This window comes from Oleiphilus sp. HI0067, assembly GCF_001635735.1.
This window is the reverse complement of record NZ_LWFI01001420.1, coordinates 57672-114829: the sequence shown is the minus strand read 5'-3', so window position 1 is coordinate 114829 and position 57158 is coordinate 57672. Positions and strand designations below refer to the sequence as shown.

The window sequence follows — 57158 nt, the reverse complement described above, 5'->3', positions numbered from 1 at the left end:
GGTCTTGGTCTACGTTCGCAGCATTATCAAGACATACTCTCTGGACAGAATCATCCTCAATGGTTTGAAGCGCTAACAGATAACTATATGGGTGACGGAGGTTTACCTCTTCAATATCTGTCGCAAATAGCAGAACGCTTTCCCATCACCTTTCATGGTATCGGTTTATCTTTGGGTTCCTTAGACCCCTTGAACCAAGATTATCTAAAAAAACTCAAAGCGCTTGTTGATCGTTTTCAGCCAGCACTTGTTTCTGATCATTTATGTTGGACGAGCGCATCAGGTCTTCACGGGCATGATCTTTTTCCAATGCCTTATACAGAGCTTGCGGCAAAACATATTGCTGAGCGTATTGAGCAAGTCCAGGAATACTTAGGTCGCCAAATACTGATCGAGAATGTTTCCAGCTATCTTGAGTTTAAAGACAGTTATTTGAGTGAAGTTGATTTCTTGTGCGAAGTACTTGAGCGCGCAGACTGTTTGTTGCTGTGCGATATCAACAATATCTACGTGAGTGCTCAGAATCATCAGTTTGATGCTAAAGATTATTTGGCGCGACTATCGGCAGATCGCGTGAAGGAATTACACCTAGCAGGGTTTGAAGACCAGGGTACACATTTACTTGATACACATGGCGCCCAGGTACATGACGATGTTTGGAAGCTTTATGAAGAGGCGCTCAAGCGCTTTGGCTCTGTGCCTACATTGATTGAATGGGATACAGACATCCCAGAATACTCAGTGTTATTGAAAGAGTTAAGTAAAGCGAGACAGTATTGGGAACAGCATAATCATCACATCAAAGATCGGGCTGATTATGTCGCCTAAACCTGAAAGTAATGCGTTAAATGCATTACAAGATAAGTTTATTCATGGACTCTATCAGGGCGAAATCGCAAACGTAGAAGCCTTGATTTGCGATTCAAATAAACTGTCAGCCACACAGCATTTTGATATTTACCATGGCAGCATGCTCGGTAATTTCACTGCGTCATTACGTGCGGTTTTTCCGAGAGTGTTGGCAGCACTTGGTGATCAGTTTTTTGATGCCTTAGCGCGTCAATATATTAAAAATCACCCATCCAAAACGCCTAGTTTGGATGATTTTGGGGAAGGCTTTCCATGCTTTTGTGAAGGCTTCAAACCCTTGCATGATTATCCATATGTGAGTGATGTCGCTAGTGTCGACTGGTCTTGGCATCAAGCATTTCATAGCTGTGATGTATCGGCAGTTTTTGCGGCTGATCTTCAGAACGTCCTTGGTGTTGATCAAGCCAATATACAACTTGGTCTTCATCCAAGTCTCTCAATCATTCGGTCGGACTTTCCACTCTATAGCTTGTGGCAATTCAACGAACAGGAGAATGCTAGCGTTGATTCAAATAATGGGGCTAGTTTTTCCTTAGATGCTCCCGCAGAGATCGTTATGGTGTGGCGACAAGACTATCAGGTATGCGTGACATCAATTTCTCTGCCTGTTTGTGCGCTTCTTACTGCGTTCGATGAAGGATGTTCTCCTACACAAGCGTTCGAAAGAGCATTCGAGCAGCTTTGGCTAGAACAGAAGATGTATGACTCAGAAGAAGCTTTAGCGGCAGAGCTCAGTGAAGCTTGGAGCTTTCTTCTAAAACAAGGCGCGTTGACGCGTTTATAACGAAACAATTAAGTATAAGGATTTTTATAATGAGCGCTTTTCACTCAGCAACTTCTTTTATCCGTAGTGGTATTTCTCTCGTTAATCATGCGCAAAGTGGTTTAGCTCTCGTATTTCGTTTGGCGATGGCGCAAGTATTTTGGGCTGCAGGGATGACGAAAATCGCATCATGGAGCACGACACTTGATTTATTTGCGTGGGAATATGCGGTACCTCTGATTCCTGCTGTGCCAGCTGCTTATTTGGCAACGGGCGCTGAACTATTGTTTCCCGTGTTGCTTGTTCTCGGATTGGGGACGCGGTTTGCTGCAGGAGGTTTGTTTATCTTGAATGCAGTGGCTGCAATCAGTTACCCAGATATCAGCCCAGCAGGGATTAATGATCATTATTTCTGGGGCGCAGTACTTCTGACCTTATTTTTCTATGGTCCAGGTAAGTTATCTGCCGACTATTTTATCGACCGTAAGCTCTCATAAAACTTGATCTTTAAAGGTTATTGACGCGTAATTCACCTTATCGAAGTATTAGCCGGCTGAGGAGTCGTTGTGGATATTGGTGACTACCGTAGAGAGTACATGAGTGAAGGGATTGATGGAGAAAGCTTACACATTGATCCCGTTCAACAGTTTGAGATTTGGTTTAAGCAGGCGACAGACGCAGGCATTCAAGATTCGAACGCTTTCAGTCTTGCGACGGCAACCGAGCAGGGAATGCCATCTGTTCGAACCGTACTTCTCAAGCTTTTCGATGAACGTGGTTTTGTATTTTTCACGAACTACAACAGCCGCAAAGCCAAAGAAATCAAAGAGAATTCCAAAGCCGCCATGTTATTTCCTTGGCTTCCTCTAAATCGCCAAGTGCGCATTGAAGGGCATGTTGAGAAAATATCGAGCGTCGAATCATTTAAGTATTTCACGTCACGCCCGCGAGGGAGTCAGATTGGCGCGTGGTGTAGTGATCAAAGTGAAGTCATCGAGTCACGAAGTTTCTTAGAGCAAAAATACCACGAGGCGGCTGAAAAATTCCGTCAAGGAAATATTCCGTTGCCATCATTTTGGGGCGGGTACCGAATAGTCCCTAGTAGTTTTGAATTTTGGCAGGGAAGAGAAAGTCGCCTGCATGATCGTTTGTCTTACTTTAAAACTGCCGAAGGTGATTGGACGATCTCTCGTTTAGCACCTTGATCTTGCATCAGAATATCAATCAGCGCGCGTGTTTCGGATGGCTCACGCGCGGGCTCTGCTTTCAGTGATGCGAGTTCCGCTTCTAAATTCTCTAACTTTTGATGTGTGCTGGCTAATTCTTTTGCGCTTGCGCTGACCATAGAAGAACTGTCTACCATGCGTGCTTGTGTCAGACTAAGTACACGTGTGAGTTTATCTACGTGTGCCTCTGCTGTTTTTACTTGCTGAAAATATGCGCGCTGCTGGCTAATTTGTTCAAAGGCAAGATAACCCGCACCAATGCATGTGATTAACAGTAGCGGCGCGATTAACGAGGTGCGTTGTTGTTTCGCTACGCGACGTTCGTGTTGCTGGGCTTGCTGCACGGCTTCGCGTTGTTCAATGAGCGCTTCACGTTCTTGAATACGCTGCTCGCGGTTCATCAACTCTTTGGCTTTACTTTGATTGGCACGCTCTTGTTCAGCGACTTCTCTTTGAAGTTCTTGAATACGTATTTGAGAGAGCTCTAAAAGTTCAACTTCCGCGTTCATCTACTCGCCTAGATTTTTATTGTTAGATTCTGATTTCAGCCTCTTAACAAGGATTTGTCACCTTAAACCTTGCTAAGTTTCGCGTAGGAAAGCACTAACCATTTATTACCATGCTCTTCAAACATGACTTGGATGCGCGCATGCGGGCCTCGTCCTTCGTAATGAACAACGGTGCCATAACCGAATTTTGGATGAGAGACCAAGTCTCCTAACTGAAATTCAGGTGCGTCTTCAAGGTGACTAATATCAGACAAGCCAGCATTATTTCCACCGAAGGAAACGGGTCGCGATACAGCATTGCGTAGGCGCACTTCTTGAATATTTTCTGAGGGAATTTCGCGTACAAATCTCGAGATTGGATTGAACTTCTCTTCGCCATATAAACGTCGAGATTCTGCATAAGTTAGCACCAACTTTTCTCGTGCTCGAGTAACACCAACGTAGGCTAAGCGGCGTTCTTCCTCAAGCCTGCCTGGCTCCTCCATCGACATACTATGTGGAAACAGGTTTTCTTCCATGCCGGCCATAAATACCAATGGGAATTCCAGTCCTTTCGCGGAGTGTAAAGTCATTAACTGCACGCTGTCTTCATGTTCTGCTGCTTGTTGTTCGCCAGCATCAAGCGCGGCTTGGGCAATGAATTGAGCAAGGATGGGTTGCTCATCATCTTCTGGCTCATAGTCGTGGGTTGAGCCGATCAGTTCTTCTAGGTTTTCTTTACGAGCCTGTCCTTTTTCACCTTTCTCGGAGGCGTGGTAGTCCATCAAACCTGAGTCTTTTACCGCGGTTTCCGTTAAGGTGCTGAGGCTTAGTTCGTGGATTTGGGTCGAGAGTGTCTCGATAAAATCCATAAATTCAGCCAAGCCGGTTTTCGCTTTTCCTTTCAATGCGCCTTGCTCTAAGAGGTAAGCGCATGACTGCCACAAAGAACTCCCTGCTTCTCGTGCTCGTTCACGAATGAGTCCCATGCCTTTTTCGCCTACGCCTCGTGGCGGTACATTCGCGACACGTTCAAAGGCTGCATCGTCGTGTTGGTAATAACATAAGCGCAAATATGCCATCGCATTGCGAATTTCTTGGCGATCATAGAAACGTAGGCCGCCATAAATACGGTAAGGGATATTGGCGCGTATGAGGGATTCTTCGAGAATGCGTGATTGCGCATTAGAGCGGTATAAGATCGCAGTATCTTGACGAAGATTGCCTTGCTCTACCCAAGCAGAAATGCGATCTGCAATATAATTGGCTTCGTCTTGTTCATTAAATCCTGCATACAGGTCGATGAGTTCGCCATCTTTGTCATCTGTCCAAAGTTGTTTGCCTAGCCGACTGCCGTTGTTAGAGATCAAGGCGTTCGCAGCATTAAGTATATTGCCCGTTGAACGATAGTTTTGTTCGAGGCGCGCGGTATGCGTATTAGCAAAATCGCTTTCGTATTGGCGAATATTTTCAATTTTTGCGCCGCGCCAGCCATAGATACTTTGATCATCATCGCCAACCACCATGACCGGAATACGGTCTCCAGCGAGTACACGTAGCCAAGCATATTGTACGGTGTTGGTATCTTGGAACTCGTCTACTAGTAAGTAGCTAAAGCGCTCCTGATAATGCGAAAGAAGAGCCGGATGGTTCAGCCAGATTTCATGTGAACGCAACAGTAGCTCACCGAAATCGACGAGACCAGACTGTTGGCATTGCTCTTCATAATCGAGGTACAAACCATGTAGTTGCTTGTCGAAAGGATTTTTCGCAGGCGCTAAATGTTTAGCCCGAACCCCTTCGTCTTTTCGGCTATTGATAAAACCTTGTACTTGGCGTGGCGGAATGCGCGCTTCATCGATGCCGCGATCACGCATCAGACGCTTGATGATGCGAAGTTGATCATCGGAATCAAGAATCTGAAAATTCTCTGGTAATTCGGCTTCTCTGAAATGGGCACGTAAAAAACGATGAGCGATGCCGTGAAACGTCCCAAACCACATGCCTCGGCTCGGAATGTTTAGAAGCTCTTCAATACGCCCACGCATCTCTTTGGCTGCTTTATTGGTGAAGGTAACAGCCATAATAGATGTAGGACTAATGCCCTCGATTTGCATCAACCAAGCAATACGATGAACAAGAACACGGGTTTTTCCGCTTCCAGCTCCAGCCAATACGAGTAAGTTTTGCATAGGGGCTGCGACTGCTTCGCGTTGTGCGTCGTTTAAGCCATCAAGTAAATGAGATACGTCCATTAGGGTGCTACTTTGTTTTAACTATTCAGAGGGTCGAGAGTATATCAGGGCTTAACGACGCTTTTGAGCGCAAAATAAAAAGTAGTGGGGAGAGTTGTGTGTTGCTTGTCGTACAGAAAAAGTTTGTGCTTAAGTGAATCCAGCACCGATCGAGATGTTAGATTCAATCGCCAGAGTGGATTTAGCCGAACTCGTAAAAAGCCATTTTATTACCATCTGGATCTTTTACATATGCACCATAGAATGCATCTGGAACACGCTGGCCTGGCTCGCCATCGCAAGTAGCGCCAAGTGAAATCGCTTTTTCGTGAAGTGCTTTTGCATTGTCTTTTGAGCCGGCAGGAAAGGCCATCATCACGCCATTGCCCGGAGCTGGGTCTTGTTCATTAAACGGAATGCAGACACTAATCATTGGTTCTGACATTGATTTTCCGATGAAGGCAATGCGCCCCATATCCATTAAGACTTTGGCGCCGTAGTCACTGAACAAATCTGTGTAAAAAGTTTTTGCTCTGTCCATGTCTGTCACGCCGACAGTTACATATCCGATCATAATATTCTCCTATTCTTGATTGATGAATGCTGGATGAACTTACGCAGATCATTAGATTTCGGTTTTGCCTGTTTGATGAAAAAACGCAGTGTTTTATGCCAAAGAAAATGTGTGCACGTAGAACATAAACAAAGCGAGGAAAGACTTTTGTAATTTCTATCAGGAATCATTCAAGGGGCTTAGTCACATCCACTAAATTCTAGTACCATGGAATCAACCATAATAACCGTGCATATAGTTGTTCTTTCCGTGAAGCTCAGCCAAAAATTTACCCTAGCGTCTATGCCGCAATTAACGATGTTTGAACGCGTTGCATTTTATGCTGCGTGGTTGATCAGCGCTTTCGTTTGGTTATTGCATTTTGAGGCAAGCGCGAGTTCTTCAGTTTCATTGATTTCGAATGTACTTCTTGTCTTGCTTGCGGGCTTTCCTCTAGCGGTCTCTTTTTCTCAATCTGGTCGTTTTGACGCGTTTACGCACATTGAACCGTTTATTCCTGTCGTTATATCGATTGTGTGGTCATTTGGCGTCTTCAACTCGCCAAATCTATCTTCAGATTCGGTAACAGTATTCGTGTTGCTTGCCTTGTTAAATATCTTGCTTGGACGACCCTATGGCTTGCACCTTTGGCTCGGGATAAGCGCTCCCATTTTGGTATCTATGAACTATCTCATGCTGACAGCAGAGCCTTCACTGTCCGCAGCTACAATGACGATGGCAAATGTTTTGTTGATTGGGATGGGAATTCATTTAGGCGTTGTTGATAGAGGGCCTCAGCGTCGCAGCTCTGCGACCAAGAAGGCGAATGCCCAAGAATTAGCGCAATTACGTTATGAAAAAAATCGACTCAATAATGCCTTGATGAATACGGAAAAGGCGCTTGATCAAAAGATTAAGCAACGTACTGCCGAGCTTGAGCGAGCCAACTTACAGCTAAATCAACAAGTAGAACTTCGTAAATCGGTGAGTGATGCCTTGGTCAAAAGCCAGACGCGCTTGACGCAGGCAATCGAGGCTTCAAATCTTGGTTTAATCGACTGGGAGATCGCCGAAGGTCGCTATTATCAGTCGAATTTTCACGAGTTATTTGGCGATAAAGAATTAAGCTCTCAAGAAGTCATCGAGAGCCTTAAACGTATTGTGCATCCTGATGATTATCAAACACTGCGCGATACGCTGAATGATGCCTTGCAAGGTAATACGGTTGATTACCAAGTTCAATTTCGTGTGTGTGAAGAGCGCGATTGGCACTGGATGGAAGAGTCTGGTCGTGTCGTAGAGTTAGACGATGATAGGCATGCGCGTCGAATAATGGGCACACGTCGAGATATTCAGCACGAAGTACAGCGCAACGAAGAAGTCCGTTTAGCTAAGTCTGTGTTTGATCATACCTCTGAAGGAGTATTTGTTTTAGATCATCAACAGCGCTTTTTATCGGTGAATACCGCATATACCAAGATCACAGGCAATGAGTTAGACACGATCTTGGGGCAAGCCTTGTTAGATGTGAGTGAGACACCACAAGCGACTCAAGTATACAAACAAGTATTTGAGACCTTGCATGAGAAGGGGCAGTGGCAAGGTGAGTTATTGGAGCGCCGCCGTCACGGGGATTATTTTTCACAATGGACTCAGATCAACGTTATTCGAGATGAACGTGGAGGCATTAAATACTATGCCGGCTTGATCAGTAACATGAGCGATCATAAAGAGGTTGATGAGAAACTCGATTACTTACTGAATTATGATTCTCTAACCCGTTTGGCCAATCGAACGCAATTTCAGAATCAATTACATCGCGCTTTAGTGCGCTATCAAACCGATGATTTACCTTTCGCTTTGGTTGTCTTGGATATTGATCGCTTCAAGCATGTGAATAATAGCTTTGGTTACGAAGCGTCTGATCGATTGCTGCAGCTCGTGGCAGAACGTTTAAGTAACAGCATTCAACGGGTTGATGTATTAGCGCGAATTGGTGGTAATGAATTTGCCTGTATTGTGGCTTGTAGCCCGACTTTCCAAGTCAGAAAGTTTGCCGAGCGTTTATTCCATAGCCTAACGGAAAAACCGTATCGTTTAGGTGAGCATGAGCTGGTCTTATCTTGCAGTGTCGGGATCGCCATGCTGCCTGAGCATACTAACGATATTGAGACACTTAGACGTTTCGGTGCGTTAGCCGTGCAGAAAGCGAAATATCATGGCGGCAACCAAATACAAATGTTTGATGAGAGCTTGAAGACCTTCTCGCGAGAGCGATTAGAGATCGAAAAAGAGCTGCGTTCGGCATTGATGAATGATGAACTTGAAGTGCATTACCAACCTAAGCTTGATTTGAAAGAAGGTTTGATACTGTCTTATGAGGCCTTAATTCGCTGGCGACATCCTGAGAGAGGCTTGGTTTCTCCACAAGAGTTTGTGGAGATCGCAGAAGAAAACGGCCTGATTTCAGATTTAGGTGCGTTTGTTTTATATGCGGCTTGTCAGCAAACTAAAGCGTGGCAAGATCAAGGGTTTGGCGATCTCAGCGTGTCGGTTAACCTTTCACCTCGTCAATTATTAGAGCCTCATTTGAAGAGTATTATTATTGAGAGTATTGCCGAGTCTGGCCTTGATCCTCAATATCTTGAGCTGGAACTGACTGAGTCAGCTTTGAAAGAGGATATTCAGGGGGTGAGTGAACGACTTTCTGATTTGCGCGATATCGGTATTAAAGTATCGGTTGATGACTTTGGAACGGGCTATTCTTCTTTGAGTTATCTGCGCCACTTACCGGTCGATACCTTGAAGATTGATCGAGAGTTCATCACCAACATTGAGTTATCCAAAGAACAGCAAGCCATTACAAAGGCGATTGTGGTGCTAGGTTCATCGCTTGATCTAAAAGTAGTTGCCGAAGGTGCAGAAAACGAAGCACAGCTCGATCTTTTACGTGAGTTAGGCTGTGATTATGTGCAGGGCTACTATGTGTCGAAGCCTCTTGGAAAAGAGGCCATGCAAGTGCTTCTGCAACAGCAGAGCCAGTAATCTATTCAGATTGCTTTAGCGATCAGTCCGATACCAGAAAGCAATAACAAAGCACGACAAGCCTGCATAAATGTTTGTTCTGATAATCGTTGCTGAATACCTTTCCCAAGCCAAATTCCGAACAATGCAATCGGGAATAGTAATGCGCTGATCATGAATGACTCTTTGCTCCATTGCTCGTTCAACGTGTATGGGATGAGTTTCACGACATTCATGATCGCAAAGAATGCCGCAGCAGTAGCAAGCCAGGGCAATTTTTCCAATCGTCGCGATATGAAATAAATATTGATGGGAGGTCCGCCCGCATGCACAAGGGTGCTGGTGAGACCAGATGTGGTAGACCAAAACCAACTAGCTCGGGTTAATTTAGCGAAAATCGTTTGTAGGGATGCCCAGGTAGCAAACACAATCGATAATACGCCTAAACCAATCAGCAGCCATCGCTCAGGTAGACTCCCCATTGATAAGCCTCCAAGCAGTATCCCGATGAATGCACCTGGTAACAGTCGTTTGAGTTCGTTCCAATTAATATGTGAGCAGTAATAACGAAGTGTTTTGGCGTCCATTAATAGAAGTAAGGGCAGCGTAATTGCGGTTGCCTCTAGAACCCCTACTTTTAGACTCAGTAATGGAACGGCTACGACACCCGCTCCACCAGCGAATCCGGATTTAGAAATACCCGTTAAAACAAGGCCGATCATAGCGATCAGCCAAAAAATGGGGTCTTGCACTAAGTTCGTCATAGAGACTGTCCGTTGATGTACTTAAGGTAAGTCAAACCATAATGCCTCTAGTGGTGTTGATCTCGTACTCACTTGAATGGTCGACGTTCCTTCAAGTAATCCGCCTAATGCATCGGCATGATTAAGCTCAAGATCATCGTGTTCTGAGATGCTTGTGCCTTGGATATTGGCTTGCCCTTTAATGACATGAAGATAGGCGTTTTCACCTCGTGTTGCGAGCTCAATGGATTCGTTTTCTTCCAATCTTAAACGGTAGATACGCGCATTTTGATTTATGAATAAGGAATCTCCTTCGCGATCTGGCGTGACCAACGCAGTGAGTTGTCCTTGTTGCTCAATTGCACGTTGCTCATAATCTGGCGCAATGTTCTGCACATTTGGTTGAATCCAAATCTGTAAAAACTTCAGTGCTGAATCATTCGAAGCATTGAATTCTGAATGTTTAACGCCAGTACCTGCGCTCATGCGTTGAACTTCGCCAGCAGGGATAGTGTAGTCATTACCTGTGCTGTCTTTATGTGCGATTTCACCTTCAAGAATATACGAAATGATTTCCATGTTTTGATGCCCATGAGTATCAAAACCCATGTTTGGCGCCACAGTGTCATCATTGATCACCCGCAGAGCAGAAATGCCCATATGTGCGGGGTCATAGTAGTGCCCAAAAGAGAAGCTATGTTTGCTGTCTAGCCAGCCAACATTTGCATGGCCTCTGTCTTCGTTACGGCGTAGGTAGTTCATATGTTTCTCCTTACTATTATTCGAACTGTTATTCGATGGTTTCGGCTTTCAATCCAACCGAGAATGGCTCTAGTATATGAACCATCTTTTGGCTGAAAGACCGGAACTTATGCAATGAAATGTTCAAAAAAATTGCACAATCTAATGTGTATGGTGGTCGCGTGTTGCTGTATTCCAATGTCTGTTGCGAGTGAGTCGCGAATAGAACTTATTGCGAAAGGCTTCGAATTACCCTGGTCAATGGAATTTTTAGATGAGACAACACTGCTTGTTTCAGAACGGGCCGGGGCCATAAAAGTGCTTTCTTTGAAAGACAAAGGCCAAACATCGCTTAGAAATGTTTGGCCAGTGGCCTTTGGCGGGCAGGGCGGATTGTTAGATCTTGCTATCCATCCCGACTATCCAGAGGAACCGTGGATTTATGCCAGTTATAGCAAAGCACATTCTAATGGCACCTCAACAGCTTTAGCCCGTTTTCAGTTGACAGATGGCGCTATTACGCAACATGAAGAGTTGTTTGTGAGCAATGCTATTTCTTCTGGTGGTCGCCACTTTGGCAGCCGCATCGCATTTGATGATCAGGGCTATTTATTTCTCACCTCAGGGGATCGTGGAGAGCGAGATTGGGCGCAAGATTTGTCGAATCATGCAGGTACAGTGATTCGTTTACATGCTGATGGTCGAGTGCCTGCAGACAATCCATTCGTCGATCAAGCAGGCGCACAAGCTGAAATATGGTCGTATGGGCATCGCAACGCTCAGGGCATTGTGTTCGATCAAGATCGTGGAATTCTCTGGATTATCGAACATGGACCGCGTGGTGGTGATGAAATTAATCGTGTTGAGCGCGCTAAAAATTATGGCTGGCCTGTGATCTCTTATGGAAAAGAGTATTGGGGGCCAATAGCTGTAGGAGAAGGCACGCATAAACAAGGCATGGAACAGCCTATCAAATATTATGACCCTTCCATTGCTCCAAGCAGCCTTATGCTGCACAAGGGAGACTTATATGCAGGTGCGTTAAAGCTAAGGCATCTCAATTATGTAGCTTTAGATGGGGTAGGCCATGTTGTTTCAGAAGAGCGCCTATTCGAGTCACTAAATGAGCGCATACGAGATGTGGTTGAAGGACCAGATAACAGCGTTTACTTTCTTACTGATCAAGGGAACTTATATCGATTCTAATACTCATAGTTTCTTTGATGGATCCCATCGATTTTTTAGAGGTATATATTTCATCCACTAGATGATGGTTTCCGTAAAGTCTCTGGGAGGTAAATAATGCCTCCTATCTTCAATAACACGGGAAATAGTCGAGGTATTTTATGAGACGACGTGTTCAAAAACAGCGCAAGCAGCGCGTGAGACGGCAACGAATAGCCGTTAGACCTTCCGTCCTTAGTTGATTAAGGACTGACATCCTTCCTTTTAAATCCCTTTTCTTTTTTACAAACAATTGTGCTTCGTTGACTATTCACTTAATTACGCAATAAGTCACGAGTCTTCATTCACGATATTTGCCGAAATAGCTTGGCAGATAGGAATCAGATCTTGTGGTGCGACTTCTATATCTAAGCCACGTTTACCCCCGCTGACCAACATAGTTTCTAGATCAGAAGCTGAAGCATCAACAAGGGTTGGCAGTCGTTTCTTTTGAGCAAATGGGCTGACGCCACCTTTGATATAGCCAGTTGATCTCTCTGCTTTTTGAATATCGGCCATAGAGGCTTTTTTAGATTTAAGTGCTTTCGCAGCGCTCTTAAGATTGAGTGTTTTGTCGACAGGTAAAATAGCGCAGGCAAGCTTTCCTTTATCTAATTCGATCACCAGTGTTTTAAATACGATCTCAGGGGCTAGGCCAAGTTTGTCAGCGGCTTCCATTCCGTAAGCGCCGTAATTCGGATCATGATCATAGGGGTGAACGGTGTGAGCAATTTTGAGCTTGTTCAAAAGTTGGATGGCGGGAGTCATCTAATTTTCCTAGCACTTAAAAACAAAAAAGGGCCCGTAGGCCCTTTCTATTATCAATGTTTGCTTACTTTTTGAAAGCTGCCACTGATTTCTCGATTGAAGCGCGTGCAGCGTCTGCATTTTCCCAACCGATCACTTTTACCCACTTACCTTTTTCAAGATCTTTATAGTTCTCGAAGAAGTGTTGAATTTGGTCTTTCAACAATTGTGGAAGGTCGTCAACGTCTTTAACGTCTTGGTAAATAGTGCTCAGCTTGTCATGAGGAACAGCAACAAGTTTCTCATCACCACCTGCTTCGTCTTCCATATTTAGCATGCCAACAGGACGACAACGAATGATAGAACCTGGCATTACTGGATATGGTGTAATGACCAATACGTCCAATGGGTCACCGTCATCTGCAAGCGTATTTGGGATAAAACCATAGTTTGCAGGGTAGAACATTGGTGTTGCCATGAAACGGTCAACAAGAACCGCGCCCATGTCTTTGTCGATTTCGTATTTGATTGGATCTGCATTAGCAGGAATTTCAATCGCAACGTAGATGTCATTTGGCAGGTCTTTACCTGCTGGGATATTGTCAAAGTTCATTTCAAATTCCTAAAAAAAGCGCTAAAAAATTTAGGCGGCGATTATACGTACAATCTGCTGTGAAACCAAGAGATACAAGGCGTCTAGGCAACTCCTTAGTGTAAGTAGAAAGACCTTGGAAAGATATTCGTGTCTTTCGTCCTTGGTTTTTGCATTTGGCTTAAGTTAAACAGTCACTTTCTTCACGCCATCTGAGGTACCAACAAGCAAGATATCTGCAGGACGCACAGCGAATAAACCGTTGGTGACGACACCCGTTAATTGATTGATCTTTTCTTCAATAGCGATGGGTGATTGGATTTTCATATTGTGCACATCAAGGATGACGTTGCCGTTGTCGGTAACAAATCCTTCTCGCCAAACTGGATCGCCACCTAACTTGACCAGTTCACGCGCAACATAGCTGCGAGCCATTGGGATAACTTCAACAGGCAGTGGGAATTGGCCAAGCAAGTCAACTTGTTTTGTGTCGTCAACGATACAGATAAACTGTTTCGCTACAGCGGCCACGATCTTCTCTCGCGTGAGCGCGCCACCGCCACCTTTCACTAACTCTAAACGGTCGTTACATTCGTCGGCACCATCAATGTAAAAGTCGAGTGATTGCACGCCATTAAGTTCATAGACAGGGATTCCATGCGCCTTGAGACGTTCCGCACTCGCTTCACTGCTGGCAACAGTGCCATCAAATGTATGTTTAATGCTAGCGAGATGGTCGATGAAAAAGTTCGCAGTTGAACCTGTTCCGATACCGATAATGCTATCGCTATCGAGCTTATCTTTTATGAGGTTTAATGCCTCAAGCGCGACAGCACTTTTTAATTCGTCTTGCGTCATGTCAGAGTCCAATCAATGAAATTTTGGTGAAGTATAGGGCGCATGAAAACTGAATTAAAGCAAAGCTTCTATGTCTTTTGCGGGCAAAGGCTTACTCAGTAAAAAGCCTTGCATCGCATCGCAGCCGTTATCCATCAGAAAATGCTGCTGGGCTATAGTTTCAACACCTTCTGCTACAACTTTGAGGCCGAGGCTGTGCGACAAACCAATAATGGCCTTAGTGATCGATTGATTTTTTTTGTCATCAATAATATTGCTGACAAAGCTTCGATCAATTTTCAATGCATCGAGGGGGAGTGCGCTTAAGTATGATAAAGACGAATATCCTGTACCGAAGTCGTCGACTGATACTTTAATCCCTAGATTTTGGAGTTGTGTAAATATGTCTGCACAACGCTCTGGATCCGACATAACAGCTGTTTCTGTCAGCTCTAGTTCGAGACATTGGGGAGAAATTTGACTCGTTTCGAGTGCTGATTCAAGTGAAGAAATGAATCCGTCATAGGCGAGTTGACGACTTGAAACGTTGACGCTGATGGTAACGGAAGGATCAAGTCCGCATTGCTCTTGCCAATATTTTAATTGAGCACAAGCATCATTCATGACCCATAAACCTAAGTCATTGATTAAGCCACTTTCTTCTGCGATAGAAATAAATAATATTGGGCTAATCATTGTGCCTTCTAATTCCCAGCGAAGCAGTGCTTCAAACCCAATGATTTCTTTACCGGCAGGGCCGTATTGCGGCTGATAGTATGTCATCAGTTGTTTGTTTTCGATGGCATGCTTGAGTTTTGCACCAAGTTCAATGCGCATCATTGCTTCTTCTTCTAATTCTTGAGAAAAGTAAGCGAATTGATTACGTCCTTTATTTTTCGCCAAGTACATCGCTGCATCGGCATTTTTCAAGAGTACGTTCGCGCTATTTTGTGTGCCATCGTACATCGCGATACCGATACTTGCTGCCGCGAAAATTTCATGTTTTTGTACAAAATGTGGTGCTGCCAATGCATCAATAATGCGGTTCGCGACAGTACTGGTATCTGCACTGGAATTTACATCAGTAAGCACTATACAAAACTCATCGCCGCCAAGCCGTGCCACATAATCGATGTCGCGTACACAGCCTTTTAATCGCAGCGCGGTACTACGCAAAAGTAAGTCTCCAACAGAGTGCCCGTATGAATCGTTGACGACCTTGAAGTGGTCAAGGTCAAGAAACATGACGGCGATAGAGCGGCTCTTTCGCTTACTTGTTGAGACGAGTCGAGCAAGGATGTTGGTGATTTGCTCACGATTAAATAAGCCGGTTAATTGATCGTGCTGCGCGTAATCTTGTAAGCGTTTAAATGCTGTTTTTAGGTCTCTTTGTTGTTCTTCGATCACGCGACGTTGGCTATCTAGCTGAAGAAATACGCGTGTCTTAGATTTGATGATCTCGGGCTCGACAGGTTTCTTCAGTATGTCGACAACGCCGCTTTTATAACTCCGTAAGATATCTTCATCATCATTTTTTAGCGCGGTGATAAAGATGATTGGGACATAACGACAACGAGGGCGTGCGTGAATTTCTTTAGCAAAGTCATAGCCCAATATGTCAGGCATCATGATGTCTAGATAGATCAACGCGATATCATGCCTGTGTAAAATAGAGCGAGCTTCTTGCGCATTACTCGCCAGAAACACGCGAGCCCCGCATTCCTCAAGCGCTGATTCCATTAAGGTTAAGCTAACAGGTGAATCATCAATGACTAATATCTTCTGTTTAGACTTATGTTTTGCCACAGCCACATCCTTGCAAATTAAACTCCACTAAACACGAATAGATAGATCGTTTACTGCTAATCTGATATCTGTTCAACAAGTATTAATAGCAGAGGAATACCTGTTTAGCCACTCGTTTCAGCGCGCAAATTTAGTTACTATTACGAATCTTTATGCCCCATAGAATCTGGGCTTGGTTAGGTTTGTAAGTGAGTTATGTTAAATAAATATATAAAGAAAATTTTGGATGCGCGCGTTTACGATGTCGCGATTGAGTCTCCGCTCACTCATGCCCGCAGTTTATCGCAGCGCTTGGGCAATCAAGTGCACTTAAAACGAGAAGATTTACAACCAGTATTCTCTTTTAAATTGCGCGGCGCTTATAACCGAGTTCGCCAGCTTAGTGACGAAGATAAGGCCAAAGGTGTGATTGCAGCGTCTGCCGGAAATCATGCACAGGGCTTAGCGCTGGCAGCTAAAACTTTGGGCATTAAAGCGACTATCGTCATGCCTAAAACAACACCTGAGATCAAAGTGAGTTCTGTCCGAGCTAGAGGTGCAAAAGTTGTTTTAGTGGGTGATACCTTCGATGAAGCCTCTGCTTATGCTCAAGAGCAAGTTGCTGAAAAAGGTTTAGTGTATATTCCGCCTTACGACGACGAGGACGTTATTGCTGGCCAAGGCACGGTTGCGATGGAGTTGTTAAAGCAGCATCCTGATAAAGCACATGCGGTTTTTATTCCTTGCGGTGGCGGCGGCTTAATCGCAGGCATGGCAGCGTATATCAAGTACCTTCGCCCTGATATCAAAGTGATTGGCGTTGAGCCCGAAGATGCGGCATGTTTGCAAGCGGCAATGAAGTCGGGCAAGCGTGTCGTGTTAGATCAAGTTGGCATTTTTGCCGATGGTGTCGCGGTTCGACAAATAGGCAAGCTTCCTTGGGATGTCTGTAAAGATCATGTTGATGATGTGATTACGGTGACGACCGACGAAATATGTGCAGCGATTAAAGATATTTTTGATGACACGCGTGGCATTGCGGAACCGGCTGGTGCAATTGGTGTCGCTGGGTTGAAAAAGTATGTAGAGCAGACCAATGTTGAGGGCGAGAACCTTTTGACGGTTGTCTCTGGCGCAAACATGAACTTCGATCGCATGCGATATATTTCAGAACGTACTGAAATTGGCGAGAAGCGCGAAGCGATTTTAGCGGTCACTCTTCCTGAGAAACCGGGTAGCTATAAGAAGTTTATTAAGGCACTGCATCGTCGGAATATTACGGAGTTTAACTACCGATATACTGATGGCTCTGATGCTCAAATTTTTGTTGGTGTGCAAACTTCAGGGGTTGAAGGCGAACGGGTACAGCTTGTTGAGGAGCTTGAGGAACAAGGTTATCCAGTGATGGATTTAACCGATAATGAAGTCGCTAAACTGCATGTGCGACATATGGTCGGTGGCCCATCTAACGCCGAAAATGAGCAAGTATTTCGTTTTCAGTTTCCTGAGCGCCCTGGCGCTTTGATGAAATTTTTGACCTCGCTTGGTAGCAAATGGAATATCTCAATGTTTCATTACCGCAACCACGGAGCGGCATATAGTCGTGTCTTTATGGGGGTGCAGGTCAGTGAAGAAGAGAAGCCAACGTTTTTAGCGATGCTAGATGAAATTGGTTTTCCGTATTGGGATGAGAGTGATAATCCTGCCTATCTTCAGTTCTTGCGCGCGAAATAGGTATGTAGCTCGGTAGTGACACTATTAAGGCGCACATCCCACGCTTGGGTTTCGATGGGTGGCAGTTTTTGTAGCTCAAACGCTAGACCGAGCAGATAAGGAGGGCGCCATGATGCGCCCTTTTTTGTTTTAAACTCAAAATGGCGGTCGTAATATCCGCCCCCCATTCCCAAGCGCGCGCAGTCTTTATCGAACCCCACTAAGGGGCACAATACGAGTGATAAACATCTCGCGGGTATGCGCTTACGAATACTCATTGCTGGTTCGGGCATATTAAATTTATTGCTGATCAATTTGTCGTCAGTTTGATACTCGATGAAGACCATTTCGTTTGAACGAAAGCGATCTAACACAGGTAAATAGACTTTTTTGTTTAATGCAAAACACGCTTGAATGAGGAACTGGGTATCGACTTCACCTTTGTCAGATAGATATAAGCCTACGTGTTTGGCTGCAATAAATTTGGGATTAGCAATGATTTTCTTCGTGATGGCGAGGCTTTTTCTCCGCCGACTACTTTCAGGCAAAGCACGACGTTCTTGACGAATTCTTCGTCGTTGTTCATGAGGTGAAAGTAGAGAGGATGTGTCGCTCATTATATTGAGTCATTTAAAGTAGTGTGCCCGAAATGCCGCTGCCTGATAGGGCCTTGAACCGAAAAGGTTCAAGGTGGCTAGCACATGATATGAATTAGGCTTTCCCGTCGATGGGGACCTGCACACATCATACAACATACTTGCCTGGTACTAAGTATCGGCTCGAGGACTTATCTAGCTGGCAAACATTCCAGAACACATCGCAAGTATATGTATTTACTTAGCTGTTTGCATTCAGCATTCCTAAAAAAAACAAAAAATTAAAGTTGAAACTAGCGAGCGTCTTTCGCACCGAGCATGCGATCCATTTGTGCTTCAAGCTTTGATAATTTCTTTTGATCACCAAAAGTGTTCTCAGAGCTTTGCATTAACTCGTAGGTAAGATTCAAAGCAGCCATTACAGCAATACGTTCACTGCCAAAAATCTTTCCAGAATTACGTATTTCACGCATTTTGCTGTCGAGCTGCACTGAAGCTTCACGAAGTTCTTTTTGTTTGTCTGCTGGGCAGGCGACGAGATACTCTTTGTCCAGAATCTTTACTTCAAGCGTATTCTGCTCAGACATTAATTTTGCTCCAAAGCACGTAGGCGACCGATCATGCCTTCTATCTTAGATTTTGCGAGTTCGTTTTTTTGTAGTAGTTGAGTACGTTCGTTATGAAGCTCTTCTTGTGACTGCTGTAAGCGAGCATTGTCTTCTTCAAGGCGCTGACAGTAGGCAAGTAATTGCTCAACTTTGTCTGAGAATCGGCTGATAGACGAGTTGTCCATGACTGCTTTCCTTAGTGATGACCTAGAGCGAAATGAAAGAGCATCTAAGATAGTCGGTGTTTCTTAATACTACGACTATAATTTGGCTCCGCCTTAGGGTCAATAAGGCTAACACCACGGGGTGAATCAGTCGTATAATTTCCCTTAAAATTTTTGCACCAACGGAGTCTCTATGAGTGATGAGATGCAATTAGAGAGCGATTTTGAATGGCTCGCCAATGTCTATAACTTAAACGGTGCGATTAACCACCCGAGTGAGTTACATGGGATTGTTATGGGACAGCTTGCCGGAAAGAGTAAGCTTCAAGACGAAATTTGGCTTGGCCTGTGTCTAGAGCACATGGGTATCGAAGAGTTCAACGTAGATAAGCAACCGAATGTCCAATCGGACCTTTGTAATTTTTACCATCAAACAGTGGAAAAAGTAGACGCCGATTCAAGCGAGTTTCAGATATGTATGCCTGATGACAGCTACTCTTTATCTGAGCGTGGGGAATCTTTAGGTGCTTGGGTTTCTGGATTTTTGGAAGGAATCGCTGTTGCGCAAGCGCAAGGTTTAACCAATCTTGACCAAGATCTAAAAGAAATACTGAGTGACTTGGTAGAAATTAGTCAGCTTGATGCACGTTTGGATAGCTCCGAAACCAGCGAGCGTGATTTTTTTGAGGTGTGTGAATACGTCCGTATCGGGGTATTGAATTTATATGCTGAGTTCAATGAGCCTGAACCGCCAGCAGACACACTAGAAACAAACGAACCATCTCCGACTTTGCACTAGTAATTAGGAGCCTTCATGAGTATTCCTATTTCAGAATATGCCGAGCGCCGCAATGCGCTCGCCGAACACATGGGCGATAACGCGATTGCGATATTGCCCTCAGCCAAGCTGTTAACTCGAAACAATGACGCAGAATTTCCGTTTCGACAAGATAGTGATTTCTATTACCTCACTGGGTTTAATGAACCTGATGCTGTGCTAGCTCTTATTCCCGGGCGAGAACATGGTGAAGCTGTGTTGTTCTGCCGTGAAAGAGATCCAACAAAGGAAATGTGGGATGGCAAAATTCTTGGGCCAGATCGTGCGTTGGAAGAGCTTGGTGTGGACGATGCATTTCCGATCAGTGATATCGACGATATTTTGCCGGGGCTTATTGAAGGCCGAGACAAGGTCTTTTACGCCTTAGGTCGCGATGCTCAGTTTGATGCGCAAATGATGGAATGGGTGAATACCATTCGCAGCAAGGTTCGCAGCGGAGCGCATCCTCCTGGCGAATTTGTTGCACTTGAATATCCATTGCATGAATTGCGTTTATTTAAGAGTGAAGCCGAGATAGAGACAATGCGACGAGCGGCTCAAATTAGCGCGCAGGCTCATGTGCAGGCCATGCGAACGAGTAAAGCCGGCTTGTATGAATACTCTTTAGAAGCTGAATTGTTACATCAATTTGTACGTGAAGGAGCGCGCTTTCCTGCTTATTCTTCGATCGTTGGAAGCGGAGATAACGCCTGCATTCTGCATTATATTGATAATAACGAAGAACTCCACGATGGTGATTTAGTTCTGATTGATGCTGGCTGTGAACTCGATTGTTATGCATCGGATATTACGCGTACTTTTCCCGTAAACGGAAAGTTCAGCAAAGAGCAGACAGAGATTTATCAAATTGTTTTAGATGCCCAAGAAGCCGCGATTGCTCAAGTGAAGCCAGATAATCACTGGAATCATCCACATGAAGCCGCCGTTGAGGTTATTGTTGATGGCTTGATCAAACTTGGGTTGCTTGAAGGTTCTCGTGAAGACAATATCGAGAATGAGACGTATAAAAAATTCTACATGCACCGCACAGGTCACTGGCTAGGTATCGATGTTCACGATGTAGGTGAATACAAAAGCGGCGGCGAATGGCGAGTGTTAGAACCAGGAATGGTGATGACAGTTGAACCAGGCATATACATCGCTCCGGGCAGTGAGAATGTACCATCGAAATACCATGGTATTGGGGTACGAATAGAGGATGACGTTGTTGTTACCTCTTCAGGTTACGACGTTTTGACGAACGGCGTACCAAAGACGATCCAAGAAATCGAAGCGTTAATGGCAGAATAGTAATGCAAGATCAAGCTGATCACTTACGAACCGAATATGATATTGCCGTGATTGGTGGAGGTATGGTTGGCATTCCTCTTTCAATTGGTTTGGCTCGATCTGGCTTCAGCGTGCTGCTTCTTGAGAAGTTCCCTATTAAGGCTAACGCTCAGCCTCAAACTATACATAATAGTTTCGATAGTCGCTCCACAGCTTTGTCATTAGGTAGCGTCGAAATATTGAAAGGTCTCGATCTATGGGATGCAGATTCAGTACAAGCAAATCCAATTAATACGGTTCATGTTTCTGAGCAGGGGCGAATGGGAACAACTCGAATTGCCAAAACAGATTTGCAGCTTGATGCCCTTGGCTATGTCGTTCCAAACATGGCCTTTGGTCAGTACTTATCTTCGCAGTTATTAGATAGCAAGGTAGATGTTCTTGATGGAGCCAATGTTTCGCAGGTTGTCATGCACGATACGCACGCTCAATTAATCGTTGCTCGTGACAATGGTGGCGCACAGGAGTTAAAAGCTAAGCTCGTCATCGCCGCGGATGGTGCCAACTCCCCGACAGCTCAGGGCTTGGGAATAGAGTACCAAATCAAGTCTTATGAGCAATTTGCCATTGTTGCAAACGTAGAGACGGAATTACCAAATGAAGGTGTTGCTTTCGAGCGCTTTGCTCGAACAGGTCCTTCAGCGCTTTTACCTCTCACAATCGATACGAGTGCTTTGGTATGGACCTTATCTGAGCAAGATGCAGAAGCCGCTATGAAATTAAATGAGCGTGATTTTGCGGACAAAGTTGCGCGTTTGTTTGGAGATCGTCTAGGACGAATTCTTAATGTGAGTAAACGGGTTTCGTACCCTTTGACTTTGAAGCAGGCTAAGGAACCGGTTCGTTCTCGCTTTGTAGTGGTCGGGAATGCTGCGCATAGCTTGCACCCCGTAGCTGGGCAAGGGTTTAATTTAGCTCTTCGCGGTGTTGCTGGCGTGATTGAAGGTCTGAGGCAATCTAGTCGAGATGCGTATTGGAGTTATTCTGTCTTACAAAATATCGCGCAGCAGCATCAGCCTGAACAGCGTAAAATTGTGAGCTTTAGTGATCAACTGATTGATGTGTTTTCCCCAGAGTCACACATCCCAGCGCTAGCTCGTAGTGCTGGTTTAGTGACTCTGAATGGCTTATCGCAACTAAAGTCAGAGTTTGCAAAGCATGCAATGGGGCGAGCTCAGACATTTGATTTAGAACGCGCTTGAGAGAATTCGATAATTTATGTCTGAGCAAACGTCCTTAAATGATCAATCATTTGACCTCGCTATTGTGGGAGCGGGGATTGTTGGTGCAAGCGCTGCACTATGCCTAGGTCAACAAGGCTATCGTGTGGCTTTGATTGATCGGCAATCACAACCTGATTTAGCCGTCGATATGAAGCGCTACTCTGTAAACGACTACTCGGCTAGAGTCAGTGCCTTGACGCCTGCAAATGTCGCTTTTTTTCATCGTTGTGGTGTTTGGGAGCATCTTCCTTCATCACTTGTGCAACCTTACCAATATATGGAGGTTTGGGAGGAACTAGGCGGCGGTCGTATCCATTTTGATTCGGCTGAATATCAGGCCCAGGCGCTTGGATACATTATCGAGAATCATGTATTGCTGGCAGCCTGTATGAGAGCCATTGGCGAGCAAAACAATGTGCATACCTTCTTCGAGAAAGACATTACATCATGCGCCTTGATCTCTCGCGAGGGCGAGCAAGCTCGCGCCTATCAATTAAGTTTTTCTGATCAACCATCTGTGTATGCGAATCTACTTATTGGCGCTGACGGTGCTAATTCTAGTATTCGTAAACAGCTGAATTTGGCGATGCGCGAATGGGATTATGATCAAGAAGCTATCGTTTGCACTGTCGAAATGGAAATGCCTCACGGTATGAAGGCGCGTCAGCGTTTTGCCGAGAGTGGCCCCGTAGCTTTTTTGCCCTTAAATAACTCAAGTACAGAAGGGGCTTCATCTGATGCTTCGTTTTGTTCCATCGTGTGGTCGATTGATACAAATAAAGCTGCGCATATTTTTTCATTGCCTGAAGTCGAGTTTAAACGTCAGTTGGCCGCACAAATAGAAGGTGAGCTAGGCGCGGTTAAGTCAGTATCTAAGCGATTTAAATTTCCTCTACGCCAACGTCATGCAAATAGCTATGTTGCGGATCAAGCCATTTTGATGGGTGATGCTGCGCATAGTATTCATCCTTTAGCTGGCCAAGGCTTGAACCTCGGCTTGGATGATGTGCAGGCACTGATCAGTATTGCAGAAGATGCCAAGAAAAAGGGGTATGAGCTTTCAAGTCCCATATTATTGAAACGCTATGAGCGAGCGCGTAAGAGCGAAAACTTTTCAATGATGCTGGGTATGGAAGGGTTTAAAAGATTGTTTGGTGCGACAGACCCTATAGTACGTTTGATCAGAAATCTCGGCGTGGATGCAATGAATCGTCATACTTTTATAAAAGCCCAAATTGCTAAAAAAGCGATGGGTCTACAGTAAAGCGTTCGCTTTATGTAGCGCCCGTTTTTTGCAGAAATCCGTTCAACATTCCTAATCGTGATTCGCGACATATTCGTATTTCTGTTTTTATCGGACAATAGCTCCGCGGTGACCGTCACGAATAAAAAGAGAATATACCGATGCCATTAAAATACTTATTCATCCTTCCGTTGCTAATTGTAGTGTTTAGTAGTCCAGTGAATGCCAGCGGGACCGTTAATTTTACGACCAAGATGCCTCCAGAGTTCGAGTTTTGTGGGAAGAAAGTTGGCCGCGGCACGCCTGAGTATGATGCCTTGTTTAATTGGTTTAATAACAACACTACGGGTTGGTACGAGTCTAATTTACCCTATGAATTAGGTTTGACGTATATGTCGCAAACGTTTCGGGTTAATTTGATGGATAACAAAGTGATTGTGAGTTATGCCAGTGCAACCTCGGTCGGCCAGTTGGTAAGAGCTGCAAAAACTTCAGGTTTTTCTCGTTTATGCAATAAGTAAGTACTTGCTATTCTGACCATTCAATTTCGTCAATAACTAGCCTAGCTTGTGCGCTCGTACAGTCTGTGAGCCTCATGAGTTGATTAACGCTGATTGGCCAATGTTCTTTGGCAAGCGTTTTTAGGTCTTTCAAATTTAATTCTGGTCGCTGCTTCTTAAGCAGATTTGCAACCCATAGCCAGCTTTCTTGTTTCGCTGATTCAATACTCTTTTGTAAGTTGATGGACTGTTCTGTATTGAGTTCGATTGTCCAATTTCGAGATCGTCCTCTACGCGTTAATGTCACACCTTGGTCTTTTATAAGGCATTTAAGATCCTGCGCATTTTCGACACGGCGAATAAAACTATTCAGTTGGATTCGAAAAAATTGAGGCATTTTAGAGGGATATTTTTAGAGGGTCTCAGAAATATAGCTGTTTTATATGCTATGAGAATCTAACAAATACTTTTACAATAGTCTCGCGGCAATAAAAGGCTGACCAATAAAAACGCGCTTGCCTTTGTTGTCTCTTCTGATTTGCATAGCCGTTTGGCTACTGTTCTGTGCGAAAGACTTACTATGCCTGATATCGTTGTCATGTTTTTTTTGCTCGGCCTAGTTGCCGGGCTTCTCAAATCTGATTTGAGTATTCCAAAAGAAGCCTACGATACCCTGAGTTTACTATTAATGCTTACCATCGGATTGAAGGGTGGTATGGCCTTATTTGGTAGTGTTTCGACTAACTTGATATGGGAGATGTTAACCGTCGCCTTAGTTGGAGCGATTTGCCCTTTATTAATTCTTCCTATCTTACGTTTTGTCTGTGGCGTATCTCTCGCCAACGCCAGCAGTATTGCAGCTCACTATGGTTCGGTTAGTGCCGGTACCTTTGCGGTTGTGCTGACGTATGCAGAGTCCAATAACATTGAGTTTGGTGCGCAAACGACGCTTTATCTGGTTATGTTAGAGCTTCCAGCGATTATTGTTGCCCTCGCCATTTATCGTTTTTTCAATTCGGAGAAGCAAGTTGAAGGCGTTTCTCATCGCGCTATTTGGCATGAAACATTGACGAACCGAGGTGTTGTATTGCTCGTTGGTGGTGTTCTGATTGGCTGGATGTACGGGCCAGTGCAAGGTGCGTCGGTCACCGAGTTATTGACAGGAGGCTTCAAAGCAATCTTGGCTATCTTCATGTTAGAAATGGGACTTACCGCGGCTGAAACACTCCGTCCCTTCCCATACAAACAATGGAAACTGGTTATCTTCGCATGCGTCACACCGCTTGCATTTGCTGCGATTGGCGCAGGCGCTGGTATAGCTTTGGGGCTGCCTGAAGGCTCAGTTCTTATTCTTGCGACTTTAGTCGCTAGTGCTTCCTATATTGCTGCGCCGGCAGCAATTCGAAGCGCTATTCCCGATGCGGATATTGGCTTAGCCATGCTGTTATCACTAGGCTTGACCTTCCCTCTGAACGTTATTTTTGGTATCCCTTTTTACCATTCATACATTTCACAGTGGATCGCATAGTTACTTAGCTACCCGTATAGTTCGCAACAATTCGATCCAGCTCTCCAGTGCGTTTTAGCTCCTCTAAATGCATTTTTACTTCTTTAATTGTACCGACCTTGTTTTGAGGGAGTGCGAAGAAAAATGGTTTTTCTGCTAGACGCACTTTGGTTTTTGCGATGCCTTTTTCGTGCGTTTTCATCAAGGTAAAGTCGATGACGTGTGTTGAGCCGACTAAGCAATCACAATGATTTTTTTGAGCATTCGCACCATAGTTTCATTGTCGGGCGATTGTACGATTCGAATATTTTGCTCTTCGGAGACGAGCTCGATCACAGGATTTTTGTAGCCAAGTCGTGCGCATATTGTTGTGTTCTGAACCTCACTTAAATGTTTCGGTGTTGTGGTGTCGCGAAGTCGCTGGTAGAGAACTTTGGTTTGTGAGAAATAGGTAGGTATGAAATTTAACTTATCATCAATTTCCGTATAGTCAGGATGCATTAACGCAAAATCGATTTGCCCAGAAAACAATGCATCATCCAATCGCTTGCGTGGGATTTCCGTGAATCGAAGTTTATAGGGTTTCATTCGCGCGACGATATCTGGAATGATGCAGATATGATCACCGTTGTTATTTTTCCAAAAATAAGGTTCGAGACCATCCTTTAGGTCATAATGAAATAGGGTAACTTCTGATGCGTGCGTTGTTGTTATTTGAGCTATAACAGCAAGCAATAAACATTTTATAAAAGCCATCATGATGCGTGATTCAATGTATTTAGGTGACATAAAAAAACATAATGGCGATGCAAGCAATCATACTTTCGTCTTAAAGGATTCTTTATGCAATTCAACACATACCCACTGAGGCAACAGACGATTGGAACACGAAGAGAATTAGTCAGTCTGCATTACGGGAAGAAAAGTAGAGATCTAAAGATTTATCTTCAAGCCAGTTTGCATGCGGACGAGATTCCTCCCATGTTAGTGCTGCACCATCTCAGAAGCTTGCTCGATCAAGCTGAGAAAGAGGGATTGATCGAAGGTGAGATTGTCTTGGTGCCATATGCCAACGCAATTGGTTTGTCTCAACATGTGATGCACGATCATTTGGGACGATTCGATCTGAACACAGGCTTGAACTTTAATCGTAGCCACCCCGATTTCTATGAGTTGATCGCTGAGAATATAGAGTCCCAGTTAACACAAGATATCGAAGCTAATAAACGAGCTATTCGAAAAGCCATCGCCGATGCGTTTGAACAAAGGCCTCAGTTAAGCGAGTTAGACGAGCAGCGCGCGATACTTTTAAAGCTATCTCATGATGCCGACTATGTATTGGATATGCATTGTGATTTCGAAGCATTAATGCATCTATATACCGATACACCCTACCTTGAACAGGCCGAACATTTATCGCGTTATTTAGGTGTAGAAACGCTGCTCCACGCAGAAGGATCAGGCGGCTCTGCTTTTGACGAGGCGCAAGCAGGCGCGTGGTATCGACTTCAGGAACGTTTTGGCACGCGTTACCCAATTCCTTTAGCTGGCTGTGGCGTCACCATAGAATACCGTGGTGAGGCAGACGTTAGTCATACGTATGCTAAGCAAGATGCACAGAATCTGTTTGCGTGGTTATGCGCTGTTGGTGTGATTGACCAATCGACACCTTCTGAACCAAAGGCGAAATTTGAATCAACGCCTCTTGCTGGCTGTGATTCAATTGATGCGCAAACAACAGGTATTATCGTTTTTTTAAAAGAGCTGGGAGACTGGGTTGAAGCAGGTGAAGCGATCGCCGAAATTATTAGTCCCGTAGACCAATCTGCAACGCCTGCATGCGCGACGGTTAGCGGTAAGTTTTTTGCCAGAACAAACCAACGGTTTGCTGCAAAGGGAACACATATCGGCAAAATCGCTGGTGCGAAAGCGTTCAAAGAAGGGGGTTTGCTAGGCGCTTAGAAAAAATGTACAAAAAGTGCGCTATCGCTTTATTCTGATCTAGACTTTTAAAGAGAATAAGAGTCTAGAGAATTCGTTTAGTGTTTGTGTGTCATTCCTTTTTTCGTTTGCGAAGTGTCTTGTTTTGCTTGTTATTTGTTTTAAGCAATTATTCTGTTGCAGGGCAAAGTTCAGCGTTGAATACCTTTGAAGGTGTGTATCAGTCACCACTTTCAGCCTCTTACTCCTACCTCATTGATCAAGAATTATCTCTGCAATTGCGAGACATTCAAAAACTACCTGAAGATAAGTGGACCCAAGGTGCCAGCGAGCAAAGAAGCTTTGGGTTTACCAATGCACAACTCTGGTTTAAAACACGCATTAAAAATGGAGCTGACAAGGCCAACAACTTTATTCTTGAGATCGATTACGCTCAGCTTGATCATGTTGTCTTCAATGCGCGTAAGCAAGATGGAACCGAGCTTGGACTGGCCACTGGTGATCGCAAACACTTTGCGCACAGGCAAGTCGACGATCCAGGTATTCTTTTTCGTTTTTCGTTAGAACCCAACGAAGAAATTGAAATCTACACGAGCGTGAAAACAAAAGGCTCGATGACCGTTCCCATGTTGATTTGGGAAGAGAAGCATTACTTTGAACAAGCTTCGAAAGAGCAAAAGGCTCATTTCTTTTACTATGGCGTTCTGACGATTATTGCGATTATTAATCTCGCTGTTTTTCTTCGCTTAGGCGAACGATTGTATCTTTATTATGCGCTGGCTATCGCAAGCTATTTGTTATTCTTTGCGAGTAGTCGAGGATATGTCCATCAACATTTTCTAAATGATCTGCCCGAACTAAATGGGCGCCTGTTCTTGGCGTCTATGCCCTTGCTCTCTATTTTTTCTCTTTTATTCGCAAAGTTATTTTTGCGAATGAAGTCGATTAGTCCGCGCTTCGATAAGCTTCTTCAGGCGATGATAGCGCTGGAGTTGATACACCTCTGTATCATTTTATTCGCAGATTATAGCATTGCGGTGCGTATCTCGGTTGTGGGTGCGTTATTGCTTTTTAGCGTCCTCGCTTTTGCAGGTCCCATCGCTTGGTATAAAGGGCTTCGTTCAGGTATTTATTTCACGGTTGCTTGGATTCCTTTGACCGTTGGTTTTGCGATAACAAGCGGCCGCACTACAGGCGCATTGCCAAATACATTTTGGACTGAGTACGCCATGCAGATTGGATCTGGACTTGAGGCATTGATTTTGACTTTGGCTCTTGCAGATCGTTTGTATCGCGAGCGTGAAAAGAAAATATCTGCGCAATCAAAGAGTCTTCATATCGAGCAACAGCGAAATTACACACAGAGTTTGTTAACGCAAACCATGTCACGTGATCGAGTCACTAATCTGCTTAACCGAAATCATTTCGAGAACCTCTTACGTGAGCAGATGGATGCTGCGCCCAATAGAAGAATGATGATCTCGATGGTGCATTTGACGCGCATCTCTGATATTACGCGGACGCTCGGCTTGGCCAGCTCTGAGACGGTTTTGGCGCAAATGGCGGTGTTTTTAAACGAGAAGTGCAGAGATATGTTCGGAGTAATTAGTGTTGAGCATATGCAAGGAGTTGGCCCAGACGCGGCGTTTCAAATTGCGAATGAAACATTCGGTGTACTTATTGATTTAGATAAATTCGAAAAAAACCGTCAGCCGTTTGATGATCTCTTAGTCGAGCTCGCATCGCCGATTGAATTTGATGGCTTAACGTTTGAACTAGCACCATTATATGGTTGCTCTCTTTATCCCAATCATAGCTCAGAGCCGGCACAATTAATTCGAAATGGATTGATTGCGATGGATCGCTCCGAAAGAGGCTCCATGGGAATCTATAGTGAGAAGTACGATATCTATAGTTCGAGCCGGCTTACCCTGATGACAGACTTACGTAAGGCCTTGAATGATGATGCGCTCAGTTTAGTGTTTCAGCCGAAGTTTGAAATTAGTAGCGGGAAGGTGATTGGTCTCGAGGCTTTAGTACGTTGGATTCATCTAGAGAATGGTTTTGTTCCTCCGGATCAATTTATTCCCCTGGCCGAAGAAACTGGGGTAATTAATGAGCTGAGCTTATGGGTATTTCAAGAAGCGATACGTGCTTTGGTAATGCTGCGAGCTCAAGGCTATGACGGAAGCATGTCGATTAATATTTCAGCGCGTGATCTGAAGTTTAAGTATTTTGGCGCTCAACTTCTTAAAACACTGAAGACCGAGAATGTATCACCTGAATTGGTTTATTTGGAGTTAACCGAAACTGCGGCGATGGATGATCCGGCGTTTAGCATTGCGACACTGGATAAATTAGCAGCCCATGGGTTCAAGATTTCAATTGATGACTTTGGCGCGGGTTATTCATCGTTGTCATATCTCAAAGGTTTGCCTGCAAGTGAAATCAAGTTAGATCGCTCTTTGATCGAAGATATAAAGAATGATGAAAACTCAAAAGTGATCATACAAACCGTGATTGCGATGGCGGAAGGTTTAGGCTGCGATTTGATTGCAGAGGGCATCGAAGATGCACAAACTTTAAAAGTCTTAGAGAAGTTATCGTGTAACCGTTATCAAGGTTACTATGGCTGTAAGCCCCTGCCATTAGATCGATTGCAGCGATGGCTTGAACAAGCTGGCGCGATCTCTTCTAGCTAATCATTGGTGCGCCAGCACCATTATGGTGCATAAAGCTCGGTAGCTACTGATAAGTCTAGCCTTGTAAGTGCCTGAATCTTATAGAGATATAAAGTTGGTACTAAATTTGTATTAGAAATCGTATCGCAAAGCAGTGTTAAAAACCGCGCGGGGTATGACGACGGTTCATACTCACACAGAACAGAGACAGCATATTAAGAATGAACTTAATGTGCTGACGGCAAAGAAGCCCATGCTAACTAGCAAATATGCTGGTGGCATGGGTTTTTTTTTGCCCCAAAATTTTTGGTGGAGAAGAAGTTATGCAAGCATCAACAATGAAAGTATTGGTAGTCGGCAATGGAATGGTAGGCCATCATTTTGTTGAGCAGATACTTGAACAAGATATGAACGTCGAAGTGACAGTTCTTTCTGCAGAGCCAAGGTTGGCGTACGACCGAGTGCATTTGTCGGAGTACTTTACAGGCAAAACAGCAGCTGATCTTTCACTTACAAGCGCAGAATACTATGAAAAGCTAGGCGTGAATTTTCATGTGAATGCAAAAGTTTCTCATATTGATAAGCAAGCCAAGACGGTTAAGACTGAAGCGGGTGATGTGTATGCTTACGACAAACTCGTGCTTGCTACGGGCTCCTTTCCTTTTGTTCCTCCAATTCCTGGTAATGATCAAGAGCATTGCTTGGTGTATCGAACCATTGAAGACCTAGAGCAAATTGAAGCCTCATCTAAACAAAGCAAGGTTGGTGTTGTTGTGGGTGGTGGTCTGCTTGGTCTTGAAGCGGCAAATGCTCTCAAGCAAGCAGGTCTCGAAACCCACGTTGTTGAGTTTGCTCCGCAGCTAATGGCGGTTCAAGTAGACCAAGTTGGCGGTCAATTGCTGAAGTCAAAAATTGAAGAGCTTGGCGTGCAAGTCCATACCGAAAAAGCGACGCAAGAAATCGTATCTGGCGATACTAGCCGCTATAAAATGAAGTTTGCTGATGGCTCAGATCTAGAAACCGATATGATTTTATTCTCGGCAGGTATCCGTCCAGAAGATGGTTTAGCTCGAGAGTTCGACATCGATATTGGCCCGCGTGGCGGCATCGTGATCGACGATAATTGTCTAACGTCCGACCCAAATATTTATGCGATTGGTGAGTGTGCGCTTTGGAGTAACTTTATTTTTGGTTTAGTTGCCCCTGGCTATACCATGGCGCGCGTCGCGGCGAGCCATCTTGCAGAAGGTGATTTGAAGTTTGAGGGTGCAGATATGAGCACCAAACTCAAGTTGATGGGAGTCGACGTAGGCTCTATTGGTGACGCTCATGCTCGCACAGAAGGTGCTTTGAGTTACACCTATGAAAATCAACCTGAAGGTGTTTACAAGAAGATCGTTGTTGATGCAGACAAAAAGCTACTTATTGGTGCGGTGCTAATAGGTGACACTTCAGACTACGATACTCTTCTTCAGTATGCTTTAAATGGTATCGACCTTCCTGAAAAACCAGAAAGTTTAATTCTTCCTTCTACGAGCGATGCTGCGCCTGCGCTAGGTGCTGATGCTTTACCAGCGACTGCGACGGTATGTTCTTGTCACAACGTCTCTAAGGGCGACATTGTTGATGCAATGGATGCGGGCAACTGTGATCTTGGCTCGGTGAAATCATGTACTAAAGCAAGCACCGGTTGTGGTGGTTGTGCGGCCTTATTGAAAAACGTCGTTGATAGCGAACTAGAAAAACGCGGCGTAGAGGTCAATAAAGATATTTGTGAACACTTTGCTTATTCTCGCCAAGAGCTCTTCCACATTATTAAAGTCGAAGAAATCAAAAGTTTTGACGCGCTGCTTGAAAAACATGGTCGCGGTATCGGTTGTGAAATCTGTAAGCCTGCGGTCGGTTCAATTCTCGCGTCAGTATGGAACGATTTCGTGCTTCAAAAAGAGCACGTCAAACTTCAAGACACCAACGACACTTATCTTGGCAATATGCAAAAAGATGGTAGTTATTCGGTTGTACCTCGTATCGCTGGTGGTGAAATTACACCTGACAAGCTGATTGTTCTGGGGCAAGTCGCTAAGAAATACAACCTATACGCAAAAATCACTGGCGGGCAGCGTGTTGATTTATTTGGTGCGCGCGTTGAGCAATTGCCTTTCATTTGGGAGGAGCTGATCGCTGTAGGTTTCGAGACCGGCCATGCGTACGCAAAAGCGCTACGTACGGTTAAGTCATGTGTAGGAAGCACTTGGTGTCGTTATGGCGTCCAAGATTCCGTTGGCGCAGCGATTGATATTGAAAACCGATACAAAGGCTTGCGCGCACCGCACAAAATGAAAATGGCGGTTTCAGGCTGTACGCGAGAGTGTGCAGAGGCGCAAAGCAAAGATATCGGCATTATTGCGACCGAGAAAGGTTGGAATTTATACGTGTGCGGTAACGGCGGTATGAAACCTCGTCATGCTGATTTATTCGCTACTGATATCGATACTGAAACACTGATCAAATATATCGATCGCGTCTTGATGTTCTATGTCAGAACGGCAGATCGCTTGCAACGTACTTCTACATGGATGGAAAACTTAGAAGGCGGTCTTGAATACCTAAAACAAGTGGTTATTGAAGACTCGTTGGGTATTTGCGCAGAGCTAGAAGCCCAGATGCAGCATGTTGTGGATACCTATCAGTGTGAGTGGAAAACGGCAGTTGAAAATGAAGAGTCGCGTAAGCGCTTCCGTCAGTTCGTAAACGCGGCTGATGCGACTGATCCTAACATCGTATTTGTTCAAGAAAGAGATCAAATTCGTCCAGCAACAGAGCAAGAAAAACAATCAGGTGATCTGATTGCGACGGATAAAGCCCTTGCTGAAGATGCTTTGGCTTAATACATAAGCCTCTAACGAATTAAGAACGAATGATATAAGAGAGAAAATGATGTCTAGCAATGAAAACTGGGTTTCTATCTGCCAAACAAACGATCTTATCGATAACTCTGGTGTTTGTGCCTTAGTAAATGGAGAGCAAGTTGCGTTGTTTAAGTTTACGCAAGGTGAACAAGAACAAGTACTCGCGATTAGTAACTTTGACCCGATCGGTAAGGCGAATGTGCTTTACCGTGGTTTGATTTGTTCAGTTTCGGGTGAAGATACTCCGCTGCGTTATGTGGTTGCTTCACCTTTATATAAGCAGCGTTTCTGTTTAACAACGGGCGAATGTATTGATGATCCAGAGCAATCTGTTTCCGTGTTTCCGGCACGTATCGTTGATGAAATGGTTCAGTTAAGTGTAGCGAGTTAATTGTGTCTAGCGCAGAGCTTATTCAGTTTAAATCTGTTGGGTCAAACGTTGCACTGCAGCGCACGACTTGCCCTTACTGCGGCGTGGGTTGTGGTGTCGATGTCCAGATTCAAAATGTTGAGTCTGAGGAGGCTTCTGAGGCAGAAGTTTTGGGGCTGAGTGGCACTCCTGAGCATCCAGCAAATTTTGGTCGACTGTGCGTTAAAGGAAGTCGCTTACTAGATACCTTAGAAGATAGTGGGCGCTTACTTTTTCCTGAAGTTAGTGGGAAGCAGGTTCCTTGGGAAGCTGCGACCAACGAAGTGGCTCAGCGCTTTCAAGATATTATTGATGAGCATGGCCCAGACAGCGTTGCACTGTATGTATCGGGGCAATTACTAACGGAAGATTATTACGTCGCAAACAAGTTGATGAAGGGTTATATCGGGTCTGCCAATATCGATACGAACTCTCGTCTGTGCATGTCCTCAGCAGTTGCTGCACATAAACGCGCATTTGGATCAGATGTCGTACCGTGTAGTTATGAGGATTTAGAGCAAACGGAATTGCTCGTTTTTATAGGCTCAAATGCGGCTTGGACACATCCTGTTCTGTTTCAACGCGTTGAGCGTGCGAAACAAATAAATCCAAATCTAAAAATTGTATTTATCGATCCACGTCGCACAGCAAGTTGTGAAGTCGCAGATCTTCATCTCCCTCTGAAAGCAGGAAGTGATGTTGCCTTGTTTAACGGTTTGCTCGCCTATCTGGCAGAGCATGATGGGCTTGATAAAGCTTATATTGATCAGTCGGTTGAAGGAGTTGAGCAAGCAGTAGAGGCCGCACAGTCTTTCACTATTGAGAAGGTCGCACAGCTATGTGATTTGCCTGAGCAAGATGTAGAAGAGTATTACGCAAGCTTTGCGCAAACAGATAAGGTGATTAGTTTTTTCTCGATGGGCGTGAATCAGTCGAGTGCTGGCGTTGATAAAGCTGCGAGTATTATCAATTGTCATCTTGCGAGTGGAAAAATCGGCAAAGAAGGGTGTGGACCTTTCTCTATTACCGGTCAACCAAATGCAATGGGCGGTCGAGAAGTAGGCGGTTTGGCCAACTTGCTGGCTGCACATATGGATATTGATAACGCAGAACATCGCGCGCTAGTACAAGAATATTGGTCATGCCCAACAATTGTTGAATCGCATGGGCATAAGGCTGTAGATCTGTTTCAAAAGATTGAATCAGGCGATGTTAAAGCGGTCTGGGTGATGGCGACCAATCCTGTCGTGAGTCTGCCAAACAGGCTTCAAATAGAGAGCGCGCTGAAAAAATGTGATTTCGTTGTTGTCTCAGATTATGTGTCGTCAAACGATACTTTACCCTTTGCTGATGTGAAGTTGCCGGCGACGAGCTGGTCAGAAAAAGATGGCACGGTGACGAATTCAGAGCGCACGATTTCTCGTCAAAGAGCTTTCTTGCCGCCTCTAGGTGAGGCAAAGCATGACTGGCGAATTATCTGTGATGTCGCAATTGCAATGGGTTTTGACGGATTTGATTTCGCTTCTCAGCATGAGGTCTTCGATGAGTATGCTGGATTGACGGCATATAAAAACAACGGAAGTCGGGACTTAGATCTAAGTGGTTTGTGTGATTTATCGTCTCAAGAATACGATCAGCTAGCTCCTGTTCAATGGCCCATAAACGACGAGAACCCAAAGGGCACTAAACGATTATTTGAAGATGGAAAGTTCTTTACTCTGTCTCAAAAAGCAAACTGTATTGCGGTGCAGTTCCGTCCTCCTGAGCAGGCAGTTAGTGAAGACTTTCCGTTTGTGTTGAACTCTGGAAGATTGCGCGACCAATGGCACACCATGACACGTACTGGTGTGAGCGCACAATTGAGCCAGCATACTGCGAACGCATATATAGCGATTCACCCAGAAGATGCCAAAGATTTAAGTCTTGAACAGGGTGCCTATGTGTCGGTCACTTCTGCCGTGAATTCAGACGCTGATCAGGTCGTGTTACCAGTCGTAATCGATGATGGATTACGTCGAGGTGAGTTATTTGTACCCATTCATTGGGGTACAACATGGTCTTCATCATCGGCAATTTCAAAGCTATATACAGATGCAAGAGACCCCATTTCTGGGCAGCCAGAATTGAAACATGCGGCTGTTGCGCTTTCACCGGTCGAGATGGCTGAATACGGCGAGTTATTTAGTCTAGACGAGCTTCCGATTCAATGGCTAGATGCGCAGTTTTATGTGTGGTCGAAAGCAAAAGTCCGTGGCGGCATGATTTACCGATTTGCGTGCAAAGAAAAAAGCACCACGCTTGGTTCAGCTCTGAATGCGGTTTATCAGGATGTGCATGAGCGTTATTCCTATCAGCATCAAAATGGAATGAATCGTTTTGCGACGCGCGACCAATCATTAGTTTACGGCGTATTCACGCATTCAGAGGCGCAAGAATATGAGCGAGCTTGGTTAGAAAGCATGCTTGATAGTAGCGTCTTGAGCGAAGAACAAATCCAAGCACTTCTGCATGCGGAAGTAGACTCCGTCTATGCCCAAGGTCGCATGGTCTGCAGCTGTTATAAGGTGGGTGAAAAAGAGATCATCCGAGCCATACAAGATGACGGCTGTGATAGCGTTGAAGCTTTGGGGTCGCAATTAAAGTGCGGCACAAATTGTGGGTCGTGTAAGTCTGAACTCAAACAAATTCTTAAGCAAAATCTTGTTCCAGAAGGTGAACGCATTACCTTAGAGGAGTTTTCATGATTACTGCTGCAACAAATTTATTAGCTCTATTTAGGCGCTCTTCAAATAATGATGGAGAGGTTAAGGACACAGGGTTTATAAATCGGGTTAAAACTCAAATACAAGCTCGTTCTAAACGAGGTTGTGTAACGATTATTGGTGCGGGGCCAGGTGATGTAGAGTTGCTCACCCTTAAGGCTTATCGCGCGCTACAAAATTCAGATGTCATTTTGTTCGACGCACTCGTGTCCGATGAGGTGGTGGCGCTGTTTCCTAAACAAGTACAACGCATTTATGTTGGTAAGCGCTATGCCCAACATAGCATGTCTCAAGAGGGTATTTCGGCGTTGATGCTAAAACTGGCACTTGAAGGAAAACAGGTAGTACGAGTAAAAGGCGGCGATCCCGCGATTTTTGCTCGTGTTGGTGAGGAGTGTCAGGTACTTCAACAATCTGGAGTTCCAGTTTGTGTTGTTCCTGGAGTCACAGCCGCATCGGGCGCGTCTTCTTATGCTGGTATTCCCTTAACACATCGCAGTTGTGCACAATCGGTTCGGTTTGTGACGGCACACATGAAAAGTGCTGAGACAGAACCCAATTGGGCATCATTGAGTGAAGGAGTATCAGGGCAATCGAAAAACGGAGAAACCTTAGTATTTTATATGGGGCTTCGTCGAATCGACTTAATTGCTCAGAGGCTTATTGAGCATGGGGTTTCTGCTTCGTTGCCTGTGGCAGTGATCGAAAACGCGACAACCCCTATGCAAAAGATCTGCATAGCCACGCTTTCTGATATCGTAGAGAAAGTTCGAGATCAAAAAATCTCTGGTCCTGCGATTACGATTGTTGGTGAAGTGGTGAACTTGCGTTATCCAGTGGAAAGAGAAGCTGCTGCTGTTGCGACCGCCTAACTTTGTTACACTATATTGGTGTGCGATTGTATGTGTACAAGTTTGACCGCATCAAAAATCAATCACTTAGCGTGCATTTAATGCATGGTCTATTTTTTGCTGCCTGTTATGCACGTGAGCGAGCATCAAGACTCGTAGCGAGTAAGTTGTCCGTGAAAAGAGTCCCAAGGTATGTCCTCAGAATTAAGTATTCTACTTATTGACGAAGACTTAGATCGTGCTAGTGAGGTGGTATCCGCCTTAGAAAAATCGCGATATAAAATTCGTCATATGGCGCAGCCAAACGCTACCTTACTGAAGGAGGTAGATGCCTGGCAGCCAGATATCATTGTGATTGATATCGAATCTCCTACTAGGGATATGCTTGAAAGTCTAAATATGATTTCAGCATATAACCCTAAGCCTGTTGTGATGTTTTCTGATGCAGAAGACGAAGATCTAATCAATGAATCCGTGAAATCTGGCGTAAGTGCGTACGTGGTGGGTGATACCGATACTAGTCGGTTAAGACCTATTCTTGATGCGGCCGTGGCCCGATTTAATGAATATCAAAGTCTCAAAGAAGAGCTGACTCAAACCAAGAATGAGTTAGAGGCGCGCAAGCTTATCGATCAAGCCAAACGTTTGCTTATGGAGACCAAAGGTCTCTCTGAGCAAGAGGCTTTTAGTAGCATGCGCAAAACTGCCATGGATTCAGGGCAGAAACTTGAAGATGTTGCGAAAACGATTATCTCAATTATGAAAAATATGAATTTTTAGGTGTATTCATGCGATCAACACAAAAACAAGAACTAAAGCTCGGATTTGTTGCTTTGACAGATTCGGCGCCACTTATTGTCGCCAAGGAATACGGTTTTTTTGAAGAACAAGGCTTAGATGTCACGCTTCAAAAGCAAAATTCATGGGCGACACTCAGAGACAAGCTGCACGCTGGTGTTCTCGATGCGGCGCAAATGCTTGCGCCTATGCCGTTGGCGAGTGGCTTAGGTTTAGGTTGTCGGCCTTGCGAGGTCATCGCTCCCTTTGTGTTGAGCTTAAACGGGAATGCAATAACGATTTCCGAAGGTTTATATCAGGAGATCCTTGCGGTATCGGGCTTATCAGAGTTGCCTTTGCCTTTATCAGCAAAGTTATTGTTACCTGTTATTGCGCAAAGAAAAGAAGCGGGTCTTAGCAAATTGAAATTTGCAGATGTCTTTCCCTATAGCTGTCACCACTATCAGTTACTGGACTGGTTAAGTGACGGTGGGGTTGAGTTAGATGATGTGGATTTGCTGACCGTGCCGCCGGTCAATATGGTCGATTTTCTCGAGAGTGGAGAAATTGACGCTTTTTGTGTTGGTGGCCCATGGAACGCAAAAGCTGTGCGTTCGGAGATCGGTTTGACTGCGTTGACCTCTTTCGATATCTGGGAAAACCAGCCTGAAAAAGTCTTGGGTGTAACGAAGAAGTTTGCGTCTGATAATCCAGATCTGGTTCGTTCTTTGTGTACTGCTTTGGCGCAAGCTTGCTCTTATTTAGAGAAAACGCCAAATCGTTTTGAAGCCGCACGTCTCATGTCGAGAGCAAATTATTTAGATGCGCCAATTGAAGTGATTGCGCCTTCTCTTATCGGTAGCTGTTTAACGCATCGATTTTTACCGCCGAGAGTTGTTCCTTCGTACAATCAATTTAGTGATGCTGCAGTCGATATTAACAAGCCGACGCGCGAGCAAGGGATATGGCTTGTAAATAAAATGCTAAAAGCAAACCAGATCACTGATCGAGAAGCGGCATATGCTGTGGTGGACAAGGTATTTACCGATAGCTACTTGTGATCAAAAGCTGAAGATAAAGGCGCGCACACTTGGTGCGCGTTTTTGTTTTAGCTCCTTACTCTGGTGCAAGTAGTTGGTGGGGCAAGAGTGATATGGCCGTAAGTTATTGAAATTTATAGCTTTATAAAGTTGGCCTTTCTTTTGCAATAGATAGGTTACGGATTGCCCGTAAGGCGTAATCTCAGAGAACAACCAAAATTAGAGAGTTGCTGCGAAGGTGCGGCAATAATCAGGCAATGATGCCCGCACAGTCTTTCAAGATCTGGAAGACTGTGCGGGTTTTTTTTTGGCGAAAGAACTGGAGACAGTCGGAGTAGAGCATGAAAAAAACAGGATTTTTGAGTTCATTGAAAACCAAGCTAGCGGTGATGTCAGTCACCGTTGCTGCTGCAGGTGCAATGATCAGTACTTCTGTGACAGCACAAGAGTTAGGATGGCCAGAAAAAGAAGAGTTGAAATTTGGCTTCATTAAATTGACGGACATGGCTCCATTAGCTGTTGCGTATGAAAAAGGTTACTTCGAGGACGAAGGTCTTTACGTTACCTTGGAAGCACAGGCGAACTGGAAAGTATTGCTAGACCGCGTGATCGACGGCCAGCTTGATGGTGCTCATATGTTGGCAGGTCAGCCACTTGGTGCAACGATTGGTTTCGGTACGCAGGCGCACATCATTACTGCCTTCAGCATGGATTTGAATGGTAATGCGATTACCGTATCAAACGATATTTGGTCACAAATGAAGTCGAATATTCCTCACGAAGATGGCAAGCCAGTGCACCCAATCAAAGCTGACGCACTAAAGCCTGTTGTTGAAAAATATCAGAGCGAAGGTAAGCCATTTAACATGGGTATGGTATTCCCAGTATCGACGCACAACTATGAGTTACGTTACTGGTTAGCTGCTGGTGGTATTCACCCTGGCTATTACGCACCACATAAAGGTGATACCAGCGGTCAGATTGATGCAGATGCATTGCTTTCGGTTACTCCACCACCACAAATGCCAGCAACGATGGAAGCCGGCACTATTTATGGTTACTGTGTGGGCGAGCCGTGGAACCAGCAAGCAGTATTTAAAGGTATTGGTGTGCCAGTTGTAACGGATTACGAAATTTGGAAGAACAACCCAGAGAAAGTTTTCGGTGTGAGTAACGAGTGGGCAGAGAAATATCCAAATACGCATGCTCGCGTTGTAAAAGCGATGATCCGCGCAGCAATATGGTTGGATGAGAACAACAACGCTAACCGTCCAGAAGCGGTAAAAATCTTATCTCAAGCAAACTACGTTGGTGCTGACTACGAGGTTATTGCTAACAGTATGACGGGTACGTTTGAGTACGAGAAAGGCGATAAGCGTGAGATTCCAGACTTCAACGTATTCTTTCGTTACAACGCGACTTACCCCTACTACAGTGATGCAATTTGGTATCTAACACAGATGCGTCGTTGGGGGCAGATCTCTGAGCATAAGTCAGATGATTGGTACATGGAAACGGCTAAGAAAGTATATCGTCCAGATATCTACGCGACAGCAGCCAAAGCATTGATCGAAGAAGGTAAAGCGAAAGCTTCTGATTTCCCTGAATTCGATTCAGAAACTGGCTTTAAGCCACCTCAAACACACTTCATTGACGACCACGTTTACGATGGTTCAAAACCAAATGAGTACTTGCAGAAGTTCCCAATAGGTTTGAAAGGCAAAGACTTAATTTAAGCCTTAACGAAGTTAGCACATAGCCTAATTTGCCGAGTGCATAGTCCTCGCACTGGGCAAGTTTTATAGGCATAAAGGAGAAAGATATGTTTAAACAAGCGGTGATGCCTACTACTGGTGGATTAAGCCAAGTAGGTGAAAAATTGAAGCAGCTCTCGACTGCACTCGCATTACCCTTGCTTGGGTTAGTATGTTTTTTAGGTCTGTGGAACGCTGCAGCACAAAACATCGATACCTCGCTAGGCCAATTCCCAGGCCCTGTTCAAGTATGGGAACAATCAAAGAATCTATTGAATGAACATCAGGCAGAGGTTGCTAAGGCAGAAGCCTTTTATGAGCGACAAGAACAACGCAATGAAGCGCGTATGGCAAAAGATCCAGACTACGTGCCTAAAATCCGCCCTTATACAGGCGCACCAACGTTCTTCCAGCAAATTTGGACGAGCTTAGGTACGGTTGCAACTGGATTCTTTATCGCATCAATTATCGCCGTGCCATTAGGGATTTTATGTGGCTTGAGTAAATCGGCATATGCTGCGATTAACCCTTTAATTCAGTTATTTAAACCGGTGTCACCGCTTGCGTGGTTGCCATTGGTAACAATGGTCGTGAGTGCTGTGTATGTATCAAACGACCCAATGTTTTCGAAATCCTTTATCACTTCAGCTGTCACGGTATCGTTGTGCTGCCTATGGCCAACGCTGATCAATACCGCAGTGGGTGTTTCTAGTATTGATAAAGATCTTATAAATGTGAGTAAGGTTCTGCGTTTGAACCCAATCAATCACGTTATAAAAATTGTTATGCCGTCATCGATTCCAATGATTTTTACGGGCCTTCGTTTGTCATTAGGTATTGGTTGGATGGTACTGATTGCTGCAGAGATGCTCGCTCAAAACCCAGGCTTAGGTAAGTTTGTTTGGGACGAGTTCCAGAACGGTAGTTCAGCGTCACTCGCACGTATCATGGTAGCAGTGTTAGCGATCGGTATTATCGGATTTTTATTAGACCGTTTGATGTTAGTTATCCAAAAGCAAGTGAGCTGGGATAAGAGCGCAACATTACGTTAAGCGCAGGAGGATTTAAGATGAGTACAGGACATTTAGAATTATCAGGCGTTGGTATTGATTTCCCTTCACCTAAAGGGCCATTTACAGCCTTACAAGACGTAAACTTAAAGATTGAGAAAGGCGAGTTTGTGTCTCTTATTGGTCACTCAGGTTGTGGTAAATCAACGGTACTGAACATTGTTGCAGGCCTGCATCAAGCGACAACTGGCGGCGCTATTTTGGATGGCAAAGAAGTGAATGAGCCAGGCCCAGAGCGTGCAGTTGTATTCCAAAACCACTCTTTATTACCTTGGTTGAGCGTTTACAAAAATGTTGAGCTAGCGGTGAAACAAACAAGTAACGGTCGCAGTAAGGCTGAGATGAAAGACTGGGTGCATCATAATCTTGAATTAGTGCACATGACCCATGCCTTGGATAAATTACCTTCTGAAATTTCCGGTGGTATGAAGCAACGTGTTGGTATCGCACGAGCTTTGGCGATGGAGCCAAAAGTATTGCTCATGGATGAACCTTTCGGTGCACTCGATGCGTTAACACGGGCTCACTTGCAGGATTCTCTTATGGAGATTCATGCCGAGCTTGGTAACACAGTTATTATGATCACGCACGATGTTGACGAAGCTGTTCTATTGTCTGATCGCATTGTGATGATGACTAACGGACCAGCGGCAACGATTGGCGAGATCTTAGATGTGAAACTAGATCGACCTCGTGATCGTTTGGCGTTGGCAGATAATCCTGAGTACAACCACTATCGTCATGAAGTACTTACCTTCTTATATGAAAAACAGAAAAAAGTTGAGTCTGTCGATAAGCATAAGAAAAAAGAAGAGTCTTCTGAGAAGGTCGTTACAGATCAAACCGATTCGAATGCAGCATAGTTGCTGATTGATTCACTCATTACGAGTTTGCTTATCAGAGTAAATTGTCTCGTGTTCTTGCCCACTTTAACGTGGGCATTTTTTTGCCTGTTAATTACTAGCGTTGCTTGTACTGTGTGGAGCAATACCCTCGAGAGATGTCTGGGTTACGGAGTTTCAAATGCTTCGTGGTGCGCGATGACACACGCGTGCGCCAATGACGAAAGCTAGAAGGTTTAAGTTGACGGCGCATGAATCGAATGACTTCCGATTCATTCATGTCATATTGATGTTTGATGGCTTCAAAGGGGGTGCGATCTTCCCATGCCATTTCAATGATTCTAGAGATATCTTCGGCTGATAGAGCCATACACGCCTCGCTCAATTATTTGAAAGGTATACGTGTAGGAATCAAAAGAGGTTTATGATCTATTGCGGGTGTCTAAAACAATTCTCGTTGAAGTTGTGTTACGCGAACTTCATCGCCAATTTTAAGTTCACCGCCTTGAATCACTTTTGCGCAATAGCCGCCTCTGCCATACATCGCGAGTAGAGTCCCTTTCCCCAATGATTTTTCCATACGAGAACAGGGATGGCAGTGCGCGCCTACTTCTACAATCGCATTACCTATCTGTAGAAGCTGATAGCGCATCGCGTGCAGGCTCATGCCAGAGATGACGATATTTCTGCGCAGAATAGATGGGTCAATTAATGATCTATTTAGTAGGGTGCTGAGTGCTTGAATATCTTCGGCGTTGATCAGTGTGATTTGTCGTGCAGAGCCATTAGCGCGTTTAGCGCTATGGTCGCCTTGGAGGCCTCGATCTGCCTTGGCATAGACCTGCGATACGGTTTTAATATCGGCTTTACGAGAAGGTCGCAAACCAATCCATTCAATCCGGCCAGACTGTGCACTATCCATGTATTTCGCTAATAGTCTGGCTTGGGTTTTCATGTCTTTCTTACTACTTCAAGGTAATGCGTTGCACGTGCCTACACTAAACCATCATCTTGAATCGAAAGCCGTTGTGTATTGCTCGAAAGCTCATCAGGGCTTGATGCGTCAGAACCAAGTTTAATCAGAAGACGCAAGTCGTTCGCAGAGTCAGCATGCGCCAGTGCGTCTTCGTAGGTGATTTCGCCGGCAGCGTACAGGTCATAAAGCGCTTGGTCAAAGGTTTGCATTCCGACATCGCGAGATTTTGTCATTATCTCCTTCAGTTTATGCACTTCTTTCTTACGAATAAGATCTGCACAAAGCGGTGTATTCAGAAGTACTTCAATTACCGCTCGACGACCAGTGCCATCGGGAGTCGGTACAAGCTGCTGCGCGACAATGCCTTTCAAGTTTAACGACAGGTCCATCCAGATTTGGTTGTGCTGCTCCGGAGGGAAGAAGTTAATAATACGGTCCAATGCTTGGTTCGCGTTGTTGGCGTGTAGGGTCGCGAGACACAAGTGACCTGTTTCTGCGAAAGTTACCGCATACTCCATTGTTTCTTTACTACGGATCTCACCGATCATGATGACATCAGGTGCCTGACGTAATGTGTTTTTAAGCGCAACCTCGAAAGACTCAGTATCGATCCCCACTTCGCGCTGCGTAACGATACAGCCCTCGTGTTGGTGAATATATTCAATAGGGTCTTCGATCGAAATTATATGGCCTTTACTGTTTCGATTCCGGTGACCAATCATCGATGCGAGAGAGGTCGACTTACCAGTACCCGTTGCGCCCACAAAAATAATCAAACCGCGTTTCGTCATTGCTAGAGAGTTAATAACTTCTGGAAGCGCGAGGTCTTCAATACGTGGGATATTCGTTTCGATACGACGCAGCACCATACCGATAAGGTTACGTTGAGAGAATGCGGATACACGAAAACGACCAATTCCTCGTGCACTGAGGGCATAGTTACATTCGTTTTTTTCAGTAAATTCGTCGCGTTGTTTGTCGTTCATGGTGTCAAAGACAATCTCACGACACATTTCTGGTGTCAGAGATTGCTTTGTGACAGGGACGATCTTGCCATGGATTTTAATGCTAGGTGGAACGCCTGCTGTGATAAAGAGGTCTGAGCCTCCTTTTTCAACCATGATTTTTAAGAGTCGATCAAAGTCCACGTTTTCTTCCTTAACTTGTCTTGCATCCGATAAATAAACTTATCGGCTAATTCTTAGAAATTTTCAGGGATTTTTGCTTTTTCGCGTGCTGTATCGCGATTGATATGGCCTTTGCTAAGCAAGTTTTGCAAGCACTGGTCGAGCGTCTGCATACCAATGCTGGCCCCTGTTTGTATTGCCGAGTACATCTGTGCAACTTTATCTTCACGAATAAGGTTACGTATCGCTGGTGTACCAATCATGATTTCATGTGCGGCAACACGACCACCATTTGATTTCTTCAACAGTGTCTGCGAGATAACGGCTTGTAGAGATTCTGAAAGCATGGAACGAACCATAGCTTTTTCTTCCGCTGGGAATACATCAACGACACGGTCAATTGTTTTGGCAGCAGATGTGGTGTGGAGAGTGCCAAATACTAAGTGACCTGTTTCTGCAGCGGTTAGTGCCAATCGGATGGTCTCAAGGTCACGAAGCTCACCAACTAGAATAATATCGGGGTCTTCACGAAGTGCCGATCGCAGTGCTTCGTTAAAGCCTAAGGTGTCACGATGTACCTCACGTTGGTTCACGAGACATTTCTTACTTTCGTGAACAAATTCTATTGGATCTTCGATGGTCAGAATGTGGTCGTAGCGATTGTCATTAATGAAATCGATCATTGCCGCTAGCGTTGTTGATTTACCAGAACCGGTTGGGCCGGTTACCAGTACGAGACCACGAGGTACCTCAGCAATGTCTTTAAATACTTGCGACATACCCAAGTCTTCCATGGTTAATACTTTGGAAGGGATGGTACGAAATACTGCGCCTGCGCCACGGTTTTGGTTAAATGCGTTAACACGGAAACGTGCGACACCAGGTACTTCAAATGAAAAGTCGGTTTCTAAGAATTCTTCAAAATCTTTACGCTGCTTGTCATTCATAATGTCGTAAATCAGGCGATGCACTTCTTTGTGTTCCATCGCTGGTAGATTGATACGACGTACATCGCCATCAACACGAATCATGGGTGGTAAGCCTGATGACAAATGTAAATCTGATGCGCCTTGCTTCGCAGAGAAGGCGAGCAGTTCGGTAATATCCATGAGAACCCTCTATAGGACTAGATTTTCACTAGAGTAAAAATCTCATCTTGTTAAACTTATTGAGATAATTAGTTGTTGCCCATACGGCTCAGAAATGTTCTAAGCCTTGATAGGTATGGCTTTCAGAGAACTTAACCCCTAACACCACTATCTTATTGATTAGCATAATGTTTAGCATAGCAGACAAGCTCCAGAGCGTTAGTTTAAGAATACAAAAAGCAACAATTCGGGCTGAGAGAGAAAGTGGCTCGGTTCAGTTACTCGCTGTGAGCAAGAAACATACAGCTAAGTCGGTGATCGAAGCCTATGAACAAGGGCAACGATTATTTGGGGAAAATTACCTGAGTGAAGCCCTTGAGAAGCAAGAAGAGATCTTGTCATTAGCACCTGAAAAAGCAGGCAGCATTGAATGGCATTTTATTGGTCCGATTCAATCGAATAAAACACGTCCCATCGCTGAAAGCTTCGCGTGGGTGCATGGTGTCGACCGCCTAAAAGTGGCAACACGATTGAACGATCAAAGACCAGAAACATCGGAAGCGCTTAATGTATGTATTCAAGTGAATATCGATCAAGAGGAAACGAAGTCTGGAATCTCTCTTGATGAATTGGATGCATTAGCCGAGCAGATTTCGGGTATGGATAAATTATGTTTGCGCGGAATTATGGCGATTCCGAGTGCAAGTGCCGATAACGAGCAATTAGCGAAAAGCATGCACGCTTTACATCAAGCAAAAGATCGGCTCGCTGCACGTTATTCTTCAGTTGATACCTTATCGATGGGGATGTCGAAAGATTTAGAGTTGGCTATTGAGCATGGTTCAACCATGGTACGTGTAGGCACTGATATATTTGGTGAAAGAAAAAATTAGGATTAGAAGCTCGATGAGTCATCGTGACTTTTAATTTCCACGAAAACGGGAAACAAAGAATGAAGTTAGACGAACTGAATATTAGTTTCATCGGTGCTGGCAATATGGCAAGCGCGATTATCGGAGGTTTGATTGAGAATGGCGTGAGCCCAAAGCGTGTGACCGCAAGTGATCCAAGCCAGGATAAGTTGACGCAGATGGCTGAAACGCTTGGCATTAGTACAACCACTGATAATGTCGAAGCGGTACGTGCTGCTGATATCGTATTGTTATGTGTGAAGCCGCAGGTCCTCGAGGCGGTGATTGCACCGATGAAAGACGCTTTGGCCGCGCAATCTCCTGTAGTGGTGTCGATTGCAGCAGGAATCGAAGTTTCAAGTTTGCAGAAATGGCTAGGTGAAGACATTGCGATTGTACGCGTGATGCCAAACACGCCTGCTCAAGTATTAGAGGGCGCAAGTGGTTTGTATGCGACTGAGAAAGTCAGTGCCGAGCAAAAGCAAGCGGTTGAAGATGTTTTTGCTGCAATAGGTGTTGCAAGATGGGTCGCCTCAGAGGAGCTGATTCACGCGGTCACGGCAGTATCAGGGAGCGGTCCGGCATATTTCTTTTTGATGATCTCCGAGATGGCGAAGGCTGCTGAGAAACTTGGCTTATCCACAGAAGATGCGAAGCAATTAGCTGCACAAACAGCACTTGGGTCAGCCAAAATGGTGCTCGGAAGTGATCTGCCAGCAGAACAATTAAAGAAAAACGTCATGTCGCCCGGCGGCACAACTGAACGTGCTATTCATGTTTTCGAAAATGAAGGTCTGCCTCAGCTGGTTGAAAAAGCGATGACAGCGTGTGCTGATCGCTCTATTGAAATGGCAGCGCTTCTCGGTAAATAACTATATTGCGCTGCGTATCGTCAGAGAATTCTATGAGCAACGAACAACAATCTATAAAGCTCTCTTTGCTATTAACAGGCAATGAGTTAATGAGTGGTGACATTGTCGATAGCAATTCGGCAATGTTAGCTGAAGCCCTTAGCCCCTTTGGTTGCACGATTTACTACAAGGCAACTGTTGGGGATGACTTAGCCTTGCTTGAGCAGGAAATAGCGCGCATTGCGGGTTTTTCTGATGTGCTTGTTGTGAATGGTGGTTTGGGGCCAACTGTTGACGATCTCACAGCACAAGCCCTAGCCAATGTTATGCGCGTTGATTTGCTTGAACATCCGCAGGCAATGGCGGACCTTGAACAATGGTGCAAAAGTAAAAATATTGCCTTCAATGCAGCCAACAAAAAGCAGGCTATTTTGCCTGACGGGGTAGGTTTAGTTCCTAATGCCACAGGTTCAGCTGTTGGCTTTTCTGCTGAGATTAATGGATGCACTGTTTACTGCACACCTGGAGTCCCATCAGAACTGAAAACAATGTTTAGTGAGGAGATTCTCCCGCGTTTACCTTTAGACTCGAATGCCAAAGTGAAGCGACAACGATATCGTGTTTTTGGAATGGGTGAGTCAGGCATTCAAGAGCGTGTTTTTAAGAGTGGTTTGAAACTTCCAAAAGAATTGGAGCTTGGGTTTCGCGCTTCATTGCCAATGTTGGAGTTAAAGCTCCAAGCAAATCATGAGCAAGACTATGCGTTGCTCGAGCATTTTTCTGAACAAGTGGAGCAATTATTTGGCGCGCATATTGTGACCGATGATAATCGCAGCATTGCGCATGTCGTGAAAGATTTATTGTTAGCGCAAAGCAAACGTGTGACCTTTGCCGAGTCATGTACGGGCGGACTGATCAGCTCTATGATGACCGAGCTTGATGGCGCTTCGGGCGTATTTGATGCTGGCTTTGTTACTTACTCCAATGAAATGAAGCAGAAGATGCTCGGCGTCGAAGAAGCGACATTAATTGCACATGGCGCGGTTAGCCAAGCGGTTGTAGAACAAATGCTATCAGGCGCCTTGGATCGAAGCGGCGCTGATTTAGGTGTCGCGGTATCAGGAATAGCTGGGCCTCAAGGTGGTACAACAGATAAACCTGTCGGTACTGTATGGGTGGCGTGGGGAAGTAAGAGTGAGATAAAGGCACACTGTTTCTACTTTCCAGTAGACAGAAAACGCTTTCAAATACTCGTTGCGGCCTTGGGTTTCGATCTATTGCGTCGTGAGCTGATGCAAGTCAATGAAGAAGCGGCATATTTCAAAGAACGTAGCTTAAAGAACAAGAATTAGTGCGCTGGAAATGAAAAATTATGGGCCGCGTAGATTTGCGACCCATAGGGCACGAGTTTAATTACTTACTCGTATTTGCAAAGATAAGCAGTATCCGTCGGGACGACTAGATCGAAAGACTGATTTGCTTCAACTTCAAATGTTTGGCCATCTGTGAAGCTGACGAATTCGTCGCTATCAGGCAACTTAACTTGAAGCTCGCCAGCGACAACAGTCATGTATTCTTTTTGGCTTGTGCCGAAGGTGTATTCACCGGCAACCATTACACCTACTGTTGCAGGTAGATCTTTGCCTTCGAATGCGATTGATTTTACTTTGCCGTCAAAGTACTCATTAACTGATAACATGCTGATTCTCCAAAATTAACGTCAACTACGCGAGCGCGAGTGGCCAAAAAACTGGCGCGTAGTATACGCGCAGCTTGCTCAAATGCCGAACAAAATCGACGAAACATGATGAATACAGAAACGATTATTGACCTGATACGACACGGAGAGCCTGAAGGTGGGCAAAAACTTCGTGGCACGCTTGATGATCCACTCTCAGAGCTAGGCTGGGAGCAAATGCGAACATCCGTAGGTGAGCATTCTCCTTGGGCAAGTATTGTCTCGTCGCCTTTATCGCGATGTCGTTATTTTGCCGGTGAACTGGCAGATAAACTGTCGCTAGATCTCGATATCAATGCAGAGTTTCGTGAAATTGCATTTGGCGAGTGGGAAGGCCTCACCAATAAGCAATTGATGGAAGGAAACAAAGAGGCGTTTTCTAAGTACTGGCAAGATCCCGAGAACAATACGCCTCCTGGCGGAGAACCGCTCAGTCAGTTCGTGACACGAGTACATGGTGCTTGGGAAGATCTGGTTGAACAAAGTAAAGGACAACACCGCTTGTTGGTGTGCCACGGCGGCGTCATACGTGCCATTCTGACTCACGTATTAGGCATGCCAACCAGTAAACTTTGGAGCTTTGATGTGCCTTATGCAAACGTGAGCCGCATTATTATATATCATTGGTCTGAACCGAAGAGTGAAGGTGACCAAGAACAAAGTGCAGCGCAGCTGCGTTTCCATCAAACTAGGTTGATTTAGATCAAGAGAACAAGCCTGCAAACTAGGTAGACTGCGCCAAGATACTTTTTTTGCAGGCTACTTTCGTGATAAATGCTGATCAACTCAACGATTTTCTCTTACGGTATGAAGGTTATGGTCCTCGTTATACTTCATACCCGACGGCGCTGCATTTTCGTGATGACTTCCCATTAGGTAGTTATCTTGAGCAGGTGACTGAGAGTAATCAGCACCCAGTTCCTAGAAGCTTGTCCCTTTATATTCACGTGTCGTTTTGTGCATCGCTTTGTTATTGCTGTGGTTGCAACAAAGTGGTGACTCGAAATATGTCTAGAGCGGATGAATATATTGAATTGCTAAGTAAAGAGATCGCTTTAAAAGCGCCATTATTTGAAAGTGGTCGCTTAGTCGAACAGATTCATTTTGGTGGCGGCACACCGACCTTTATGAGCACTGATCAGATCAAAGAGATCCTAGAGTTACTCGCACAATCTTTCCATTTTGGACTTCCTCAAAAGCTTTAGATGGGCATCGAAATCGACCCACGAAGCGTCACAGTAGATGACATCGATGAACTAGTGGGCCTAGGCTTTAATCGCTTTAGTTTTGGTATTCAGGTCTTTAATCCAGAAGTACAAAAAGCGGTGAACCGTGAACAAAGTATTGAACAAATCGAGGCGCTTGTAGCGCGCGCTCGTGCTTTGGGTGTCAGCTCCATTTCTTTTGATTTAATTTATGGATTACCGAAGCAGACTCGTGCTTCATTTGATGAAACACTGAAAGAAGTTTTGCGGATTAAGCCTGATCGCTTAGCGCTTTATAACTACGCGCATATGCCAGATAGAATGCCTGCTCAGCATTTGATCAATGCAGAAGAACTTCCATCGAGTGCAGAGAAGATTCATATTCTCAGTGACAGTATTGTTGGCTTGGGTGATGAAGGGTATAGCTATATCGGAATGGATCACTTTGCTCTGCCAAGCGACAGCTTAGTGAAAGCACAAGAAAACGGCTCGTTGCAGCATAACTTCCAAGGTTACTCTACGCATGCTGAAACAGGCTTGATCGGCCTTGGGGTGAGCGCTATCTCTAAGGTGAATCACAGCTTTAGTCAAAACGTGACTAAAATATCTGAGTACAGAGAGCAGTTAGCAAATGATGAATTACCGCTCTACAAAGGACTGATTATGTCGTCTGATGATATCGTTCGATCAGACCTTATTCAGCGGATTATGTGCGGTGAATTTATTAGCAAGGCTGCATTTGGTAACGAACATTTGATTGACTTCGATACATATTTTAAACGAGATTTAGAAAATCTATCTCAGTTTGTCAAAGATGACTTGGTGCTGTTAAACAATGACGGCATCCAAGTGACCGAACTTGGTCGCGTATTTTTAAGAAATATTGCGATGACGTTTGATCATTATTTGGCAAGAGGAGAACAACAGAATGTTGAAATACCTCGATACAGTAAAACAGTATAAATAAAAACGAGCGGTTATGGATCAGGGAATAAGACTAGCTACGATTAGCGACTTGAAACGTGGTGAATGTGCGCTTGGAAAGTTGTGTTTACCAGTAGGTGTGAATCCTGCTCAGATGGCATCGCTAGAAGAAATTGTTGATGCGGGAAGGGTTTACCATGAAGGTGAACGCGTCTACTCAGAAGGTCAAAATTTTTAGTATGTCTATGCGGTTAAATCAGGCATGTTCAAAACTGTGCTCAATGATGGCCAAGGTTCGGAGCATATCGCAAGCTTCCATCTTCCAGGTGAACTTTTCGGACTAGATGCGCTGCACCAAAATTCGCATCCCTCTAGTGTGATTGCGCTTGGGACATCTAGCCTTTGTGCTATCAAATATTTGAAGCTCGAACGACTTGCGTTGCAAATTCCTGGCTTACAACACCACTTGCTCTCAGTACTCGTAAAGAAGTGCAAAGCGGGCACGAAAAACAACAATAACACGCGGCTGATCAGAAGCTTGCAACCTTCTTGTTTACTTTATCTGCTCGTTACAAAGAACGCGGATATTCTGATACGCGCTTTAATTTAATGGTGCCACGTAGAGATATCGCTAATCATCTTAATCTTGCTCCGGAAACCATCAGTCGTTTGTTCAAACGCTTCCAGCGAGACGGGTTGATTGATGTGAAGCGAACCGATTTGCAGATTCTTGATTTACCAGCACTCGGTGTGCTCGGCGGCTGCAACCAAATGTGCGTCTAAGCTCTGTTTCATTTGAACCAATGCTTTATCATTAAGTCTTAGGACATTTGGTATCGCATTGGTAATGAGAATGCAGCATCTCATTTTTATTTTACTTCTTCTAATTTCCTCAATCTCACGGGCCGATTTCGTAGCAGCGCCTGATTTTCATCTTAAAGAATTAGCTAACGACACGATGCATCGGTTGAGTGATTACCGTGGTACGGTTATCTATCTCGATTTTTGGGCGTCGTGGTGTGGGCCTTGCCGACAATCGCTACCGGCGCTAGATCGCTTGCAAAAGGAATTCTCACCAGACGACTTTCAAGTGATTGCGATTAACTTAGATGAAGACTCAGCTGAGGCGCTTGGATTTCTAGCGGATTATCCGGTTGACTATACCGTACTGACAGAAAAAACAGGAAAGACACAGCGGGCATATCACTTGGTCGGTTTACCTTCCTCGTTTCTTATAGATCAACGAGGAGAGGTGATTGGTTCGTTTCAGGGTTTCAAGCCTGATCACATTCCGAAAGTAAAAAGAGCGGTGAACTATCTCTTAGAGGAATGATCCTTACGATACTGCGAAGGACTTCGTTCACTCCAGCGCTTAAAGGCATGATTAAACGCGGCGGCTTCTTGGTAACCCAGTTTCAGAGCGATTAGCTCAATACTTAATTGTGACTCGCTTAACCAGCGTTTTGCTTTCTCGAATCTCACTTCATCCAACACGTTCTGAAAGCTGCTATCTTCGTCGCTTAACTTTCTGCGTAAAGTTCGTTCTGACATACCAAAGGTTTGAGCAGCTTCCTTGGCTTTAGGAATGTCATAACTAAACATCAAAAGATAGTTCTTCAATGCATCAGTGAGCGTTTCTTCTTTTTGACTTGATTCGAACAGAATCTGCTCGCATTGCTCACGATACATGTCGAATGCGTTTTTATTCGCTTGAGGGAAGGGCTGTTTCAGTAGCGCGGTTGGAATCAGTATGCGATTGCTTTGCATGCCAAACAACACTCGGCAGCCGAAAGCTTTTTCAAACTTAATACGATCTTGTTTTTTTGGCGTGACAGTCAGGTGAACTTCAACGATTTGAAAATCGATTCCGTTCATCATATAGATGTCACGGACGAGCTTCGCGCATCCTGCCATGTCGCGGTACAAAACAAATTCGCGCACATCTTCGGGAAGCATTGCGGGGTCGAAACGTAGTGACGAGTTATCAGTCGCCAAAGAAAAACTCATTTCGCCGAACATATAGCCCATAGATTGGTAGCGAATACCCATCTGGCAAGATTCATAGCCATCTTTACAGCTGCTAAGTAACATTGCGAATGGGCCGTAGCCAGCAGGCCCAAGGAAAGGACCGATTTCGAGGGCGATGAGAGGGTCGGGATTTAATTTGACTAAGTCTTGATAGACTTCAAGCTCTTTGCTGCGTGTGATGCGCGCTTGCGGATCGATACGATCGACGTTTAGTCCGTTGCTATTTAAAACAGCATCGCTGTCAAAACCCAGAGACTTAAAAAGCTGTGCGGTATACGATAACCCTAATACTGATCTCGTTGGCATAATCTTATTATTTGGCCAAATTTATCAACTTGAAGCGCAGCTTACCATAGAGGGGCTAGGAGCTGTCTACTAGGATGCGTGCGAAAAGTACAAAATAAATACAAATAAACTGTTCCATAAGGAAGATAATGTGAAGAAGGTAATCATTTTTCTCGCTGCTGTGTTAATTGTTTTGATGGGAGCGAATGCCCTATTTTTAGAAAAGCGTGTTGAGTTTAGGGCGTGGGCACTCAACATGGAGGCCGAAAAAGCTGGTCTCGTTCACGAAACAATTGAAGTAAACGGTCAGCAAGTCACCTTATACGATAATAACGCTGATGCCCCAGTTCTAGTAATGTTGCATGGTTTTAGTGGTAGTAAAACGAATTGGTTGCGTCTAGCGCAGCAGTTCGGTTCGACGTATCGTGTGATTGTTCCAGATCTAATGGGGCATGGTGAAAACAAGCAAGATCTGAACGCGAGTTACCATATTGCTGATCAAGTTGCGTTTGTGAATGCTTTGATGGCGAAGCTAGATATCAAGAAGTTCCATTTGGTGGGCAATTCTATGGGTGGCGCTATCTCATCACTTTACGCAGCCCGTCATCCAGATCAAGTGTTATCGGTTACCTTAATCAGTCCAGCAGGTGTGCATACTCAGCCTTCGCAGATGGACGAAATTCTCGAGCAAGGGAGCAATCCTTTGATCGCAAAAACTGAACAAGACTTTTATCGGGTCTTAGAGTTTGTCATGGAAGTGAAGCCATTTATTCCCGATGCGATTGCAAAAGCGGAGGCTGAAATAGCGGTGTCTCGACTAGCGATCAACGAAAAGATTTTTAAAGACATTCGTTCAGACCTCACTAAAGGCTTAGACAAAGAATTCGTTAATATCACCGCGCCAACCCTAATCATTTGGGGAGAAGGAGATAAGGTGATTAGTGCCAAGAATATTGATGAATATGCGGCGCTGGTGAAGAACTCTAAGAAGGTTGTATTGCCTGGTATTGGTCACTTAGCAATGGTTGAAACACCAGAAAAAACAGCTGAACTAATGCGAGACTTTATCGGTAGCTAGACTCAAGCATTGATGAAATGAAGCCGCTATTGGGAAACTAGTAGCGGCTTTTTTTGTTTTGTGAGTGTTGTCTACGGTTAGGCATAAGTGGTTGTTGTTTTTAGAGGGTAACATCAGGCTCATTCTTCTGTTCCTGTCGGCGCTGGCCGACGGCAAGTCAGGGTCTTTGTTTCGCCAAAGACCCCAACACCCCAAAGGCGACCCGGATCGCTTACGCGCTCAACGCGATTATCCCTTCGTTCCATTGCGTCATTCCGGACAGCGAAGCGCGACAAGGTGAATTGCGCAACGCGCAAGAGAGGGAGCCCTGGGGTATCCGGAATCTACTTTGCGAATGCATGAAAATAGACAAGAGCAGACCTTGGCGGCTCTCTGAACACAATGCCCGCTTCAATAGGAAAGCGGACCTTCAGTCAGGAAAGAAATCTTGGTTTGCGGGCATTCACTTTCATGAGAAAGCGGTCATTCCAATTTGGTAGAAATACCTCCTAAACCGTCATTAGAGATCGGTTTAGTATTTGGCCGAGTTTTCTGGTCTAACTTTGACCTAGTTCAATTACCTAAACAGACATTGCAGACCTGAAAATCGCTTGTTTTTCGATGTGTGCTTAAAGATAGAAGCGCACTAAATGACTGAAGCTCAATGTTAGTAATAACAAAATGATCTTATCACCTGAGTACTTTTGATACTAAGGCATTCATAGTCGACTAAACTGACATAGACCGCTGATTAATATTCGGATTGTGGAGGAATACTATGTCTTGCTCAAACACTTCATCCCACCCTGATCACATTCATGGCCCAAACTGTGGACATACTGCGATTCGTCATGGCGATCATATCGACTATATTCATGACGGGCATCTACACCACCTTCATGAAGATCACTACGATGAACATACCATCGAGGTTAGTGACGCTAATCCAGATGGGTGTAAGCCTTTACACTCCTGCGGAGATCATGTTCATGGTCCAGGTTGTGGCCACGAAGCGGTGCCTCATGGAGATCACATAGATTATTTAGTGGATGGCAGGTTACACCACGTGCACAACGGGCATTGTGATGATCATGGTCCTATAGAACTGGTATAGATAGAGTCACAACGCTTCTTTAATTTGAATTGCTGAGTCATGGCGACTAGTGCTCCACTAGTTGCATAATTAGGCCAGTAAACTTATATTCAGTACCGCATTGGTTCACGCCTACTAAATAGATGCCTTAGGGTATCTACAGGTTGTGCTAAGAGGAAATCTGGTGAGAATCCAGAACTGACGCGCAGCGGTAATAGGGAACGAAAGCGACACGATTGGTATCTCATATAGATTAAGATCAGGCACTGGAAAGAGCTCCGGGAAGCCGTCGCCGTAGAAAACTAAGCTCAGCTTATTTGCCCTTAAGTCCGAAGACCTGCCAACGCAGTTCATCCACAAACTATTGGGTGAACTTTCATGCCTTCGCGATCATGAGGTATAGAAAGACAGGTTTTAGTTGCCTTAAGCAAGCTTAGTGTTACCGCTTATCTTGCCTCCTGTAGTTTCTTCTTTTTTCGCAAAGGACCGTTTACCGAGTTCAATTTGCGTTGTAAAGAAATATGCCGAACCATGAAGAAATCAAATGCCCCCGTTGTGGATCACCCTTTGAATGTAAAATGGGATCAATCACAATTTGCCACTGTAGCGATGTCCACTTATCTAGAGAACAAATGGCGTTTATTTTGGAACATTGGCAAGGCTGCTTGTGCCATGCGTGTTTGCTTGAGATTAAAACATTGTTACCAGAGAACCCTTCCTATAGGGCAAGGGCGTTGAACTGAACTGTCCAATTCCTAAATTGCTATTCGTCGTTCTCTAGGCGCGTATTCAAAAACATCGGAGTAGCAATTTGCTTCGTTAAGGCCTTTGGATTCAAGTTTATCGATAGTGCCGTATACCATTTGGGGCGATCCGCATAGATAAACCTTGGTATTGTCGAGGTCTTCAAAATCATGCTCAATCACCTCATAGATATAACCGGAGCGGCCATTCCATTCACTATTTTCTGTTTCTAAGATCGGCGTAAAGGTGAGGTTCTTATGTTGTTTTGCCCAGCCTTGAAATTGGTTTAGCAGATAGAAGTCGTCGATATGTCTATTCGACCAATAGATATTGATCAGTGCTTTAGGTTGTCTTGTAAGAGCCTCTTCGGTTAAGCATTTAATCTTCGCGATACCTGATCCCGAGGCGATCAATAGATGCCTTTGATTAAGGTTGGTTTGCAAAAAAGCCTGCCCCATCGGTAAGGTCACGGACACTGATGCCCCATCGATAAGACATTTTGTAAGGTGTTTCAATATTCTACCGGCTAACTCACTACCATTCTGAA

Annotated in this window: 57 protein-coding genes, 1 other RNA gene, 2 pseudogenes and 1 riboswitch (2 of these 61 cut by a window edge); of the genes and pseudogenes, 37 read left to right on the top strand and 23 right to left on the bottom strand. The window is 44.6% G+C overall.

The genetic code is table 11. From position 1 onward, the window contains the following. The 4 genes from A3739_RS23040 to pdxH form a co-directional block, all read left to right on the top strand. Positions 1-828, top strand: partial view of a DUF692 domain-containing protein gene (locus A3739_RS23040; RefSeq protein WP_068502996.1) — the 3' portion only. It extends 39 nt beyond the left edge of the window; only the last 828 of its 867 coding nucleotides appear in the window; its start codon lies off the left edge, out of view; its stop codon occupies positions 826-828. Next, on the top strand, positions 818-1654 hold the full coding sequence (locus tag A3739_RS23035) for a DNA-binding domain-containing protein (RefSeq protein WP_068475998.1): 837 nt from the start codon (positions 818-820) through the stop codon (positions 1652-1654). Before A3739_RS23040 ends, A3739_RS23035 begins: the two co-directional genes overlap by 11 nt. 29 nt (positions 1655-1683) lie before the next feature. Beyond that, positions 1684-2130, top strand: coding sequence for a DoxX family protein (locus tag A3739_RS23030; RefSeq protein WP_068475997.1), 447 nt, complete (start codon positions 1684-1686; stop codon positions 2128-2130). A gap of 69 nt (positions 2131-2199) precedes the next feature. Further along, on the top strand, positions 2200-2838 hold the full coding sequence (pdxH, locus tag A3739_RS23025) for a pyridoxamine 5'-phosphate oxidase (protein WP_068475996.1): 639 nt from the start codon (positions 2200-2202) through the stop codon (positions 2836-2838). Here pdxH and A3739_RS23020 read toward each other — a convergent pair. The 3 genes from A3739_RS23020 to A3739_RS23010 form a co-directional block, all read right to left on the bottom strand. Next, positions 2787-3368 (bottom strand): hypothetical protein, encoded by a 582-nt coding sequence (locus A3739_RS23020; RefSeq protein ID WP_068502994.1) that lies wholly within the window; start codon positions 3366-3368, stop codon positions 2787-2789. The two genes, pdxH and A3739_RS23020, sit on opposite strands and share 52 nt — an antisense overlap. Before the next feature lie 62 nt (positions 3369-3430). Continuing rightward, positions 3431-5602, bottom strand: a complete 2172-nt coding sequence (uvrD, locus tag A3739_RS23015; protein WP_068502992.1) for a DNA helicase II — start codon at positions 5600-5602, stop codon at positions 3431-3433. A 181-nt stretch (positions 5603-5783) separates the two neighbouring features. Beyond that, complete coding sequence (locus tag A3739_RS23010; protein WP_068475993.1) at positions 5784-6155, bottom strand: VOC family protein; 372 nt, start codon at positions 6153-6155, stop codon at positions 5784-5786. Between the two features lie 249 nt (positions 6156-6404). Between A3739_RS23010 and A3739_RS23005 the strand changes: the two genes are divergently transcribed. Beyond that, positions 6405-9179 (top strand): GGDEF domain-containing phosphodiesterase, encoded by a 2775-nt coding sequence (locus A3739_RS23005; RefSeq protein WP_197472509.1) that lies wholly within the window; start codon positions 6405-6407, stop codon positions 9177-9179. 5 nt (positions 9180-9184) lie between these two features. On the opposite strand, the gene A3739_RS23000 is transcribed toward A3739_RS23005, so the two are convergent. Together A3739_RS23000 and A3739_RS22995 are read right to left on the bottom strand one after the other, a co-directional pair. Further along, positions 9185-9922, bottom strand: a complete 738-nt coding sequence (locus A3739_RS23000; protein ID WP_068475991.1) for a sulfite exporter TauE/SafE family protein — start codon at positions 9920-9922, stop codon at positions 9185-9187. A gap of 21 nt (positions 9923-9943) precedes the next feature. Then, entirely contained in the window at positions 9944-10663 is a 720-nt protein-coding gene (locus A3739_RS22995) for a pirin family protein (RefSeq protein ID WP_068475990.1), read from the bottom strand. Between the two features lie 114 nt (positions 10664-10777). Between A3739_RS22995 and A3739_RS22990 the strand changes: the two genes are divergently transcribed. Then, complete coding sequence (locus tag A3739_RS22990) at positions 10778-11848, top strand: PQQ-dependent sugar dehydrogenase (RefSeq protein WP_197468920.1); 1071 nt, start codon at positions 10778-10780, stop codon at positions 11846-11848. Positions 11849-12157: 309 nt separating this feature from the next. On the opposite strand, the gene ybaK is transcribed toward A3739_RS22990, so the two are convergent. The 4 genes from ybaK to A3739_RS22970 all read right to left on the bottom strand — a co-directional run bounded on the left by ybaK (position 12158) and on the right by A3739_RS22970 (position 15848). Continuing rightward, entirely contained in the window at positions 12158-12634 is a 477-nt protein-coding gene (gene ybaK / locus A3739_RS22985; RefSeq protein WP_068502989.1) for a Cys-tRNA(Pro) deacylase, read from the bottom strand. 64 nt (positions 12635-12698) lie between these two features. After that, positions 12699-13226 (bottom strand): inorganic diphosphatase, encoded by a 528-nt coding sequence (gene ppa, locus A3739_RS22980; RefSeq protein WP_068475988.1) that lies wholly within the window; start codon positions 13224-13226, stop codon positions 12699-12701. A gap of 165 nt (positions 13227-13391) precedes the next feature. Next, positions 13392-14063, bottom strand: a complete 672-nt coding sequence (rpiA, locus tag A3739_RS22975; RefSeq protein ID WP_068475987.1) for a ribose-5-phosphate isomerase RpiA — start codon at positions 14061-14063, stop codon at positions 13392-13394. A gap of 54 nt (positions 14064-14117) precedes the next feature. Continuing rightward, on the bottom strand, positions 14118-15848 hold the full coding sequence (locus A3739_RS22970) for a bifunctional diguanylate cyclase/phosphodiesterase (RefSeq protein ID WP_068502986.1): 1731 nt from the start codon (positions 15846-15848) through the stop codon (positions 14118-14120). A gap of 195 nt (positions 15849-16043) precedes the next feature. Here A3739_RS22970 and ilvA point away from each other — a divergent pair, with 195 nt between their 5' ends. Beyond that, a complete protein-coding gene (gene ilvA, locus A3739_RS22965) occupies positions 16044-17561 on the top strand; it encodes a threonine ammonia-lyase, biosynthetic (protein WP_068502983.1) in 1518 nt (505 codons plus the stop codon). Here the strand turns inward: ilvA and A3739_RS22960 are convergent. The 4 genes from A3739_RS22960 to A3739_RS22945 all read right to left on the bottom strand — a co-directional run bounded on the left by A3739_RS22960 (position 17540) and on the right by A3739_RS22945 (position 18929). Further along, positions 17540-18157, bottom strand: coding sequence for a 5-formyltetrahydrofolate cyclo-ligase (locus A3739_RS22960; RefSeq protein WP_068501846.1), 618 nt, complete (start codon positions 18155-18157; stop codon positions 17540-17542). The genes ilvA and A3739_RS22960 overlap by 22 nt on opposite strands. 21 nt (positions 18158-18178) lie before the next feature. Further along, positions 18179-18357, bottom strand: a non-coding RNA gene (gene ssrS, locus A3739_RS22955) — 6S RNA. Positions 18358-18429: 72 nt separating this feature from the next. Next, positions 18430-18723 carry a cell division protein ZapA gene (locus tag A3739_RS22950; RefSeq protein WP_068475983.1) on the bottom strand — a complete coding sequence of 98 codons (294 nt, stop codon included), beginning with the start codon at positions 18721-18723 and terminating at the stop codon, positions 18430-18432. After that, a complete protein-coding gene (locus A3739_RS22945; protein WP_068475982.1) occupies positions 18723-18929 on the bottom strand; it encodes a TIGR02449 family protein in 207 nt (68 codons plus the stop codon). Before A3739_RS22945 ends, A3739_RS22950 begins: the two co-directional genes overlap by 1 nt. A gap of 172 nt (positions 18930-19101) precedes the next feature. Between A3739_RS22945 and A3739_RS22940 the strand changes: the two genes are divergently transcribed. From A3739_RS22940 to A3739_RS22920, 5 genes are all read left to right on the top strand, one after another. Then, a complete protein-coding gene (locus tag A3739_RS22940; RefSeq protein WP_068502980.1) occupies positions 19102-19707 on the top strand; it encodes a UPF0149 family protein in 606 nt (201 codons plus the stop codon). A 15-nt stretch (positions 19708-19722) separates the two neighbouring features. Beyond that, positions 19723-21036 (top strand): Xaa-Pro aminopeptidase, encoded by a 1314-nt coding sequence (gene pepP / locus A3739_RS22935; RefSeq protein WP_068475980.1) that lies wholly within the window; start codon positions 19723-19725, stop codon positions 21034-21036. A gap of 2 nt (positions 21037-21038) precedes the next feature. Beyond that, entirely contained in the window at positions 21039-22277 is a 1239-nt protein-coding gene (locus tag A3739_RS22930) for an FAD-dependent monooxygenase (RefSeq protein WP_068502978.1), read from the top strand. Positions 22278-22293: 16 nt separating this feature from the next. After that, positions 22294-23562 (top strand): UbiH/UbiF/VisC/COQ6 family ubiquinone biosynthesis hydroxylase, encoded by a 1269-nt coding sequence (locus A3739_RS22925; protein ID WP_068502975.1) that lies wholly within the window; start codon positions 22294-22296, stop codon positions 23560-23562. A gap of 140 nt (positions 23563-23702) precedes the next feature. Beyond that, entirely contained in the window at positions 23703-24062 is a 360-nt protein-coding gene (locus A3739_RS22920; RefSeq protein ID WP_068502972.1) for a hypothetical protein, read from the top strand. Positions 24063-24069: 7 nt separating this feature from the next. On the opposite strand, the gene A3739_RS22915 is transcribed toward A3739_RS22920, so the two are convergent. After that, positions 24070-24438: a ribosome recycling factor family protein gene (locus A3739_RS22915; RefSeq protein ID WP_068500275.1), complete on the bottom strand. Its 369-nt coding sequence runs from the start codon at positions 24436-24438 to the stop codon at positions 24070-24072. A gap of 183 nt (positions 24439-24621) precedes the next feature. Between A3739_RS22915 and A3739_RS22910 the strand changes: the two genes are divergently transcribed. Continuing rightward, positions 24622-25569, top strand: a complete 948-nt coding sequence (locus A3739_RS22910; protein WP_068502969.1) for a sodium-dependent bicarbonate transport family permease — start codon at positions 24622-24624, stop codon at positions 25567-25569. A gap of 4 nt (positions 25570-25573) precedes the next feature. Here the strand turns inward: A3739_RS22910 and A3739_RS28945 are convergent, their stop codons facing one another. Next, complete coding sequence (locus A3739_RS28945; protein WP_156502777.1) at positions 25574-25750, bottom strand: hypothetical protein; 177 nt, start codon at positions 25748-25750, stop codon at positions 25574-25576. 32 nt (positions 25751-25782) lie between these two features. Beyond that, entirely contained in the window at positions 25783-26337 is a 555-nt protein-coding gene (locus tag A3739_RS22905; protein WP_068502966.1) for an ABC transporter substrate-binding protein, read from the bottom strand. Positions 26338-26391: 54 nt separating this feature from the next. On the opposite strand from A3739_RS22905, the gene A3739_RS22900 reads away from it, so the two are divergent. The 11 genes from A3739_RS22900 (at position 26392) to A3739_RS22850 (ending at position 42605) form a co-directional block, all read left to right on the top strand. Further along, positions 26392-27510 carry a succinylglutamate desuccinylase/aspartoacylase family protein gene (locus A3739_RS22900; protein WP_068502963.1) on the top strand — a complete coding sequence of 373 codons (1119 nt, stop codon included), beginning with the start codon at positions 26392-26394 and terminating at the stop codon, positions 27508-27510. 128 nt (positions 27511-27638) lie between these two features. Next, complete coding sequence (locus tag A3739_RS22895) at positions 27639-30191, top strand: EAL domain-containing protein (RefSeq protein ID WP_156502776.1); 2553 nt, start codon at positions 27639-27641, stop codon at positions 30189-30191. A 302-nt stretch (positions 30192-30493) separates the two neighbouring features. Next, on the top strand, positions 30494-33058 hold the full coding sequence (gene nirB / locus A3739_RS22890; protein ID WP_068503009.1) for a nitrite reductase large subunit NirB: 2565 nt from the start codon (positions 30494-30496) through the stop codon (positions 33056-33058). Positions 33059-33104: 46 nt separating this feature from the next. After that, positions 33105-33470 carry a nitrite reductase small subunit NirD gene (gene nirD / locus A3739_RS22885; protein ID WP_369819817.1) on the top strand — a complete coding sequence of 122 codons (366 nt, stop codon included), beginning with the start codon at positions 33105-33107 and terminating at the stop codon, positions 33468-33470. A 2-nt stretch (positions 33471-33472) separates the two neighbouring features. Beyond that, a complete protein-coding gene (locus A3739_RS22880; protein ID WP_231876681.1) occupies positions 33473-36232 on the top strand; it encodes a nitrate reductase in 2760 nt (919 codons plus the stop codon). Further along, positions 36229-37122, top strand: coding sequence for a uroporphyrinogen-III C-methyltransferase (gene cobA / locus A3739_RS22875; RefSeq protein WP_068502954.1), 894 nt, complete (start codon positions 36229-36231; stop codon positions 37120-37122). Before A3739_RS22880 ends, cobA begins: the two co-directional genes overlap by 4 nt. 171 nt (positions 37123-37293) lie before the next feature. Then, positions 37294-37881 carry an ANTAR domain-containing response regulator gene (locus A3739_RS22870; protein ID WP_068502952.1) on the top strand — a complete coding sequence of 196 codons (588 nt, stop codon included), beginning with the start codon at positions 37294-37296 and terminating at the stop codon, positions 37879-37881. Between the two features lie 8 nt (positions 37882-37889). Beyond that, the gene (locus A3739_RS22865) at positions 37890-38939 is read left to right on the top strand and encodes a CmpA/NrtA family ABC transporter substrate-binding protein (RefSeq protein ID WP_068502949.1); all 1050 of its coding nucleotides are present in this window, start codon (positions 37890-37892) and stop codon (positions 38937-38939) included. A 398-nt stretch (positions 38940-39337) separates the two neighbouring features. After that, on the top strand, positions 39338-40654 hold the full coding sequence (locus tag A3739_RS22860) for a CmpA/NrtA family ABC transporter substrate-binding protein (RefSeq protein ID WP_369819818.1): 1317 nt from the start codon (positions 39338-39340) through the stop codon (positions 40652-40654). Positions 40655-40740: 86 nt separating this feature from the next. Further along, complete coding sequence (locus A3739_RS22855; RefSeq protein ID WP_082869133.1) at positions 40741-41724, top strand: ABC transporter permease; 984 nt, start codon at positions 40741-40743, stop codon at positions 41722-41724. 17 nt (positions 41725-41741) lie between these two features. Beyond that, the gene (locus tag A3739_RS22850) at positions 41742-42605 is read left to right on the top strand and encodes an ABC transporter ATP-binding protein (protein WP_068502941.1); all 864 of its coding nucleotides are present in this window, start codon (positions 41742-41744) and stop codon (positions 42603-42605) included. A 97-nt stretch (positions 42606-42702) separates the two neighbouring features. Here the strand turns inward: A3739_RS22850 and A3739_RS22845 are convergent, their stop codons facing one another. The 4 genes from A3739_RS22845 to A3739_RS22830 all read right to left on the bottom strand — a co-directional run bounded on the left by A3739_RS22845 (position 42703) and on the right by A3739_RS22830 (position 45796). Beyond that, a complete protein-coding gene (locus A3739_RS22845; RefSeq protein WP_068475967.1) occupies positions 42703-42954 on the bottom strand; it encodes a TIGR03643 family protein in 252 nt (83 codons plus the stop codon). A gap of 72 nt (positions 42955-43026) precedes the next feature. Beyond that, positions 43027-43539, bottom strand: coding sequence for an MOSC domain-containing protein (locus A3739_RS22840; protein WP_068502937.1), 513 nt, complete (start codon positions 43537-43539; stop codon positions 43027-43029). Positions 43540-43577: 38 nt separating this feature from the next. Further along, a complete protein-coding gene (locus A3739_RS22835) occupies positions 43578-44708 on the bottom strand; it encodes a PilT/PilU family type 4a pilus ATPase (protein WP_068475965.1) in 1131 nt (376 codons plus the stop codon). Positions 44709-44761: 53 nt separating this feature from the next. After that, entirely contained in the window at positions 44762-45796 is a 1035-nt protein-coding gene (locus A3739_RS22830) for a type IV pilus twitching motility protein PilT (protein ID WP_068475964.1), read from the bottom strand. A 167-nt stretch (positions 45797-45963) separates the two neighbouring features. Between A3739_RS22830 and A3739_RS22825 the strand changes: the two genes are divergently transcribed. The 3 genes from A3739_RS22825 to A3739_RS22815 are packed head-to-tail and all read left to right on the top strand — an operon-like array spanning position 45964 to position 48889. Beyond that, positions 45964-46668, top strand: coding sequence for a YggS family pyridoxal phosphate-dependent enzyme (locus A3739_RS22825; RefSeq protein ID WP_068502934.1), 705 nt, complete (start codon positions 45964-45966; stop codon positions 46666-46668). A gap of 59 nt (positions 46669-46727) precedes the next feature. Next, the gene (gene proC / locus A3739_RS22820) at positions 46728-47558 is read left to right on the top strand and encodes a pyrroline-5-carboxylate reductase (RefSeq protein ID WP_068475962.1); all 831 of its coding nucleotides are present in this window, start codon (positions 46728-46730) and stop codon (positions 47556-47558) included. A 32-nt stretch (positions 47559-47590) separates the two neighbouring features. Continuing rightward, positions 47591-48889: a CinA family nicotinamide mononucleotide deamidase-related protein gene (locus A3739_RS22815; RefSeq protein ID WP_068502930.1), complete on the top strand. Its 1299-nt coding sequence runs from the start codon at positions 47591-47593 to the stop codon at positions 48887-48889. A gap of 65 nt (positions 48890-48954) precedes the next feature. On the opposite strand, the gene A3739_RS22810 is transcribed toward A3739_RS22815, so the two are convergent. Next, positions 48955-49236, bottom strand: coding sequence for a pyrimidine/purine nucleoside phosphorylase (locus A3739_RS22810; protein ID WP_068502282.1), 282 nt, complete (start codon positions 49234-49236; stop codon positions 48955-48957). Between the two features lie 105 nt (positions 49237-49341). On the opposite strand from A3739_RS22810, the gene A3739_RS22805 reads away from it, so the two are divergent. The 7 genes and pseudogenes from A3739_RS22805 (at position 49342) to A3739_RS22790 (ending at position 52737) form a co-directional block, all read left to right on the top strand. After that, complete coding sequence (locus A3739_RS22805) at positions 49342-49977, top strand: histidine phosphatase family protein (RefSeq protein WP_068503002.1); 636 nt, start codon at positions 49342-49344, stop codon at positions 49975-49977. A 50-nt stretch (positions 49978-50027) separates the two neighbouring features. After that, positions 50028-50480 carry a hypothetical protein gene (locus A3739_RS28355; RefSeq protein ID WP_156502775.1) on the top strand — a complete coding sequence of 151 codons (453 nt, stop codon included), beginning with the start codon at positions 50028-50030 and terminating at the stop codon, positions 50478-50480. After that, positions 50481-51443, top strand: coding sequence for an oxygen-independent coproporphyrinogen III oxidase (hemN, locus tag A3739_RS22800; RefSeq protein WP_082878557.1), 963 nt, complete (start codon positions 50481-50483; stop codon positions 51441-51443). Between the two features lie 16 nt (positions 51444-51459). After that, the gene (locus A3739_RS28350; RefSeq protein ID WP_068763385.1) at positions 51460-51642 is read left to right on the top strand and encodes a hypothetical protein; all 183 of its coding nucleotides are present in this window, start codon (positions 51460-51462) and stop codon (positions 51640-51642) included. A gap of 12 nt (positions 51643-51654) precedes the next feature. After that, positions 51655-52014: pseudogene (locus A3739_RS31510) on the top strand (cyclic nucleotide-binding domain-containing protein); the annotation flags it as partial. Continuing rightward, positions 51948-52187 (top strand): annotated as a pseudogene (locus A3739_RS28340) (helix-turn-helix domain-containing protein); the annotation flags it as partial. The pseudogenes A3739_RS31510 and A3739_RS28340, both read left to right, overlap by 67 nt. Positions 52188-52257: 70 nt before the next feature. Beyond that, a complete protein-coding gene (locus A3739_RS22790; protein ID WP_197469263.1) occupies positions 52258-52737 on the top strand; it encodes a TlpA disulfide reductase family protein in 480 nt (159 codons plus the stop codon). On the opposite strand, the gene A3739_RS22785 is transcribed toward A3739_RS22790, so the two are convergent. Continuing rightward, positions 52719-53738: an AraC family transcriptional regulator gene (locus tag A3739_RS22785; RefSeq protein ID WP_068502929.1), complete on the bottom strand. Its 1020-nt coding sequence runs from the start codon at positions 53736-53738 to the stop codon at positions 52719-52721. The two genes, A3739_RS22790 and A3739_RS22785, sit on opposite strands and share 19 nt — an antisense overlap. Positions 53739-53868: 130 nt before the next feature. On the opposite strand from A3739_RS22785, the gene A3739_RS22780 reads away from it, so the two are divergent. From A3739_RS22780 to A3739_RS31505, 3 genes are all read left to right on the top strand, one after another. Then, positions 53869-54795, top strand: coding sequence for an alpha/beta fold hydrolase (locus A3739_RS22780; RefSeq protein WP_068502926.1), 927 nt, complete (start codon positions 53869-53871; stop codon positions 54793-54795). A 757-nt stretch (positions 54796-55552) separates the two neighbouring features. Then, entirely contained in the window at positions 55553-55888 is a 336-nt protein-coding gene (locus A3739_RS22775; protein ID WP_082878554.1) for a hypothetical protein, read from the top strand. 113 nt (positions 55889-56001) lie between these two features. After that, a riboswitch (cobalamin riboswitch) is annotated at positions 56002-56227 on the top strand. Between the two features lie 161 nt (positions 56228-56388). After that, entirely contained in the window at positions 56389-56610 is a 222-nt protein-coding gene (locus A3739_RS31505; RefSeq protein WP_082878553.1) for a cysteine-rich CWC family protein, read from the top strand. A gap of 12 nt (positions 56611-56622) precedes the next feature. On the opposite strand, the gene A3739_RS22770 is transcribed toward A3739_RS31505, so the two are convergent. Further along, positions 56623-57158, bottom strand: the 3' portion of a protein-coding gene (locus tag A3739_RS22770) for an NAD(P)H-flavin reductase (protein ID WP_068477541.1). Its footprint extends 238 nt past the window's final position; 536 of the gene's 774 nt are visible here — the last part of the coding sequence; the start codon falls outside the window, past its right edge — the gene reads right to left on this strand; its stop codon occupies positions 56623-56625.

Excerpts from the sequence above, each read along its gene's own strand:
- A3739_RS23035 (WP_068475998.1), top strand. The coding sequence starts at position 818 with ATGTCGCCTAAACCTGAAAGTAATGCGTTAAATGCATTACAAGATAAG.
- A3739_RS23030 (WP_068475997.1), top strand. The coding sequence starts at position 1,684 with ATGAGCGCTTTTCACTCAGCAACTTCTTTTATCCGTAGTGGTATTTCT.
- A3739_RS23020 (WP_068502994.1), bottom strand. The coding sequence starts at position 3,368 with ATGAACGCGGAAGTTGAACTTTTAGAGCTCTCTCAAATACGTATTCAA.
- uvrD (WP_068502992.1), bottom strand. The coding sequence starts at position 5,602 with ATGGACGTATCTCATTTACTTGATGGCTTAAACGACGCACAACGCGAA.
- A3739_RS23010 (WP_068475993.1), bottom strand. The coding sequence starts at position 6,155 with ATGATCGGATATGTAACTGTCGGCGTGACAGACATGGACAGAGCAAAA.
- A3739_RS23000 (WP_068475991.1), bottom strand. The coding sequence starts at position 9,922 with ATGACGAACTTAGTGCAAGACCCCATTTTTTGGCTGATCGCTATGATC.
- A3739_RS22995 (WP_068475990.1), bottom strand. The coding sequence starts at position 10,663 with ATGAACTACCTACGCCGTAACGAAGACAGAGGCCATGCAAATGTTGGC.
- A3739_RS22990 (WP_197468920.1), top strand. The coding sequence starts at position 10,778 with ATGAAATGTTCAAAAAAATTGCACAATCTAATGTGTATGGTGGTCGCG.
- ybaK (WP_068502989.1), bottom strand. The coding sequence starts at position 12,634 with ATGACTCCCGCCATCCAACTTTTGAACAAGCTCAAAATTGCTCACACC.
- ppa (WP_068475988.1), bottom strand. The coding sequence starts at position 13,226 with ATGAACTTTGACAATATCCCAGCAGGTAAAGACCTGCCAAATGACATC.
- rpiA (WP_068475987.1), bottom strand. The coding sequence starts at position 14,063 with ATGACGCAAGACGAATTAAAAAGTGCTGTCGCGCTTGAGGCATTAAAC.
- ilvA (WP_068502983.1), top strand. The coding sequence starts at position 16,044 with ATGTTAAATAAATATATAAAGAAAATTTTGGATGCGCGCGTTTACGAT.
- A3739_RS22960 (WP_068501846.1), bottom strand. The coding sequence starts at position 18,157 with ATGAGCGACACATCCTCTCTACTTTCACCTCATGAACAACGACGAAGA.
- A3739_RS22950 (WP_068475983.1), bottom strand. The coding sequence starts at position 18,723 with ATGTCTGAGCAGAATACGCTTGAAGTAAAGATTCTGGACAAAGAGTAT.
- A3739_RS22945 (WP_068475982.1), bottom strand. The coding sequence starts at position 18,929 with ATGGACAACTCGTCTATCAGCCGATTCTCAGACAAAGTTGAGCAATTA.
- A3739_RS22940 (WP_068502980.1), top strand. The coding sequence starts at position 19,102 with ATGAGTGATGAGATGCAATTAGAGAGCGATTTTGAATGGCTCGCCAAT.
- pepP (WP_068475980.1), top strand. The coding sequence starts at position 19,723 with ATGAGTATTCCTATTTCAGAATATGCCGAGCGCCGCAATGCGCTCGCC.
- A3739_RS22930 (WP_068502978.1), top strand. The coding sequence starts at position 21,039 with ATGCAAGATCAAGCTGATCACTTACGAACCGAATATGATATTGCCGTG.
- A3739_RS22925 (WP_068502975.1), top strand. The coding sequence starts at position 22,294 with ATGTCTGAGCAAACGTCCTTAAATGATCAATCATTTGACCTCGCTATT.
- A3739_RS22920 (WP_068502972.1), top strand. The coding sequence starts at position 23,703 with ATGCCATTAAAATACTTATTCATCCTTCCGTTGCTAATTGTAGTGTTT.
- A3739_RS22915 (WP_068500275.1), bottom strand. The coding sequence starts at position 24,438 with ATGCCTCAATTTTTTCGAATCCAACTGAATAGTTTTATTCGCCGTGTC.
- A3739_RS22910 (WP_068502969.1), top strand. The coding sequence starts at position 24,622 with ATGCCTGATATCGTTGTCATGTTTTTTTTGCTCGGCCTAGTTGCCGGG.
- A3739_RS28945 (WP_156502777.1), bottom strand. The coding sequence starts at position 25,750 with ATGAAAACGCACGAAAAAGGCATCGCAAAAACCAAAGTGCGTCTAGCA.
- A3739_RS22905 (WP_068502966.1), bottom strand. The coding sequence starts at position 26,337 with ATGTCACCTAAATACATTGAATCACGCATCATGATGGCTTTTATAAAA.
- A3739_RS22900 (WP_068502963.1), top strand. The coding sequence starts at position 26,392 with ATGCAATTCAACACATACCCACTGAGGCAACAGACGATTGGAACACGA.
- nirB (WP_068503009.1), top strand. The coding sequence starts at position 30,494 with ATGCAAGCATCAACAATGAAAGTATTGGTAGTCGGCAATGGAATGGTA.
- nirD (WP_369819817.1), top strand. The coding sequence starts at position 33,105 with ATGATGTCTAGCAATGAAAACTGGGTTTCTATCTGCCAAACAAACGAT.
- cobA (WP_068502954.1), top strand. The coding sequence starts at position 36,229 with ATGATTACTGCTGCAACAAATTTATTAGCTCTATTTAGGCGCTCTTCA.
- A3739_RS22870 (WP_068502952.1), top strand. The coding sequence starts at position 37,294 with ATGTCCTCAGAATTAAGTATTCTACTTATTGACGAAGACTTAGATCGT.
- A3739_RS22865 (WP_068502949.1), top strand. The coding sequence starts at position 37,890 with ATGCGATCAACACAAAAACAAGAACTAAAGCTCGGATTTGTTGCTTTG.
- A3739_RS22860 (WP_369819818.1), top strand. The coding sequence starts at position 39,338 with ATGATCAGTACTTCTGTGACAGCACAAGAGTTAGGATGGCCAGAAAAA.
- A3739_RS22855 (WP_082869133.1), top strand. The coding sequence starts at position 40,741 with ATGTTTAAACAAGCGGTGATGCCTACTACTGGTGGATTAAGCCAAGTA.
- A3739_RS22850 (WP_068502941.1), top strand. The coding sequence starts at position 41,742 with ATGAGTACAGGACATTTAGAATTATCAGGCGTTGGTATTGATTTCCCT.
- A3739_RS22845 (WP_068475967.1), bottom strand. The coding sequence starts at position 42,954 with ATGGCTCTATCAGCCGAAGATATCTCTAGAATCATTGAAATGGCATGG.
- A3739_RS22840 (WP_068502937.1), bottom strand. The coding sequence starts at position 43,539 with ATGAAAACCCAAGCCAGACTATTAGCGAAATACATGGATAGTGCACAG.
- A3739_RS22830 (WP_068475964.1), bottom strand. The coding sequence starts at position 45,796 with ATGGATATTACCGAACTGCTCGCCTTCTCTGCGAAGCAAGGCGCATCA.
- A3739_RS22825 (WP_068502934.1), top strand. The coding sequence starts at position 45,964 with ATGTTTAGCATAGCAGACAAGCTCCAGAGCGTTAGTTTAAGAATACAA.
- proC (WP_068475962.1), top strand. The coding sequence starts at position 46,728 with ATGAAGTTAGACGAACTGAATATTAGTTTCATCGGTGCTGGCAATATG.
- A3739_RS22815 (WP_068502930.1), top strand. The coding sequence starts at position 47,591 with ATGAGCAACGAACAACAATCTATAAAGCTCTCTTTGCTATTAACAGGC.
- A3739_RS22810 (WP_068502282.1), bottom strand. The coding sequence starts at position 49,236 with ATGTTATCAGTTAATGAGTACTTTGACGGCAAAGTAAAATCAATCGCA.
- A3739_RS22805 (WP_068503002.1), top strand. The coding sequence starts at position 49,342 with ATGATGAATACAGAAACGATTATTGACCTGATACGACACGGAGAGCCT.
- hemN (WP_082878557.1), top strand. The coding sequence starts at position 50,481 with ATGGGCATCGAAATCGACCCACGAAGCGTCACAGTAGATGACATCGAT.
- A3739_RS28350 (WP_068763385.1), top strand. The coding sequence starts at position 51,460 with ATGGATCAGGGAATAAGACTAGCTACGATTAGCGACTTGAAACGTGGT.
- A3739_RS22790 (WP_197469263.1), top strand. The coding sequence starts at position 52,258 with ATGCAGCATCTCATTTTTATTTTACTTCTTCTAATTTCCTCAATCTCA.
- A3739_RS22785 (WP_068502929.1), bottom strand. The coding sequence starts at position 53,738 with ATGCCAACGAGATCAGTATTAGGGTTATCGTATACCGCACAGCTTTTT.
- A3739_RS22775 (WP_082878554.1), top strand. The coding sequence starts at position 55,553 with ATGTCTTGCTCAAACACTTCATCCCACCCTGATCACATTCATGGCCCA.
- A3739_RS31505 (WP_082878553.1), top strand. The coding sequence starts at position 56,389 with ATGCCGAACCATGAAGAAATCAAATGCCCCCGTTGTGGATCACCCTTT.